The organism is Pontibacter mucosus (assembly GCF_003054055.1).
Lineage (GTDB): Bacteria > Bacteroidota > Bacteroidia > Cytophagales > Hymenobacteraceae > Pontibacter > Pontibacter mucosus.
On the sequence record NZ_QBKI01000002.1, the window covers coordinates 459,960 to 517,630 of the forward strand.

Annotated in this window: 46 protein-coding genes (2 of these 46 cut by a window edge); 7 read left to right on the forward strand and 39 right to left on the reverse strand. The window is 53.5% G+C overall.

The window, feature by feature from the left end; genetic code table 11:
- On the reverse strand, window positions 1-1,733 hold the 5' portion of the coding sequence (locus tag C8N40_RS05530; protein ID WP_108210783.1) for a glycosyltransferase. 88 nt of this gene lie to the left of the window's left edge; only the first 1,733 of its 1,821 coding nucleotides appear in the window; the start codon lies at window positions 1,731-1,733; its stop codon lies off the left edge, out of view.
- Window positions 1,734-1,972: 239 nt separating this feature from the next.
- Here C8N40_RS05530 and C8N40_RS05535 point away from each other — a divergent pair, with 239 nt between their 5' ends.
- The 4 genes from C8N40_RS05535 to C8N40_RS22405 all read left to right on the forward strand — a co-directional run bounded on the left by C8N40_RS05535 (window position 1,973) and on the right by C8N40_RS22405 (window position 5,381).
- A complete protein-coding gene (locus tag C8N40_RS05535; protein ID WP_245905005.1) occupies window positions 1,973-3,265 on the forward strand; it encodes a glycoside hydrolase family 2 TIM barrel-domain containing protein in 1,293 nt (430 codons plus the stop codon).
- Between the two features lie 246 nt (window positions 3,266-3,511).
- Complete coding sequence (locus C8N40_RS05540; protein ID WP_108210785.1) at window positions 3,512-4,267, forward strand: nucleotidyltransferase; 756 nt, start codon at window positions 3,512-3,514, stop codon at window positions 4,265-4,267.
- A gap of 6 nt (window positions 4,268-4,273) precedes the next feature.
- Window positions 4,274-5,017, forward strand: a complete 744-nt coding sequence (locus tag C8N40_RS05545) for a metallophosphoesterase family protein (protein WP_108210786.1) — start codon at window positions 4,274-4,276, stop codon at window positions 5,015-5,017.
- Window positions 5,018-5,177: 160 nt separating this feature from the next.
- A complete protein-coding gene (locus tag C8N40_RS22405) occupies window positions 5,178-5,381 on the forward strand; it encodes a hypothetical protein (protein ID WP_146173513.1) in 204 nt (67 codons plus the stop codon).
- A 74-nt stretch (window positions 5,382-5,455) separates the two neighbouring features.
- On the opposite strand, the gene C8N40_RS05550 is transcribed toward C8N40_RS22405, so the two are convergent.
- From C8N40_RS05550 to C8N40_RS05570, 5 genes are all read right to left on the reverse strand, one after another.
- Window positions 5,456-5,716 carry an acyl carrier protein gene (locus C8N40_RS05550; protein ID WP_108210787.1) on the reverse strand — a complete coding sequence of 87 codons (261 nt, stop codon included), beginning with the start codon at window positions 5,714-5,716 and terminating at the stop codon, window positions 5,456-5,458.
- Between the two features lie 125 nt (window positions 5,717-5,841).
- Window positions 5,842-9,021: an efflux RND transporter permease subunit gene (locus C8N40_RS05555; RefSeq protein WP_108210788.1), complete on the reverse strand. Its 3,180-nt coding sequence runs from the start codon at window positions 9,019-9,021 to the stop codon at window positions 5,842-5,844.
- Window positions 9,022-9,243: 222 nt separating this feature from the next.
- Window positions 9,244-10,299: an efflux RND transporter periplasmic adaptor subunit gene (locus C8N40_RS05560; protein ID WP_108210789.1), complete on the reverse strand. Its 1,056-nt coding sequence runs from the start codon at window positions 10,297-10,299 to the stop codon at window positions 9,244-9,246.
- A gap of 20 nt (window positions 10,300-10,319) precedes the next feature.
- The gene (locus C8N40_RS05565; RefSeq protein ID WP_245905006.1) at window positions 10,320-11,684 is read right to left on the reverse strand and encodes a TolC family protein; all 1,365 of its coding nucleotides are present in this window, start codon (window positions 11,682-11,684) and stop codon (window positions 10,320-10,322) included.
- 86 nt (window positions 11,685-11,770) lie between these two features.
- On the reverse strand, window positions 11,771-12,232 hold the full coding sequence (locus C8N40_RS05570; RefSeq protein WP_108210790.1) for a GbsR/MarR family transcriptional regulator: 462 nt from the start codon (window positions 12,230-12,232) through the stop codon (window positions 11,771-11,773).
- A 282-nt stretch (window positions 12,233-12,514) separates the two neighbouring features.
- Here C8N40_RS05570 and glgP point away from each other — a divergent pair, with 282 nt between their 5' ends.
- Complete coding sequence (glgP, locus tag C8N40_RS05575) at window positions 12,515-14,170, forward strand: alpha-glucan family phosphorylase (RefSeq protein WP_108210791.1); 1,656 nt, start codon at window positions 12,515-12,517, stop codon at window positions 14,168-14,170.
- Window positions 14,171-15,045: 875 nt separating this feature from the next.
- Here the strand turns inward: glgP and C8N40_RS05580 are convergent.
- Window positions 15,046-16,506, reverse strand: a complete 1,461-nt coding sequence (locus C8N40_RS05580; protein WP_108210792.1) for an aminoacyl-histidine dipeptidase — start codon at window positions 16,504-16,506, stop codon at window positions 15,046-15,048.
- Between the two features lie 97 nt (window positions 16,507-16,603).
- On the reverse strand, window positions 16,604-17,662 hold the full coding sequence (locus C8N40_RS05585; protein WP_108210793.1) for a ferredoxin--NADP reductase: 1,059 nt from the start codon (window positions 17,660-17,662) through the stop codon (window positions 16,604-16,606).
- A gap of 165 nt (window positions 17,663-17,827) precedes the next feature.
- Between C8N40_RS05585 and C8N40_RS05590 the strand changes: the two genes are divergently transcribed.
- Window positions 17,828-19,273, forward strand: a complete 1,446-nt coding sequence (locus tag C8N40_RS05590) for a glycoside hydrolase family 30 protein (RefSeq protein WP_245905007.1) — start codon at window positions 17,828-17,830, stop codon at window positions 19,271-19,273.
- Window positions 19,274-20,033: 760 nt separating this feature from the next.
- Here the strand turns inward: C8N40_RS05590 and C8N40_RS05595 are convergent.
- The 31 genes from C8N40_RS05595 to C8N40_RS05750 form a co-directional block, all read right to left on the reverse strand.
- Complete coding sequence (locus C8N40_RS05595) at window positions 20,034-22,475, reverse strand: TonB-dependent receptor (protein WP_108210794.1); 2,442 nt, start codon at window positions 22,473-22,475, stop codon at window positions 20,034-20,036.
- Window positions 22,476-23,513: 1,038 nt separating this feature from the next.
- Window positions 23,514-24,149 carry a DUF3347 domain-containing protein gene (locus C8N40_RS05605; protein ID WP_108210796.1) on the reverse strand — a complete coding sequence of 212 codons (636 nt, stop codon included), beginning with the start codon at window positions 24,147-24,149 and terminating at the stop codon, window positions 23,514-23,516.
- 68 nt (window positions 24,150-24,217) lie between these two features.
- Window positions 24,218-24,679 (reverse strand): hypothetical protein, encoded by a 462-nt coding sequence (locus C8N40_RS05610; protein WP_108210797.1) that lies wholly within the window; start codon window positions 24,677-24,679, stop codon window positions 24,218-24,220.
- An 8-nt stretch (window positions 24,680-24,687) separates the two neighbouring features.
- Entirely contained in the window at window positions 24,688-24,819 is a 132-nt protein-coding gene (locus C8N40_RS23255) for a hypothetical protein (protein WP_281259494.1), read from the reverse strand.
- Window positions 24,820-24,830: 11 nt separating this feature from the next.
- Complete coding sequence (locus tag C8N40_RS05615; RefSeq protein WP_108210798.1) at window positions 24,831-26,603, reverse strand: efflux RND transporter periplasmic adaptor subunit; 1,773 nt, start codon at window positions 26,601-26,603, stop codon at window positions 24,831-24,833.
- A gap of 45 nt (window positions 26,604-26,648) precedes the next feature.
- Window positions 26,649-28,079: a TolC family protein gene (locus C8N40_RS05620; protein ID WP_108210799.1), complete on the reverse strand. Its 1,431-nt coding sequence runs from the start codon at window positions 28,077-28,079 to the stop codon at window positions 26,649-26,651.
- Window positions 28,076-31,846 carry an efflux RND transporter permease subunit gene (locus tag C8N40_RS05625; RefSeq protein ID WP_108210800.1) on the reverse strand — a complete coding sequence of 1,257 codons (3,771 nt, stop codon included), beginning with the start codon at window positions 31,844-31,846 and terminating at the stop codon, window positions 28,076-28,078. The genes C8N40_RS05620 and C8N40_RS05625 overlap by 4 nt, the downstream gene beginning before the upstream one ends.
- Before the next feature lie 97 nt (window positions 31,847-31,943).
- On the reverse strand, window positions 31,944-32,381 hold the full coding sequence (locus C8N40_RS05630; RefSeq protein ID WP_108210801.1) for an HYC_CC_PP family protein: 438 nt from the start codon (window positions 32,379-32,381) through the stop codon (window positions 31,944-31,946).
- 128 nt (window positions 32,382-32,509) lie between these two features.
- Window positions 32,510-33,004 carry a DUF2231 domain-containing protein gene (locus tag C8N40_RS05635; RefSeq protein ID WP_108210802.1) on the reverse strand — a complete coding sequence of 165 codons (495 nt, stop codon included), beginning with the start codon at window positions 33,002-33,004 and terminating at the stop codon, window positions 32,510-32,512.
- A gap of 1 nt (window position 33,005) precedes the next feature.
- Window positions 33,006-33,323: a hypothetical protein gene (locus C8N40_RS05640; RefSeq protein ID WP_108210803.1), complete on the reverse strand. Its 318-nt coding sequence runs from the start codon at window positions 33,321-33,323 to the stop codon at window positions 33,006-33,008.
- 730 nt (window positions 33,324-34,053) lie between these two features.
- Complete coding sequence (locus tag C8N40_RS05645; RefSeq protein ID WP_108210804.1) at window positions 34,054-34,704, reverse strand: CatA-like O-acetyltransferase; 651 nt, start codon at window positions 34,702-34,704, stop codon at window positions 34,054-34,056.
- Window positions 34,705-34,761: 57 nt separating this feature from the next.
- The gene (locus C8N40_RS05650; protein ID WP_146173514.1) at window positions 34,762-35,382 is read right to left on the reverse strand and encodes a phospholipase D-like domain-containing protein; all 621 of its coding nucleotides are present in this window, start codon (window positions 35,380-35,382) and stop codon (window positions 34,762-34,764) included.
- Window positions 35,383-35,473: 91 nt separating this feature from the next.
- Entirely contained in the window at window positions 35,474-36,934 is a 1,461-nt protein-coding gene (locus C8N40_RS05655; RefSeq protein WP_108210806.1) for an NADH-quinone oxidoreductase subunit N, read from the reverse strand.
- 198 nt (window positions 36,935-37,132) lie between these two features.
- The gene (gene nuoM / locus C8N40_RS05660) at window positions 37,133-38,683 is read right to left on the reverse strand and encodes an NADH-quinone oxidoreductase subunit M (protein ID WP_108210807.1); all 1,551 of its coding nucleotides are present in this window, start codon (window positions 38,681-38,683) and stop codon (window positions 37,133-37,135) included.
- The gene (gene nuoL, locus C8N40_RS05665) at window positions 38,680-40,566 is read right to left on the reverse strand and encodes an NADH-quinone oxidoreductase subunit L (protein ID WP_108210808.1); all 1,887 of its coding nucleotides are present in this window, start codon (window positions 40,564-40,566) and stop codon (window positions 38,680-38,682) included. Before nuoL ends, nuoM begins: the two co-directional genes overlap by 4 nt.
- Window positions 40,567-40,570: 4 nt before the next feature.
- Window positions 40,571-40,879 carry an NADH-quinone oxidoreductase subunit NuoK gene (gene nuoK, locus C8N40_RS05670; protein ID WP_170114025.1) on the reverse strand — a complete coding sequence of 103 codons (309 nt, stop codon included), beginning with the start codon at window positions 40,877-40,879 and terminating at the stop codon, window positions 40,571-40,573.
- The gene (gene nuoJ, locus C8N40_RS05675; RefSeq protein WP_108210809.1) at window positions 40,876-41,415 is read right to left on the reverse strand and encodes an NADH-quinone oxidoreductase subunit J; all 540 of its coding nucleotides are present in this window, start codon (window positions 41,413-41,415) and stop codon (window positions 40,876-40,878) included. Before nuoJ ends, nuoK begins: the two co-directional genes overlap by 4 nt.
- Before the next feature lie 3 nt (window positions 41,416-41,418).
- Complete coding sequence (nuoI, locus tag C8N40_RS05680) at window positions 41,419-41,934, reverse strand: NADH-quinone oxidoreductase subunit NuoI (RefSeq protein WP_108210810.1); 516 nt, start codon at window positions 41,932-41,934, stop codon at window positions 41,419-41,421.
- A 385-nt stretch (window positions 41,935-42,319) separates the two neighbouring features.
- The gene (nuoH, locus tag C8N40_RS05685) at window positions 42,320-43,285 is read right to left on the reverse strand and encodes an NADH-quinone oxidoreductase subunit NuoH (RefSeq protein ID WP_108210811.1); all 966 of its coding nucleotides are present in this window, start codon (window positions 43,283-43,285) and stop codon (window positions 42,320-42,322) included.
- A complete protein-coding gene (gene nuoG, locus C8N40_RS05690) occupies window positions 43,255-45,987 on the reverse strand; it encodes an NADH-quinone oxidoreductase subunit NuoG (RefSeq protein ID WP_108210812.1) in 2,733 nt (910 codons plus the stop codon). Before nuoG ends, nuoH begins: the two co-directional genes overlap by 31 nt.
- Window positions 45,969-47,270 carry an NADH-quinone oxidoreductase subunit NuoF gene (gene nuoF, locus C8N40_RS05695; protein ID WP_108210813.1) on the reverse strand — a complete coding sequence of 434 codons (1,302 nt, stop codon included), beginning with the start codon at window positions 47,268-47,270 and terminating at the stop codon, window positions 45,969-45,971. Before nuoF ends, nuoG begins: the two co-directional genes overlap by 19 nt.
- A 17-nt stretch (window positions 47,271-47,287) precedes the next feature.
- Window positions 47,288-47,752 (reverse strand): NADH-quinone oxidoreductase subunit NuoE, encoded by a 465-nt coding sequence (nuoE, locus tag C8N40_RS05700; protein WP_108210814.1) that lies wholly within the window; start codon window positions 47,750-47,752, stop codon window positions 47,288-47,290.
- 21 nt (window positions 47,753-47,773) lie between these two features.
- A complete protein-coding gene (locus C8N40_RS05705; protein ID WP_108210815.1) occupies window positions 47,774-48,637 on the reverse strand; it encodes an alpha/beta fold hydrolase in 864 nt (287 codons plus the stop codon).
- 65 nt (window positions 48,638-48,702) lie between these two features.
- On the reverse strand, window positions 48,703-50,451 hold the full coding sequence (nuoC, locus tag C8N40_RS05710; RefSeq protein ID WP_108210816.1) for an NADH-quinone oxidoreductase subunit C/D: 1,749 nt from the start codon (window positions 50,449-50,451) through the stop codon (window positions 48,703-48,705).
- A 148-nt stretch (window positions 50,452-50,599) separates the two neighbouring features.
- Window positions 50,600-51,238 (reverse strand): NADH-quinone oxidoreductase subunit B, encoded by a 639-nt coding sequence (locus C8N40_RS05715; protein ID WP_108210817.1) that lies wholly within the window; start codon window positions 51,236-51,238, stop codon window positions 50,600-50,602.
- Window positions 51,239-51,314: 76 nt separating this feature from the next.
- Window positions 51,315-51,740 (reverse strand): NADH-quinone oxidoreductase subunit A, encoded by a 426-nt coding sequence (locus C8N40_RS05720; RefSeq protein ID WP_245905008.1) that lies wholly within the window; start codon window positions 51,738-51,740, stop codon window positions 51,315-51,317.
- Window positions 51,741-51,795: 55 nt separating this feature from the next.
- The gene (locus C8N40_RS05725) at window positions 51,796-52,227 is read right to left on the reverse strand and encodes a CBS domain-containing protein (protein ID WP_108210819.1); all 432 of its coding nucleotides are present in this window, start codon (window positions 52,225-52,227) and stop codon (window positions 51,796-51,798) included.
- Window positions 52,228-52,919: 692 nt separating this feature from the next.
- Window positions 52,920-54,311, reverse strand: coding sequence for an undecaprenyl-phosphate glucose phosphotransferase (locus C8N40_RS05735; RefSeq protein WP_108210821.1), 1,392 nt, complete (start codon window positions 54,309-54,311; stop codon window positions 52,920-52,922).
- A 326-nt stretch (window positions 54,312-54,637) separates the two neighbouring features.
- Window positions 54,638-55,132 (reverse strand): XrtX-associated membrane protein, encoded by a 495-nt coding sequence (locus C8N40_RS23405; RefSeq protein ID WP_108210822.1) that lies wholly within the window; start codon window positions 55,130-55,132, stop codon window positions 54,638-54,640.
- Entirely contained in the window at window positions 55,104-55,625 is a 522-nt protein-coding gene (gene xrtX, locus C8N40_RS05745; RefSeq protein ID WP_108210823.1) for an exosortase X, read from the reverse strand. The genes C8N40_RS23405 and xrtX overlap by 29 nt, the downstream gene beginning before the upstream one ends.
- A 41-nt stretch (window positions 55,626-55,666) precedes the next feature.
- Complete coding sequence (locus tag C8N40_RS05750; RefSeq protein WP_245905010.1) at window positions 55,667-55,912, reverse strand: PID-CTERM protein-sorting domain-containing protein; 246 nt, start codon at window positions 55,910-55,912, stop codon at window positions 55,667-55,669.
- Window positions 55,913-56,439: 527 nt separating this feature from the next.
- Between C8N40_RS05750 and C8N40_RS05755 the strand changes: the two genes are divergently transcribed.
- A protein-coding gene (locus C8N40_RS05755; RefSeq protein ID WP_108210824.1) for a hypothetical protein crosses the window boundary here: on the forward strand, window positions 56,440-57,671 show its 5' portion. It continues 415 nt past the right edge of the window; only the first 1,232 of its 1,647 coding nucleotides appear in the window; the start codon lies at window positions 56,440-56,442; its stop codon lies beyond the right edge, outside the window.

Consider the following 57,671-nt stretch of genomic DNA (forward strand, 5'->3'; position numbering starts at 1 on the left):
TCACTCCAGTAGCGTAGCAGCTCGTCCTTCCCGAAAATAAAGCTCACAGAAACCACTGTGGCCACCATGACCACCAACACAGCCGCATAGCGGATGCCGTCGTAGAACCCGTGGCGCGTACGCCAGATAGCATAGCGCAGCGGCATAAAGAGGGGCTGCAGCAGACGAGCATGCAGCAGGTAGTGTCGCACCCATTCCATGAAGCGCTCCTGCCCAATCACCACGATGCTGCCCAGTATGGCCACGTTCGTTAGCGTAAAGAGCGCCATCATCTGCACATAGGGGTTGTCGTATAGGTGGCCGTACTCCAACTGGCTGTAGGCGATGGCCCAGAAGCTGGCAATTATCACCAGGAAGTTGGGCAGGCTCAGCAGGTAATTGTTCTTCGGTTTATCGTCCTTGGGGGTCGGGATGTAGGGTACCTTAACGCGCAGGATGGAGTAAACGAAGCCCAGCAGAAAAATCCACCAGGTGCCGGTACGCAGGATACCGCCGAAGAGGTGAAAGCCTTTCTCGTTTTTCTCCAGGTACCAGCGCTGCGCAAACTGCCGGATGCAGATGGAGATGCAGAAGAACGGCGCAAACATCACCACAAATTCCCCCAATGATACATACCACGGAAACTCCACCAGCACCAACGCCAGCACCGGAATCAGGAAGTCAATCAGGTTGAAGACGCCAAACAGGTAGTAAAGCGGCAAGGTGAAGTAGTGGATTTTCTGACGTGTTGTAAAGTGGCGGAACAGCTTCGGGTAGACCATAAACAGCAGCTCAAAAGTGCCGCGAGCCCATTTTATCTGCTGCTTGTAGTAAGCCGCCAGAGTACCTGGTACCAGTCCCCGGCTCAGCATCTTAGGCACATACTTCGATTTCCAGCCCTTGGCGTGCAGTTGCATGGCCGTGTGCATGTCCTCGGCCAGGCCTGCCGCATGCCCGCCAATGCTATCCAGCGCCTTGCGGCGGAAGGTACAGTTGGCCCCAATGGCCTGCACCGTGCCGTAGCTGTTCATGCCCATCATCATAGGCCCGTAGAAGCTGTAGGTTTGCTCGGCCGCCCCGTAGGCTACCAGGCTTTCCTTCTGGTTATAATAGCCCTGCACCACCTGCACAAAGCCAACCTCCGGGTCCTCAAAGTAGGGCAATACCTCGTCCAGAAACTCCGGCTCGGGTATATGGTCGGGGTCCAGGATAAGGCAGATGTCGCCGGTGGCTTGCTTCAGGGCGTTGTTGATGTTGCCGGCCTTGGCGTTGATTTTTTCGGTGCGGGTAACGTGCACCACGCCCAGCCGCGCGCACTCCGCTTTCAGTACCGGGTCGTTGCCTTCGTCGCAGAGGTAGGTGGTATGGGGGTAGCGGATATTCTGTATCGCCTCCAGCGTGTTGATGACCATGCTGTGCGGCTCGCCGGGGCAGTAGGTGGTCAGGATGTCTACTGTGTACTTGGTGCGCAGCTCGGGTTTCTCGGGTATGCTGACGGCGTAGTAGTGGTACCACTCGTGCAGCGTGCGCAGCAGTTTAAAGGTCAGTGCGGTGGTCAGGAGCCAGTACAGCGGTTCGTAGCCGATGTGGTCCTCATCAATAAACCAGTACAGAAAGAGCGCCATCGTGAGCAGGCCCATCCATATCATGAAGCGGATGGTGCGCACGTCGCGCCGAAGCTGTGCCTGTTCCGGGTTGTTTTCCTGTATTTCAGTATAAGTAGTTGTATGTGAAGCGGAGAAAAAGTGTCGCATGAGGTACCTCTGCTTTAGGATGTAAAGGTGAAGTTGGGTAAGCGCATCGGTGTGGAAAGTACTTTTTAAGGATGCTTATATAGTATTAATTGCGTTTTATCAAGCTCCTTATACTTGAAACAAGCAGAAATGTTCTGCGTAAACCCCAGCGTTTGGATTGAAAAAATCTTCCATTCCGCCACACCACTATGTTTCACTCTTCGCTTATGCGGCTCCTGCCCAATATTGTATTATACCTCATGTTAAGCCAGCTGCTCTTTGCCTGCAGCACCTCCCCAGACCTTGCCGAGAAGTATAAACCCAAGGGCAGAAAGGTGGAAGTGGTAAAGAAAGGAGAGACCTTTGTGCTGATGCGGGACGGAGAGCCCTATTTTATCAAAGGCGCTGCCGGCTACGAATATTTTGGCCGCCTGAGCAAGTATGGCGGCAATTCGGTGCGGGTGTGGCACACGGATAATGCCCAGCAGGTGCTCGACTCAGCCCACGCCCACGGGCTTACCGTTACCCTCGGCCTCTGGATGGCCCGCGAGCGCGAGGGCTTTAACTACTACGATAAAAAGCTGGTAGCCCAGCAGCGGGAGGAGCTGCGCGAGGTAGTACTCAAGTATAAAGACCATCCGGCCCTGCTGATGTGGGGCATCGGGAACGAGCTCTATGCTGATGGCTCCAACGTGAAAGTATGGGACGCTGTGAACGGGATTGCCGAAATGATCCACGAAGTTGATCCCGACCATCCCACCACCACGACCATCATGAACGTGCCCCACAAGGTCGTAAACCTGATTGTCAAGCGAGCGCCGGCGCTGGATATCCTTTCCATCAACTCGTTCGGGGCCATGCACAACCTGCCTGGGGAACTGGCCAAAACCGACTGGAAAGGCCCTTATGTGGTTTCAGAGTTCGGTGCGCGCGGCTACTGGGAGTCCTATTATACCTGGTGGATGGCCCCCATCGAGCAGACAAGCTCGGAGAAGGCTGAGTTTGCCCGCCACCGCTACGAGCAGTCGGTGCTGGCAGACACCAGCCGCTGCCTGGGCTCCTATGTGTTTTTGTGGGGCAACAAGCAGGAAACTACACCCACCTGGTTTAGCCTGATAAACGAGCAGGGCGAGGAAACGGCTCTGGTGCACGAAATGCGCCAGCTCTGGGGCGATACTACTACCTCCACGCTGAACAAACCGCCCTACATTGCTTACCTTACCTTGGATGAGAAGTTCGCCTTTGACCAGATCTACCTGAGGCCTGGCCAAACATTCGAGGGAGCCGCCTTTTCCTATGACCCTGAGCAGGACTCGCTGCAGGTAGAGTGGGAGGTGCTGCCCGAGTCGGAGGTGCAGGATGGCAATGCCGACAAGCAGGAAAAGCCCGCGCCGGTGGCCGACATGCTGGTGCGGCAGGAGGGTACCAAAGTATGGCTGCACACCCCGCAGAAAGAGGGCGCTTACCGGCTATACTTATACCTGCGCGACGGGCAGAACAACCTGTCCACCGCCAACATTCCCTTCTACGTGACGAACAAGCCACTTAAATAATTTATACTTGTTATAGTACAATAAATGCTTTTGCTATACTTTGGATTAGCGCGTCACAGGGCACCATACTGATAATTTGTTCAAAAGCAGGCAACAAACCGTCCGCTAAGATAGTACAACATCTCTACGCTGCTTTGGTGTGCAAACCGCAGAGAGCTGCTCCCAAAGCAGTACCCTACCATGGCCAGCCGCAGCCCGCACCGACGGCTGCCAGTATCCACCAACAACAAGACATAAAGACCTATAATGGCTAAAGTAATAGAACTACAAGAGGGGATTCATCGCCAGGATGCGCATGAGTTCTACCGCGAGGCCCTGAGCATCATGACCGAGAGCAACATCGACTTTATGGTGGGCGGGGGCTTTGCCCTGCGCCTCTATACCGATATCATGCGCGACACGAAGGACCTGGACGTGTTTTGCAAGGGCAGCGACACGCCCGCGCTGCTCAAGGCTTTCAAGGAAAACGGCTTTGAAACCGAACTGACGGACGTGCGCTGGCTGGCCAAGGCCATCCGGGGCGACCACTTCATGGACATCATCTTCAACAACCCCGGCAACCACTGCGCCGTGGACGACAGCTGGTTTGAACGCGCCACCCAAAGCGAACTGCTGGGCATTAAGGTAAAGGTGATCCCCGCCGAAACCCTTATCTGGTCGAAGCTGTACGTACAGAACAGGGAGCGTTACGACGGGGCCGACATCAACCACATTATCCTGCGCTACGGCGACCGCCTGGACTGGAAATGGCTGTGGCAGCACATGGAAACGCACTGGCAGCTGCTGCTGGCGCAGTTCCTCTCGTTCCAGTTCGTGTATCCGTCGGAGCGGGACCTGATACCCAAGTGGCTGGTGGATGATTTGTTTAAGCGCGCCAAGGACGAGCTGGAGATGCCGGCGCCGAAGGAGAAAATCTGCCGCGGACCGCTCATCGATCAGACACAGTATAAAATCGACATCACGGAATGGGACTTTAAGGTAGTTACCATCAGATCTGTTTAGTAAGGCATGGCTACAAAAAAAGAGAAAAAGACCAGGATTGCGGCAGTAGGGGATATACATGTGCGGGAGACGGACCGCGGAAAATGGGAGGAGTTTTTCAGAAAGGCCTCGGAGGAGGCGGATGTGCTGCTGCTCTGCGGCGACCTGACTGACACCGGCCGCACCGCCGAGGCGGAGGTGCTGGCCCAGGAAATGAAAGTATGCACCATCCCGGTAGTGGCGGTGCTGGGCAACCACGACTATGAGCGCGACAACCAGAAAAGTATCCGGAAAGCTTTGTTGCGGGATAATGTGTATATCCTGGATGGTGACAGCATCGTGATCGGGGATGTGGGCTTTGCCGGGGTGAAGGGCTTTGGCGGCGGTTTTGACAGAGGCATGCTGGGTATGTTCGGCGAGCCTATGATAAAAAGCTTTGTGCAGGAGGCGGTGGATGAGGCCCTGAAACTGGACGGTGCCCTGGCCCGCCTCGAGAACGATCACGTCGATATAAAGAAGATCGCTGTGCTGCACTATGCTCCAATTAAGGCCACAGTAGTAGGAGAGCCCGAGCAGATTTTCCCGTTCCTGGGCTCCTCGCGTCTGGCCGAGCCAATTAACCGGCGGGGGGTTATCGCAGCCTTTCACGGGCATGCGCACATCGGCACGCTGGAGGGAGAGACATCCAAAGGAGTGAAAGTCTTTAATGTATCCAGGCCTATACTTCAGCAAGAGGGCTACGACCCTACGTACTATATTTTTGAAGTATAAACCCTGAGGCTAAAGTATAAACCAAGTATAAATCTATACTTCAGGAGAATAGAAAGGGAGCCTTTCTCTCGCTCGCCTCCGGCGAGTGTGGGTTATACAGCGGCCTCTGGCCGCTGTTATCCTTTTACCTGGGCCGTTACATGCTGCAAAGCCCTATTTTATGGCGCGAGCGTCCACGCTCGTGAGCGGTTATAATTGGGCCTCCGGCCCAGTCGGATTACAAATCCGACCTCATAAAAAGGCACGGGTTACAAACCCGCGCCAGCAAATGGAGGATGAGGCTCATGTGGCGGGACGCCACTATAATACCTCACACTCGCCAGAGGCGAGCGAGGGAGAGCCAAAGTATAAAATCAAAGTATAAACTATACTTTAAAAACAGAAAAGGGAGCTGCAGATTATACTTGCAGCTCCCTTTTCTGTTGAAGGCATCCGGTTTTAGCTTGCCTGTTTCAGGGTTTGGGTGGATACGTAGTTCACGAAGTCGTCTAACGTATAAACCGGCACCTCGTCAGGTATCGTCAACTGGTAGGTTTTCTCCACCTGCAGAATGATATCCACCACGTCGATAATATCAAGGCCAAGGCTGGTCAGGTCGCGGACCTGCAGCAGGCGGTTAGGGTTAATGTTTGTAACCGATGTGATGATGTTCACCACCTCGTTCTGAATTGCCTGGGTGTTAAGACTAACATTGTTCATGGCATAAGGGTAAATCAGGTAAAATTGATTTTCAGAAACTGTTCTGGCTAAGGTAAATTTCCGGGAGCCAGCAGCCCCCGGAAATCATTACTAAACAGTCATTATGGGTATTACAGAAAATTATTTTAGTGCGCGAACTCGTGCGCCATCTTCTTCTCTTCCAGCGACTTTGTTTCGTGCTCCAGCTCTTCCATTGATTTCTCTTCCAGCTCGATAACGGTTTTCTTATCCAGCCCGAACTTGGCCAGGATGCGGTCAAAGCCATAGTAGATGATCGGCACCACAATCATGGTCAGGAACATCGAAGAACTCAGACCACCAATCAGGGCCCAGCCCAGGCCGTTCTTCACAGCACCCACAGAGCCACCTGCCAGCGCAATCGGCAACATACCAATCACCATCGCCAGCGTCGTCATCAGGATAGGGCGGAATCGGATTCGAACGGCTTCAATCAAGGCCTCCTTCACCGGCACGCCTTCCGCTTTCAGGTTGTTGGTAAAGTCCACCACCATAATCGCGTTCTTGGCTACCAGACCAATCATCATGATAATACCAAGTATGGAGAAGATGCTTAGCGACTGGGCTGCCAGCGCCAGGGCCAGCAAGGCACCGATAATCGCCAGCGGAATAGAGAACAGTACCACCAGTGGGTACACGTAAGAGTCGTACAGCGCCACCATGATCAGGTACACGAAGATGATGGAGGCCATCAGCGCGATACCCAGCGTACCGAAGCCCTCGCTCTGGTTCTTCAGATCACCGCCAAACTCAACTGTGATGCCGCCCGGCATGTCCACCTCAGCCATCTTGGCCTGAATATCGGCACCGATGGAACCGGACGGACGGCCGATGACCTGAGAAGTCACGGTTACGGAGGTCACACGGTTGTAACGCTCCAACTGCGACGGACCTGTAGACTGCTTGATGTCAGCAAACTGTGCCAGGCGCACCAGTTGGCCCTGGTTGTTCACAAAAGACAGGTTGCCGATGTCAGTTACGCTGCGGCGGTCGAACTCATCCAGGCGGATGTTGATATCGTAGTCCTCGGTGCCGGAGCGGAAGGTAATGTCGGAGTTACCGCTGAAGGCCAGCTGCATACTCGCGCCCACGTTCTCCAGCGACAGGCCAACGCTGGCCATCTTGTCACGGTCCACTACTACCTCAATCTCAGGGTTACCACCCTCCACCGAAGTTTCCACGTCCACGGTACCTTCCACGTTTTCTGTGATATCCACCACTTTCTGCGAGAAAGCCATGACAGAGTCCAGGTTAGAGCCGGAAACGATGATCTGAATTGGCGCCTGTGCGCTACCTACCAGGCCTACCGGGGTCGGTGTCACTTCCACGTCCGGAATTCGGCTCTCAATGTCAGCTTTTGCCTGGCGACCGAACTGGTTGGTGCTGAAGCTACGCTCCTTCACGTCTACCAGCGTTACCGACACCTCGGCTTTATAAGCTGTGTTCTGGCCTTCCTGGGCTGTAGAAGTGGTACCTACTGTGGTAAATACTTTCTCTACCTCCGGGATAGCCAGCAGGTATTCTTCTACCTGTTGTGTGGCAAAGTTGGTTTGCTCTACAGTGGCATTCTTGGGCAGCTCCAGCATCAGGCTCACCTCACCACGGTCACCGGATGGCACGAACTCCGAACCGATGAAGCCATACTTAGGCAGCATGAACGAGGCCACCAGCATCAGCATCGTGACGCCAAGCGTGATGAACTTATGGTTGAAAGCCCATTGCAGCGCAGCGGTAAAACCATCGATGATTCTGTCCAGCAGGCGCTCGAAGGCAAGTATAAACCTGCCGAAAATGTTTGTGCCCGAGATATGCTCCAGGCGCGAGAAACGGCTGGCCAGCAACGGAATCAGCGTAAAGGCCACGAACAGGGAGATCATGGTTGCTACCGCTACTACCACGGCAAACTGACGCAGGATGTCGGACACCAGGCCGGAGGACAGGGCAATCGGGATAAATACCACCGCAATTACGAGGGTGATGGAAGTTACCGTCGCCATGATCTCGCGGATACCGTCGTAAGCGGCCTGGGCCGGCTTCTTGCCCATTTCCATGTGGCGGTGAATGTTCTCAATCACCACAATGGCGTCGTCCACCAGGATACCTACCACCAGCGAGAGCGCCAGCAGCGACATCAGGTTCAGGGAGTAACCCAGCAGGTACATCACAATAAAGGTTGCCACCAAAGATGCCGGGATAGAAATCATTACGATGACGGCGTTGCGCAGCGAGTGCAGGAACAGCAACATCACCACCGCCACCAGTATCACCGCAATAATAAGGTCGTGCATTACCGAGTCGGCAGCCTCCAGGGTAAAGTCGGAGGAGTCGTTGGCAATGTTAAACTGCAGGCCTTCGGCCGCATAGGTTTGCTCCAGCTTGGCAAGCGCTTCCTTGGTGAGGCGGCTCACTTCCACGGCGTTCGCATCAGACTGCTTCTGGATGGTGATACCCACCGAGGACTTCTGGTTGATACGGTTCATTACCTCGATGTCTTTCTGCGTGTCCTGTACTTCGGCTACGTCAGAGAGGCGCACGATGCCGTTCTGGTCATCGCGCAGCACCAGGTTGCGCAGCTGGTCCAGCGACTGGAACTTACCAGCCAATCGTATCTGAGTCTGGCCGCTTTCCTGCTTAATTCTTCCGGTCGGGAAGTCGAGGTTGGAGTTGCCGATTTTCTGCTGCACCTGCAGGATAGACAGGTTGTAGGCCTCCAGCTTGCTGGCGTTGATGTTTACCTTGATCTCGCGCTCCTGGCCACCGAGTACTTTAATGGCCGCCATACCTGGCACCCTGGACAACTCCGGCTTAATCTTCTTGTCGATCAGGTCGTAGAACTCAGTCGGGGTCATGTTGGCTGTGGCACCCATCTTAATGATAGGCAGGTCGTCGAAGTCGAACTTGTTCAACGTTGGCGCGTCCGCATCCTCCGGCAGCTTGGCCAGAATGGTGTTGATCTTGCGCTGCGCGTCCTGCAGGCTCAGGTCCACGTTGGTGCCCTGGTTCAGCTGGATGGTGATGATGGAAAAGCTCTCCAGTGAGGTACTCTTCATCTCCTTCACGTTCTCCAGCGAAGACAGCACGTCCTCAATCTCCTTGGTTACGGAGTTCTCCACCTCGTTTGGCGAGGCACCGGGGTAAATGGTACTTACGGTAAGCACCGGCGGGCTGAACTTGGGCAGCAGCTCGTAGTTAAGCGATTGGTAGCTGACAACCCCCAGCAGGGTGAGGACGGTAAACACCACCACCACCAGGGTTGATCGCTGTATCGATAATTTGGTTATGTTCATTTCTAGATAATCTTAAGAAAGAAATTTTTTAATCTAAGGTGTAATCATCCCCCCACCCCCTTCAAAGGGGGACTTTCCTGTCGTTACTTTGGTTTTTTCCTTTGTCGCTCTTGCCTAGCCTCCATACCTTCAGGGGATGTTTGAAGGTAACAGGTGGAAGTATAGTAGCCCTTGCTATGTCCCCCTTTGAAGGGGGCAGGGGGATGATAATCGCTGCAGATCTTACTTCAGCACCGACACGTTGATGCCTTCGCGCAGGTTGATCTGGCCGCTTCTGACGATCTGCTCACCCGGCTGCACGCCATCCAGTATTTCTACCTGGTCCTGTGTCACCACGCCTACTTTTACTTTGCGCATAGTCGCTTTGCCATCTTTCACCACGTACACGTTAGGGTTCTGAATGCTGCCTACGATGGTTTCGCGTGGCAATAACAGGGCGTCACGCTGCTCGGCTACCTCAAAGAAGGCGGTGCCATACATACCTGCTCTCAGGTTGTTGTTAGCAGCGTTTTTCACCTCCACTTCCACGTCAAACTTCAGGGTAGGGTCGGCCTGTGCGGCGATGGCGGTCACCACGCCCTCATACTCCTGGCCCGATCCGGCATTCGCTTTCACCGTTACTTTGTCGCCTTTGCCGATGAGCAGCACTTCGCTTTCGTTTACTTTTACCTGCAGCTTCAGCTTGTCCACGTTCACAATGTCGTACAGCTTGGTGCCTGGGTTCAGGTAAGAGCCAACCTCTACATAAATCTCGTTGATCTCCCCGCTGATAGGGGCGGTGATGCGTGTTTTGGCCAGGCGCTGACGGGCAGCCACCAGTTGTGCCTGTGTAGACTTGGCAGCCAGGCGCGCATCCTCCAGCTGGCGCTGCGTGATGGCATCACCGGCGGCCAGGTTCTCAAAACGCGCCAGGTCTTTTTTTGCTTTCTCGGCGTTTGTCTGGGCCGTGGCCAGGTCAGCCGACATGGTGTTGCTCTCCACCTGAATCAGCAGTTCTCCGGCTTTTACTTTGTCGCCTTTGCGCTTCAGCACCTTCTGTATCTGCCCCTGCGTTTCAGACAAAAGCGTCAGGCTTTGGATAGGGGCGAAGTTGCCCTGTGCTCTAAAAGATTTATCGAGTTGGGCTGTTTTTACTTCTGTAATGCTTACCGGGATGGCTTCGCTTCGGATCTCAGCTACGGCGGCGTTGGCAGCCATTTGTTCCTTGTTACTCATCAGCTTATAGCCAATAGCACCCAAAGCAACCAGCGCAACCAGGATATAAATTACCTTCTTCATCTTCGTATGTCGTGTATGTCTTATTTAGTTAGTGTTTCCAAATCTCCTGTGGCCTGCAGGTAGTTCAGTTCGGCCAGTTTATACTTCAGTCTTTCGTTGTTGAGGTTGGTCTGCGCCTCCCGCAGCGATGTCTCGGCGTTCAGCAGGTCCGTCAGTGGCGAGAGGCCCTCTTTGTAGAGCTGGTTGGTAGTGTCGTATACTTCCTGGGCCAGCTTCACATTCTCTTCCTGGGCCACAATGGAGCTCTGGCTGTTCTGCAGCTGCGCGATGGCATTGGTCAGCTCTACCTGCGTGTTTTTGTTGTATTGCTTGATGTCGAGGTCAATCTTCTGCAGCTCCACTTCCCGCTGCTGTACCTGGGCTTTCTTGCGCAGGCCATCAAACACGGGGATATTCAACTGCAGGCCCACCTGCGAGTTCGGGAACCACATGGTAGTCGGGTTGCCAAACAACTGGCCGTCGTACTGGGTCTGGTAGTTGTAGCTGCCGAAAGCCGACAGGGTAGGGTAGTAGCCCGCCTTCACATTCTCCATCTCCAGCGACTTGAGTTCCTTTTGCTTATTGAGCACCTGGTACTGGGCACGGTTCTGGGCCAGATTCTCGGTGTTAGCCAGAGTTGGTTGCTGAAGCAGCAGGGCGTCTTCTGCGGAACCGCTAAGCTTGATAGGCTGCTCCAGCGGCATGCCCATGAAGAACTTGAGCACGTTTTGCTGCTGCTCATAGGCCGTCATCAGGCTTTTCTTCTGGTTCTCCAGGTTTATCTTGTTCACCTTGATGCGGTTCACGTCCACCTTCTTTACCAGGTCGTTCTCGTACTGCAGCTGCAGGATGCGCTCCAGCTGCGTTAGCTTCTCCAGGTTAGCGTTAATGTTGTTGAACTGCTCCTGGGTTTGCAGTACCTGATAATAGGCGCTGCCCACGTTGTAAATCACCTCCTCGGTGGTCATTTCCTTGCGGATGCGGTACAGGTCTTCAGCCGATTGTGCAGCCTTCAGACCCACAAAGTATGATTTGCTGAACAGCAGCTGAGACACTGAAAGGCCCGCCTGCATGTTGTAGTCCGTACCCATCTGCGCGATAAGCGGGCCGGTACCTTCCTGGTTAAATTCGGCTGGTAAGGCTATGCGGGCTTTCTCAATGGTTCTGACACCCTGTCCTTTTATATCCACCTGCGGCAGGCCTGCACTGCGGGCCTCTTTTACCTGGTATTGGGAGCCAATCTCGTCTAAGGATGCTTTCTGGATGTTTTCGTTGTTCTCCAGGGCATAGTTCAGGCTTTCCTGCAGCGTCAGCTCCTGCACCTGACCAGATGTGGCCGGTTCCTGGGCAAAGGCCGGCTTCAGGAAAAGCCCCATCAGTCCGATTAAAAAATATTTCTTTATCACGGTGTTGTGTAGTTAAGAATAATTTACTAAGTTCTAGATAGGTATAATTAGTTCTGTACTAAAAGAACCAATTAGGGCAAAAAAAATTACTTCTTCTGCTGCTCCCACGCTGTCAGAAGCTTCGGAAGCTCCTGGTGCAGGTACTTGAGGAAGTCGGCCACTTCCAGCAGGTTTTGGTTATACTCTTTCGTTTCGCTGGTGCGCTCGGCTACCACCTCGTGCAGCGTCTCCGAAAAGTCGGTGATGGATTCCACTCCCTGCATCACCAGGTCGCGCCATTTGTCCAGCTTCAGGCGGAAATAGCGCTTGCGGTCGCCGCTGTAGGTAATGTACTCCAGGCGGTTGAGGTGCTGCAGCATGCTCAGGGCGTTGCTGGTGGCACTCTTGCTGATACCCAGTACCTCGCGGATCTCGTCAAACGTAAGCTCAGGCTTGTCAGACACGTAAAGCAGTCCCATAATGCGGCCCGCCGCAGGCTGCATCCCGGACTTCTCCATGAAAACGCCGATACGCTCTATTAATGCCCGCTGCTTGTCTGTTAGGTTCATGTTTTTATACTTTGTTCTCGTGTGTCTGGGATAAGAACAATGCAAAGGTATAAGTAAGTTCTTTTAGTTCCTAATTTTGAGAACCAAAATTCTCTTATAAAATCTACTGTGGCAAATGTAACGACTATAAAGCTGACTTACAGGTATATTTTAAGATTCCTATCTATAAATCTGAAACCTGCGTACCTGGTTTGGGTATATCAGTATTTCCGGCTTTTACCGTTTATAGGCCGGAGGTAACAAGAGAAACGATTTTTGTAAAGTATAAACGACTGGCTCTCTATGGCTTCACAATATAGCAGATGGTATCATCCTTATGAGATTACGGAACAGTATAACAAGCGTGTGGCCTACTTCTGCATGGAGTACGGCATCGATCAGGCCCTGAAAGTATACTCCGGTGGCCTCGGCTTTCTGGCGGGCTCGCACATGCGCAGCGCCTACGAGCTGCGGCAAAACATGATTGGCATCGGCATGCTCTGGAAATACGGCTACTACGACCAGGAACGGAACGAAGACCAGACGATGCGCCCGCACTTTCAGCAGAAGTTTTACTCTTTCCTGGAGGATCCGGGAATAACCGTTCGGGTGCTGGTAAACGAGCATCCGGTGCTGGTGAAGGCGCTGGTGCTGCGGCCTGATGTTTTCGGCACGGTGCCCATGTACTTCCTCACCACCGACATCCCCGACAACGACCACCTGGCCCGCACCATCACGCACCGCCTGTACGACCCGGAGCCGCAGGCGCGCATCGCGCAAAGTATAGTTTTGGGCGTAGGCGGGGCGAAGGTAGTGGAGGCGCTGGGCGGAGCCGAGATTTACCACATGAACGAGGGGCACGCCCTGCCGCTGGCTTTTAAGCTATTCGAAGATTTCGGCAAGCTGGATGAGGTGCGGAAGCGCCTGGTTTTTACCACCCATACCCCCGAGAAGGCTGGAAACGAGCAGCACGACATTTACCTGCTGCACCGCATGAGCTTCTTTAACGGGCTGCCGCTGGAGGAGGTGCGGGAGATTACTGCCATGCACGGGCAGATGTTCGACCATACGCTGGCGGCCCTGCGCCTGGCGAAGGTGGCCAATGGAGTATCGCAGCTGCATGGCGAAGTGGCCCGCGACATGTGGTACGACAACGAGGGGGTCTGCGAGATTAAGGCCATCACCAATGCGCAGAATTTTAGCTTTTGGGCAGATACGGAGCTGTGGCAGGCGCAGGAGCGCGACGACGATGCGGCATTGCGCAGGCGTAAGGAGGAGCTGAAAAAGCAGCTGTTTAAGGTTGTGGCCGACCAGGCGGGCAAACTGTTCCGTCCGGATGTGCTCACCATTGTATGGGCCCGCCGCTTTGCCGCCTACAAGCGCGCCGACCTGCTGGTGCGCGACATCGAGCGCTTCGTGGACCTGATCAACAACGAGGAAATGCCCGTGCAGGTGATTTGGGCCGGGAAGCCTTATCCGTTCGACTACGGCGCCATCAATGTGTTTAACAAACTGGTGAAGCTATCCCAGCAACTGAAGAACGTAGCCGTGCTCTCAGGCTACGAGATCGAGCTGTCGCGGAAGCTGAAGCAGGGCTGCGATATTTGGCTCAACACGCCGCGACGCCCCCGCGAGGCGTCAGGCACGAGCGGCATGACCGCGGCCATGAACGGTGGCGTGAACTTATCGGTGCAGGACGGCTGGCTGCCGGAGTACGCGCGCCACGGCGAGAATAGCTTTGTGCTACCCATTGCCGATATCTCGCAGCCCAACGAGGTGCAGGATGATGAGGATTACAACAACCTGATGCGCCTCCTCGAAAAGGAAATCGTACCGGTCTATTACCACAACCAGGACCGCTGGGTACATATCATGAAGCAAAGTATGCGCAATGTGGTGCCGCACTTTGAGTCTAACCGCATGGCGCATCAATATTATGAGGAGATGTTTAATAGTTGAGTTTTGAAATTACAGGCATCTAAAATTATAAACTGCCTTCCGCTACCTGCGGAGGGCAGTTTTATTTCTGGCGCAAGTCTTCAGACTTGTGTCCTAAAATGATGTAGATTCTATGACTCGACTGGCTCAAAGAGCCATGTTTTATACTTCTGCTATACTTTATATTTTGCTGGCGCAAGCATCCGCTTGTGCCGCTAATGGTCGTTCCCGCTGGCGCGAGTTTGCAACTCGTGCCTACCTATGATGTTGGGTTTGTAACCCAACTGGCTTGAAAAGCCATACTTTATACTTTAGCTATACTTTTTACTTGCCGGTTTATACTTTTCTAGCCGCCGCTTCCTGCACCTGGAAATAAGCTATTCTTACTAGCTCCCGTTCATCCTCCAGTCTTACATAAGCTGCTGTTTCATCTCTAGCTTTGGCTCCCTCAAGGCCGGGAGGCCTCGCCTTCGGGCATCGCGCGGTGTACATTTCCTTTGCTGCCCTTCGGTCGCAATTTCGCTGAAGCGAAACCAGAAATCTACAAGGCGCTCAACCCAAAGGCTGGGAACAGAATCGATAGGCGCTTCCTTTGCTATGCAACAAGTATAGACTGTCCCCTTGAGGGGACTACAGGGGTGTTTGTACTTTGACTACGAAGCTTATACTTCAGCAACAGTATTAACAGGCTCCCCTCCTTAGCTAAGGAGGGGTAGGGGTGGTTGGACCCGGCACGGCAAAAGGAGCTTATTGAAATCCCAAACAGCCATTCTCCTCTCTAAAACAGGAAAGCCGCCCATGCTTTGGGCAGCTTTCCTGTTTATACTTAGCTAAAAAAGAAGGGCAGATGAAGCAAGTATACTCCATCCCAACAACTAATAACTAACCGCTGATAACTACTTTACCGGAATGCGCTGCAGGGTTTCGAGCAGGTAGTCCCAGTATTTCTGTACCGAGCTGATTTGTACTTTCTCGTCGGGGGAGTGGGCGCCGCGGATGTTGGGACCGAAAGAAATCATCTCCATGCCCGGGTAGTTGGCGCCGATGATGCCGCACTCAAGTCCGGCGTGGCAGGCGTTTACGTCCGGCTCGCTGTTGAACTTGCTGCGGTAGAGGTCGCTCATCAACTTGATGATAGAAGCGTCCGGATTAGGCGTCCAGCCAGGGTAGGAGCCGCTCAGCGTCACTTCAGCTCCTGCCAGTTCCAGCGCCGACTGAATGGCTGCCGCCAAATCCATCTTCTCCGAATCCACCGCGCTGCGGGTTAGGCACAGGATTTTGTAGGCACCGTCTTTCAACTCCACGCGCGCCACGTTGTTCGAGGTCTGCACCAGCCCCTGAATCTTGGGACTCATGCGGTAAATGCCGTTTGGCGTGGCGTAAATGGCGCGGAAGAAAGTCGAGGTGAAGGCTTGGGTGGCAACCTGAGCAGGCGCTTCTGCCACCTCCACCTGCACCTGCAGGTTCGGATCGGTGGTTTTATACTCCTGGGCAAGGATGGTGTGCTGATCGGCCACGTACTTTTCAAATGCTGCTTTATCTTTCTCAGATACAGCAAGTATAGCAGTCGATTCTCTTGGGATGGCATTGCGCAGACCGCCGCCGTCTATACTTCCGAGGCGCACATCAAACTGCCTGGCCGCGTGGTGCAGCAGGCGGTTCATCAGTTTATTCGCATTAGCACGGCCAAGGATGATATCCATGCCGGAGTGTCCGCCGGTCAGGCCTTTTACGGTGAGCTTGTAACCTGCCATGGCGGCCGGTGTAGCTTCCTGCTCATACTTTCCTGTAGCCGTTACGTCCACGCCGCCGGCACAGCCGATGGTCAGTTCGCGGTCGTCTTCGGTATCCAGGTTTAACAGTATACTTGCCTCCAGCAAACCGCCTTTCAGGCCCAATGCGCCGGTCATACCGGTTTCCTCATCAATCGTAAAAAGTGCCTCGATAGCCGGGTGGGGGATGTCCTTGGAAGCAAGTATGGCCATGATGGTGGCTACGCCGATGCCGTTGTCGGCGCCCAGCGTGGTGCCGCGGGCTTTCACCCAATCGCCGTCCACGTACATGTCGATGCCCTGCGTGTCGAAGTCGAAGGCGGTATCGTTGTTTTTCTGGTGCACCATGTCCAGGTGGCTTTGCATGGCCACGGTCTGGCGGTTCTCCAAGCCCGGAGTGGCGGGCTTTTTAATGATGACGTTGCCCACTTCATCCTTGATGGTTTCCAGGCCAAGTTTGTGGCCGAAGTCAAGTATAAACTGTATCACACGCTCCTCCTTTTTGGAGGGACGCGGCACAGCGTTCAGGTCAGCAAAGTTTTCCCAAAGCGCCTTTGGCTCCAGGCTGCGTACTTCAGAGCTCATAGTATCGATTGTTTAAAATTCCAATGTTGAGGCGGCGATAACCGCCGGGGCTAAAGTTACGGGTTTCGGCCGGAAAAACAGGAGGAGAAAGCCTTTCTTACGACTTCAACTCTAACTGTGCCGGACCACCTACAGGGTAGCCCACGCAGGTCAGCACCAGGCCCTGTTGCAGGTCTCGCTCGGTCAGCACCTCGTTATACGACATCCATACTTTGCCCTCGGTGCAGCGGGCGGTGCAGTTGCCGCACTTGCCGGCCTCGCAGCTGAACGGAAGGTTCAGCCCGGCCTTGCGCGCCGCCCGAAGGATGGTGTCGGGGTACTCCACCGTCAGCTGATACGCCTGGTCCTTGTAATGAAGTAGCACCTCATGCGGATCGGTGTCGGGTGGCATTTGCTTGATGGCTACCTTGGTGGTGTCGAAGTTTTCGCGGCGGATGTTTTCGTGCGGTACGCCTTGCTGCGTAAGCGCCCAGTAGCACATGCGCATGTAGCCCAGCGGGCCGCAGGTGTAGAACAGCACCTGGTGCAGGGGCGCCACGGCATACTGCCGCACCAGTTGTTGCAGCAGGTCTTTGTAGAGCCTGGCCTGGGCCAGGTCGGGGGAATTGCTGAACAGGAAGTGGAGTTTGAAGCGATCGGGGAAAGCCGCTGCCAGTTGCTCCAGCTCCTCTTTATAAATGGCTTTTTGCGGATTGCTGTTGCTGTAGATGAGCGTGACGGCCACATCCGGCAACGTATAAAGTATGGTTTTAAGCAGCGACAACTCTGGCGTGATGCCGCTTCCGGCTGCCAGCAAAAATACCTGCCGGTAGTCCTGCATGTTCTCCGGGAGGACAAAAAGCCCGGCAGCTCCGGCGGCATACAAGGTATCGCCCACCTGCACATCATCTACCAACCGACGCGAGAAGAACCCGTTGTCAATACGCCTCACCCCAACGCTCAGCGGTTCGTTAAGGGCAGGGGAGGAGGTGAAGGAGTAGGATCGGCGGATATCCTCATCTTTCTCCGTGTGCACCAGCGTGAGGTACTGCCCGGCTTTATATTCCAAAGGCATGTCCGGCTCCAGTATAAAGGTTTTGAAATCAGGTCGTTCCTCCCGGATGCCGGTGACTGTAAGGGTGTAATGGTCGGTGGGTAAAGTATGATCAGCCTTCATGCAATTGCTTTCGCTAAAGTATAATTGTACGGTGCCGAAGTATAAAGCAGCACCTTTGTTTCTAGTACAACAGTTATTCTATATTTCTGGTTATCTCAGGCGCCAAGTATATAATTTTTTTACTATTTTTAGAGGATTCCTGTACCTCTAAACGCTCCAACTGTCATGCTCCACCTCAGTTTTACTAAGAAAATCCTGCACCGTACGCTCATGGTGTCGCTAATTATTACGGGGCTGGTCGCCTGCAAGAAGGAAAGTTCGGGGGAAGAAGAACAAACAACGGGGGCAGAGGTGGCGCTCTGGCTCACGACACCGGATCAGTCTTCGTTGTTCGAGCTACAGGATTCAAGCATCACATTCGGGACATCCGCAAACCAGTTTCAGACAATTGAGGTGGATGACGCACAGACCTTCCAAAGTATGGACGGCTTCGGCTATACCCTGACCGGCGGCAGTGCGATGCTGCTGCACCAGATGGCCCCGCAGGAACGGGCCGCTATACTTCAGGAGCTGTTCGGCTCGGACGGAAACAACATTGGCGTGAGCTATTTGCGGGTAAGTATCGGAGCCTCAGACCTGGACCCGGAGGTGTTTTCTTATAACGACCTGCCCGCCGGCCAGACAGACGAGATGATGGAGCAGTTCGACCTTTCGCCGGATAAGAAATACCTTATTCCGGTGCTCAAGGAAATCCTGGCCATCAACCCGGACATCCTGATCATGGGCTCGCCCTGGTCGCCGCCCACCTGGATGAAAACCAACAACAACTCCATTGGTGGCAGCCTGAAACCTGCGCATTACGATGCCTACGCCCGGTATTTTGTAAAGTATGTCGAGGGAATGGCGGCAGAGGGAATCACCATAGATGCCATCACGGTGCAGAATGAGCCCCTGCACCCGGGCAATAACCCCAGTCTGCTGATGCAGGCCCAGGATCAGGCAAACTTTATCAAGCAGAGTTTGGGGCCTGCCTTTAAAGCGGCTAACCTGAGCACCAAAATCGTCATCTACGACCACAACGCCGACCGCCCAGACTACCCCATCTCCATACTCGACGACCCGGAGGCGAAGCAGTACATTGATGGCTCTGCCTTCCACCTGTACGGCGGCACCATAGACGCCCTCTCGAAAGTACACGCGGCGCACCCTGATAAGCACTTATACTTTACCGAGCAGTGGATTGGGGCGCCGGGCAACTTTGCAGGCGATGTGCGCTGGCACCTGAAAAACCTCATTATCGGCGCCCCGCGCAACTGGAGCAAAACTGTGCTGGAGTGGAACCTGGCGGCAGACCCACAGCAGAAACCCCACACGCCCGGCGGCTGTACCCAATGCCTCGGCGCCCTCACCATCGATGGCAACACCATTACCCGCAACCCGGCTTACTACATCATCGCGCACGCTTCCAAGTTCGTACGGCCAGGCTCGGTGCGCGTGCAAAGCGATGAGCTGAAGGAATTACCTAACGTGGCCTACAAAACCCCGGATGGCAAAACGGTGCTGATTGTGCTGAACGACAGCGAGTACAGGCAACGCTTTAACATCAGGCACGAAGGCAAAGTGGTGGCTACCAAGTTAAATGCCGGCGCTGTGGGGACTTATGTGTGGTAAAGTATAGCTTCGGCACTTGAAGTTATACTTCTATACTTTAAGATAGCTGTTCCGGACATCTCTGTCCGGAGCCTCCTCTGCTGCGGACTTCCAAGTCCGCGTAGACTATACTTTATTTATACTCTCATAGCTACCGCTTCCTTCCAATCGAACCAAGCTATCCTTGCTAGCTGCCGTTCATCCTCCAGACTTACAAACCTACAGTTTCATCTCTAGCTTTGGTGCCCTCCCAGGCCGGGAGGCCTCGCCTTGGGGGTAGGGGCCCTCGCCTTCGGGCATCGCGCGGTGTACATTTCCTTTGCTGTCCTTCGGTCGCAATGCCCTTACCGGGCACCGGAAATCTACAAGGCGCTCAACCCAAAGGCTGGGAATCTTTCGATAGCTACTGCTTTTTGTCATCTCGACCTTCGGGAGAGATCTCTATAGAATTCCCGATAGATCTCTCGCGCTGCTCGAGATGACAGAAAAAGAAGCAAGTATAACTGTCCCCTTGAGGACAAGTGAGAACGGGAGTTCGAAGCTTGCGAGCAAAGCTCAATAGGGGTGTAATCGTTCATTAGAGGCTCCCCTCCTTAGCCAAGGAGGGGTAGGGGTGGTTGGATCCGGAGCTGCAAAATTTCAAATACTTAAAACTGGCGTTATACTTTAAAGAGACAAGCCAATCACTCCAGGCAGTTTTAAGTATAAACCTGCCGAATACCCACATGCAAAAGGCCTGCAGCAATTGCTGCAGGCCTTTCAACATTACACAAAACAGGTGTTAATTACCCCCAGTTCGGTTGAGTTCTTCCAGGTTCACGTTGCGCTTCTTCGACTCAAACTCGGAGCCTTTGCTGAAGCGGTAGCGCAGGTTAATTCGGAAAGAACGGTTGCCCCAGTACTGATCGATAGCGTTCACGTTGCCATTTAGTTCGGTGTCTACCTTCATCATGCGGCTCTTGAAGATATCGGTCACGTTCATGCTAAGGGTCAGGCGGTCGTCGAGGAAGCTGCGTTTCAGGCCGGCATCCACCCACCACTGCGGCTCCACTCTGTAAAGGCCGTAAACAGCTGCTCCCTGGTAGTTGCCACCCAGCTCGAGGCGGATGTTTTTAGGCAGCAGGATGTTGTTAGTCGTCTGCGCAATGGCCGTCACCTGGTCATTCACCACCATTTTACCGTTGTTGAAGTTGGTGAACTCCTGGTACATCACAATCACGTTGTTGCTGATATCCCAGTTGTTGGAAACCTTGATAGGGGCAACCAGCGTGGCGCGGGCACTCTTCATGTCGCGCACGTTCTGCTGCTGAAACACGGTAGTGTTATCCTCCGGGTTCTGGTTCGGAATCTCGGCGATGAAATTCTTGGTCTCAGCATAGCCCAGGATCAGGTTGTAGGTCTGCTTCAGGGTGTGCGTCATCTCAAAGGAGTTGGTGTACTGCGGCTTCAGCTGCGGGTTGCCCTGCGCCCAGGTGTAAGGGTCCAGGTAGAAGATGAACGGGTTGAGCGCCTGGTAATGCGGCCGGTTAATGCGGCGGCTATACTTGTAACCAATCTGGTAGTTGTCGCTCAGCTTTTGCTGCAGAAACACGCTCGGAAACAGGTCCAGGTAATTGCGGTCAATCTTTCCCTCTTCCTTGTCAAGCGACTCGCCTTTAGCATAGGTTTGCTCCGCACGCAGGCCCGCCTGCAGGGTCCATTTCTCGCCCAGGGTGGCGTTCAGGTTAGCATAGGCGGCCAAAATGTTTTCCTTGTACACAAAGTGGTTGCTACGGTTAGGGTCCATTGTTTTTCTGCCGTCGGTGGTCTCGTAGAAGCGCAGCTCGTTATCCGATTTCACGTGGCTGGCCTTGGCACCCAGCTCCAGCTTCGTTTTTTTGTTCAGCGGCTTTGTAAAGTCTACCTTGGCAGAGTAAATGTCGTAGCCGGTCGGGTTTTCGCTCAGCAGAAGCTCCTGCTCTGTTGGCCTGTTGCTGTTGAGGAACTCCGTGCGGTTGATGAACTTAAAGTTATCGTCGCTGGTGATGTGCACATAGTCCAGGTCGGCGGAGAGGGTCGTGCCCACGGTATCGAGTTTGCCCAGGTAGTGCAGGTTAAAAGTGCCGTTTCTATACTCCCCATCCGCTTTGTTGGTGGCATCGATAAACAGGTTTTCGCCCGTGTTCACATCGTCCAGGTAAGAGTCGGTCAGGAACCTGTTGTCGCTGTTGCTGGCGATGATGTTGGCCATTACCCCGATGCTGTGCCTGTCGTTGAGGTCGTAGTCGGTGCCGATGCGCAGCGAAGGTTCGAAGCGCTCGTTCTCCTCCCGCCCGGTCTGGTCGAAGTTGCTGGTGCTGCCGTCTTTGTTCAGGAAGATGCGGCGCATCTCCATGTCGCGGTAACGCTGGCGGTTGGCCAGGTCCAGGCTGCCGAAGGAGTTCCACTTGCCGCTTTTGTGGCTCAGCTCAGCCCCTGAAGTATAGGTGCTTAGGTTGTTGTACTGGTAGCCGGCGTACACGCTGCCGCTCATGCCCATTGCCACAGCTTTTTTCAGGTTGATGTTGATGATACCGGAGGCTCCCTCTGCCTCATACTTTGCCGAAGGATTGGTGATGATCTCCAGGTCCTTGATGTTCTCGGCCGTCATGCCTTGCAGCAGCGTCTGCAGCTCTTTGCCAGACAGGTAGCTGCGCTTGCCGTTGATCATGATCTGCACCCCGGCTTTGCCATTGAGCTGGATGTTACCATCCTGGTCAATCCACACGCCCGGCGACTTGGAGAGAACCTCGTAGGCGGTGCTACCGCTAGCCATGGCGGTTCCCTCCACGCTCACCACCATCTTATCAGGCTCCGTGGTAACCGTGGGACGCATGGCCTGCACCTGCACCTCCTTCAGGGTTTTCACATCGGGCTTTACCTGCAGCTTTCCGAAGTCCTTCGAAAAACTAGGGCCAGTCACCTCAAACGTTGGTGTCTGCAGCTCCACATAGCCCAGGCCGCTGAGTTTGAGCAGGTACGTGCCTTTGGCTGGCGTCATGATCTGGAAATTACCGTCCATGTCGGCAATGGCGCCGGTGATTACTTTGGCACTGGCAGCTTCCAGCACAGCCACATTCACAAAGCCCACAGGCTGCTCCTTGTCGTCAAGTACAGTGCCCGTGAGCATACCTGCAGACTGTGCGAAAGTATGGCTGCTACAGAGGAAGAAGAGGAAAGCGAGGTAAACGTAAAATCTTTTCATGGTTTTATTTTGTGTAGTGTTGGTAATAGGAACAATGATGCAAACTTATACTATAGTACTTTGTATAGCAAGGTACTGTTTAGTTTTAAAACATACTTTTAGACGAACACGTGATTTTTGTCTTCTAACACCGGCCGGACCCGGGCAGGGCGGCTGAAAAGGTGTCAGTTAATTCCTCGCGAAGGATTTTGAGAAGAAAGATGTGGGAGAAAGTAGAAAGGTTGCCTGAGGGGGAGAACTTTTTTATCGGGAAAGTATAATTAGGTAGGCTAAAGGTAGAGGTCGCCTGGCAGTTTGCTCCAGCTCAATCCGCACTTAATCAGGATGGAAGGGGGCTGCAGTGCCGGGTCCAACCACCCCTAACCCCTCCTTGGCCAAGGCGGGGAGCCTGTAACTGCTGATGCTGAAGTATAAGTTTTATAGCCTCAGTTCTCGTGCGGACAGGTCGCGACCTGTCCCTACAAAGTATAGGACCCACCCCTAGCCCCTCCGAGGAGGGGAATTTCTGCAGGCGATTACACCCCTATTGAGCTTTGCTCGCAAGTTTCGAACTCTCGTTCTCACTTGTCCTCAAGGGGACAGTATACTTGTTGCATAGCAAGGGCAGCGGCTATCGAACCTCTTCCCAGCCTTTGGGTTGAGCGCCTTGTAGATTTCTGGTTTCGCTTCAGCGAAATTGCGACCGAAGGGCAGCAAAGGAAATGTACACCGCGCGATGCCCGAAGGCGAGGCCTCCCGGCCTGGGAGGGCACCAAAGCCAGAAGTGCAACATTAGCTTATGTAAGTCTGGAGGAGGAACGGTGGCTAGCAAGGATAGCTTGGTTCGAGTGGAAGGAAGTGATGGCTAAGGTCAAGTATAAGCAGAAGTATAAAGTATAATAGGACACGAGCTACAAGCTCGCGCCAGCGAGGGAATAACAGACGGCAGGACGGTACCAATGAGATCACACCCGACGGAGGAGTTTACCAGAAAATAGCAAACAAAAAAGCAGAGAGCCTGAAAAGACCCTCTGCTTTCATCTGATTTATACTTTATACTTAGTCCAGTACTTCTTCTGTGCTGCCGCACTTCAGCATTTTGTCGCCAAAGTATGGGTTGCGGATTTCCTTGTTGGAGCTCAGCCAGTAGCCGCCTTTGTCGTTCAGGGCCATCGGGCAGTGCTGGTAGTACAGGGTCTGGCTATTGGCGTCAAACGCTTTGGCCATGGCAAATACCGCCTCCGACAGCTGCTCCAGGTTTTCGCGCTGGGCATCGATCGTGGCTGCGCCAGTGATGCTGGTAGCACTGCTCACCACCGCCTGGGTTTTCTCCTCGGCGTAGGTTTTTGCCTCCGGCTCCGCGATAGCGGCCACTGGCATCGCCTTGGCTACCGATAAAACCTGGTTCGCCGCGGCTTTGGCTGCCTCGGCATCAGAGGCTACCAGGGCATCCGTCAGCTTCAGGTACTCATCCACCAGCTGTGACACCTGCGTTTTAAAAGGCTCGGCCACAGAAGTATAATCCGGTGTTTCTACCACCGTCTTCCCGGCAGCGTCTGCGCTGGTGGTGTCGCCGTGGTGCATGCCTTCATGATGATCCTGGCCATGGGTTGCAGTTGCGTCGTCCTGGTTCTGGTTGGAGCAGGCGCTAACTACACAGGCTGCCAGGGCAGCGGCTACAAAATGTTTCTTCATAATCCGTTGTTTGAGTTGGTACGAAAGTATAAAGTTAGCAATGATTTACTTAAAAGCAGGAAGGTTTGTTACGGCTTATACTTTTTGTAAGTATCCTCTGAGGCAAAGTATAGCACCTCGCCGCGGGTACCGCCCGGTTTCAGGGCAATAAAGGCCGTTGATTTATCTACTTCCTCGCCCGTAACAGGGTCGGTGGCGTAGCGCACCTCGCGTTGGGTCTTGATGGTGTTCACGCACATCTCGCAGCAGCCGTAGTACATCTTGTCCTCGAACGGCACCGGGAATTGTTCATTGCCCATAAAGGCGTTGTTCACCATACACACCAAATCCTTAGGCAAGCCATCTGCCGTCATCAGGTCGGCAGGGGAGGCTGGCTGCTGTGGCTGCATGCTGGCCATGTGGGCCTGGTGGTTAACAGGCGCTTCACTTACGACAGCAGCCTGCGCCTGGGTACCTGATTTTTGCTCTGACGTGCAGGAGGTTAACATTACTGCGGCCAGGGCTGCCATATAAAAAAAGTTCTTTCTCATGGTATATGTTAAGTAGTAGTGATCTGTTCGAAAAGGACGACCCCCAGCGCCAGCGCAATGGCCAGGTAAAGGAGCCACTTCAGCCACGGCTTCTTACGGCTGTCGGGTTGTTCGTCTCCGGTTCTGCAACACTCTTTCATGCGTAATAGGTTTAATGTACATGTCCTTTTGCCGGGGCAGGTGCTTTTTCTCCTGCCGGTGCGCCGGCGCCCTGGCGGTAGGTATGTTCTGTTTCGCCGCAGGCCAGCATGGCGTCGCCAAAGTATGGGTTGCGGATGTCTTTCACCTCGCTCAGCCAGTAACCGCCCACATCACCCAGCGCCATCGGGCATTTCTGCTTATAGAGCACCTCCTTGTTGGTGCCGAAGGTCTCCACCGCTTCAATCAGGTGGTTGGAAAGCGGGGAGAAGGCCTCGCGTTGCTTGTCGATAACAGTACTTTTCTGAATAGCCTCGGCGTTGGAGGCCAGCACCGGCTGCAGCTGCATCCACTTGGCATGGCTACTGCCATCCAACAGGCGCATGTCGGTTTTGTTCAGTGCCTGCCTGAACTTGCCGGCGGCCTGGCGGGCAGCGTCAGCATCAGAAGCCACAAGGGCGTTCTTCAATGTATAATAACTATCCACCAGGGCTGTCAGCTGAGACTGGAACTCCTCCGGTGCCTCCAGCATCTTGTTAGCCGGGCCCGACATCATGCTATAGTTCCCGCTCAGTTGGGCGGCGCCGTCCACGGCAAACACGCCGTTAGTCACCACCTGCTCACCTTCGCTTAGCCCGGCTTCTATCAGGTACATATCGCCCAGACGAGGACCCAGCGTCACCTCCCGCATCTCAAAGGCCGGCGCGTCACGGTCTGCCACCTTTACATACACCACCGAGCGCTTGCCGGTCCAGAGCACGGCGGTGCGTTGTACGGCCAGCGCGTTTTCTTTAGCGGCTGTTCGGGTGGAGGTTTTGATGCGTGCATTGGCAAACATCCCCGGTTTCAGCTGATTGCCTGGGTTCACTACCTCGGCCCTTACCTGCACGGCGCGGGTGCTGGCATCGAGCACAGGCGTCACAAAGGCAACCTTGGCGGTGAAATCCTTGCCCGGGATGCCCGGTACTGTAAAGTTAATGCTCGCGCCTTGCTTTACCCAGGAAAGGTCGCTCTCATAGGCATCCAGCACGACCCAGACGGAGGAAAGGTTGGCCACCTGGAAGAGCACCGAACCTGTGCTGACGTAGTCGCCGACGGCTACCTGGCGTTCAGTTACCACCCCGGCCGCATCAGAATAGATATCGAAGCTGGTCAGGATGTCGTTGGCCTGCTCGATGCGCGCGATTTGTTTGGCAGAGATATTCCACAGCCTGAGCTTGGTTTTGGCGGCTTCGTAGAGCTCCGGCATCAGGTCTTTGGCCTTGGCCGCCTCCTGCAGCTCGCGCTGCGCGGTGATGAGTTCCGGGGAATATACCGAAGCCAGCCGCTCGCCCTTGCGCACTTCCTGCCCGGTGAAATTGACATAAAGCCGCTCGATGCGGCCCGGGAACTTGGCAGTGATGGAGGATACCTTTTGCTCGTTCAGCTGCACCGTACCCGACAGCAGCAGCTCATTTTCAGGGTTTACCAGCTGCACAGGCGTGGTCTGGATGTTAGCCAGCGCAATCGCCTCGGGCGTCATCTCCAGCACGTAGGAGCTTGCCTCGCCACCGCCGCCCGTGGCCACAACCGGCGTCAGGTCCATGCCGCAAAGAGGGCACTTGCCCGGTCCGTCCTGCCGGATTTGGGGGTGCATGGAGCAGGTATACTCGGTTACGCCTGCCGTTTCTGCCGCGTGGTCGTGGCCTTGCTCGGCCCCTCTGCCCCCGAAAATAAGCCAGCCCAGGAGCAAGCCAGCCAGCGCTACCAGTATATAGGTCGTGATTTGTTTATTTCTTGGTTTCATCGGTCTTGGATGGAATTTATGTTTTATCGCCTGCTGCGGGCAAGCTTAAATATCGCTGTTCATCATGCGGTTGATGGCCGATACCGTCACATGTTGCTCGGTTACGGCCTGTAGCTGTTGCTGCTTCAGGGTAAGTATGGCCTGCCGTTGCCTCAGAATCTCCTCTATGCCCGCGCCCGCCACACTGTAATTGGTTGTCAGGAGGCGGATAGCCTGCTCGTTGAGCACAATCTGCTCTTCTAACAACTGTAGGGTTTTGCTCGTTCGATCGTAATCATACAGCAGCCCACTCAGCTCGGCAAACAGCATGTTCTCGGTGGCTTCACGGTTCTGCGTTGCGGCCTCCTGGGCAAACTGGGCCTCTTTCTGCGCCGCTTTATACTTCTTGCGGTAGATCGGCAGGGAGATGCTCACCATCGGCATCACCATGTTCTCGCCTCCCATGGCCATCTGCGACATGTCATCAGGGCGCGGTTTGAACACCATGTACTCCAGCCCCACGCCAATCATGGGCCTGCCCATCAGCTTGGCCATGCGCAGCTGGGCCTCACGGGCCTTCTCGTCCCACTCATACATTTTCAGCATGGGGTGGTTCTGGCGGATGGAGTCCTGGATGAGGGACAGGGACGCTGGCAGGGCAACCGGCGCCAAGGTATCGGCTACCTGCACTTCCAGGTTCAGGTCGCGGTTGAGCATGCTGTTGAAGGCGGCCACTTTGGGTTTTCTCGAGTCGCGGAGCAGCTGGAGGCGGTTCTCCATGTCCTTTACCTGCACCCGGATAAGGATAACGTCTACCATGGAGCTGCCAGACGAGGCCATACTTCCGCCACCGCTCATGCCGCCCATACTTCCGCTGCCGGAAGAAGCCGTTGAGCTGCCACCGGTGGAGCCTCCGCCCATGCCGGCCATGCCCGAAGAAGTGCTGCCGGCCATACTTTGGGCAGGTGCAGCACCCGAGCTCTGGCGCTGGGCGGCCGGTGCGCTGGCAGCCGGACCCGATTTATACTTTGCCAGGGCCACCCGCTCCAGCGATTTGAGGATCTCCAGTTCCCGCTCCAGCAGCTTTACTTCCTCGTCTAGTTGGTAGAGCGAAAGCCAGGTGGTGCGGACGGTGTGGTAGAGGTTAATCTTGGCTTCGATAAAAGAAGTGAACTTCATCTGCGCCATGTAATTTGCCTCTGTTTTAGCGGCATCCAGCGACCCAAACCAAGGGAACATCTGCATAATGGAAGCACTGCCCACCTCCCTGCCCATGTAGCGATCCATGGGCTGCAGGAAGAAGCTGAAGGTGGCTTCCGGGTCGGGGAGGGCGCCTGCCTGCGGCACCTTTTGCAGTGCCGCCTGGTACTCGGCGTAGGTTGCCTTCAGCTGCGGGTTGTTTTCGCCGGCCATCACCAGGTACTCCTCCAGGGTCTGCGCCTGCATGGCCGGAACAGCCAGCAGTAAAAGTATAATATTTAGGATGATCTTTTTCATACGGCTTTTTTGGCTAGTTTTTTAACCTTGGCTTCCTCGCGCCAGCTGTAAAGCACCGGCACAATGAACAGGGTGATCAGCGCCACCGTCATTCCGCCGAATGTCGGGATGGCCATGGGCACCATGATGTCCGAGCCGCGTCCGGTGGAAGTAAGCACGGGCAACAGGGCCAGCAGGGTAGTGGCAGTAGTCATCAGACAGGGTCTCACGCGGCGCATGCCTGCTTTCAGCACGGCCCTTCGCACCCCGTTTCGCGTCTCAGGCTTAGACGCATCGAAGCTCTGCTTCAGGTAAGTGCCCATCACCACGCCATCGTCGGTGGCAATGCCGAAGAGGGCAATAAAGCCAACCCACACGGCCACACTCAGGTTGAAAGTGCGCATCTGAAACAGCTCGCGCATGTTCGTGTCGCCGAAGGAGAAGTTGAAGAACCAATCCTGCCCGTAGAGCCACAGCATCATAAAGCCCCCGGAGAAGGCCATCGCAATGGAGGTGAAAATGAACAGCGTGGTGGACACCGAGCGGAACTGGAAGTATAAAATCAGGAAGATGATAAGCAAGCTCAGTGGAATGATGATGCCCAGGCGCTCCTCGGCGCGTACCTGGTTTTCGTAGTTGCCCGAGAACTTGTAGCTCACGCCTGTCGGCACCACCAGCTCACCGGATTCTATTTTTTGATCCAGGTAGCGCTGCGCGTCCTCCACTACCGATACCTCGGCAAAGCCATCCTGTTTGTCAAACAGCACATAGCCGGTCAGGAAGGAGTTCTCGCCGCGGATCATCATCGGGCCTGGCCGGTACACAACCTCGGCAATTTCGCCCAGCGGCACCTGCGCCCCGCCAGCTGTCGAAATCAGGACACGGTCGATGGACTCGGGGTCGTTTCGATACTCGCGGGCGTAGCGGGCACGGATGGAATAACGCTCGCGGCCTTCCACGGTGGTGGTAAGCGACATACCGCCCATGGCCACTTCGATATACTCCTGCACGTCGGCCACGTTCAGCCCGTAGCGGGCCATGGCTTTGCGGTTGAGCTCGATTTCCATGTAAGGCTTGCCCAGCGATCGGTCGGCAAAAACGGCTTCCGACTTCACGGAGGGCACCTCTTTCAGCACACGCTCCAGCTGCAGACTAAAGTCTTCTATCGTTTTCAGGTCAGGGCCAAACACCTTGATGCCCATGGGCGCCCGCATGCCCGTCTGCAGCATCACCAGGCGTGTCTCGATAGGCTGTAGCTTCGGGGCAGAGGTTACGCCGGGGATGTTGGCTGCCTTCACGATCTCGTCCCAGATATCATCCGGAGTCTTGATGTGGTCGCGCCACTGGCGGTAATACTCGCCGTTTTTATCCTCGATGAGCTCACCTGCCGCGTCACGCACGAACTCGCCTTCATCGTCCACTTTAAAGCGCAGTCGGTGCCCGCTGGCATCGGTTTTATACTCTGATTTGTACTGGATCACGTTCTCGTACATCGACATAGGAGCCGGGTCCAGGGCGGTTTCGGCACGACCTGCCTTGCCCACCACCATTTCCACTTCCGGAATAGCCGTGATCAGCATATCGAGTTGCTGCACAATGCGCCGGTTGGCTTCCACGCCGGAGTGCGGCATGGAGGTTGGCATCAGCAGGAAAGCCCCTTCGTCCAATGACGGCATGAACTCTTCGCCCATGCCGGGGAACGTATGCACCAGCCCGCTCCAGACAGCGGTCGTGCGGATGTTATAGCCGGTTTTATCCAGTCCGGTCGCGACCCACCCGAACACGCTGTTAAAGCCCACCCAAATCAGGAAGCCCAGCAGCATGATAGTGGCCGGTATAGCCATAAACTTGCCTTTGTTGGCCAGGCACCACATCAAAATCCGCGGGTAGGCTTTGATAAACAAAGCAAATGCGCCCAGCACCAGGGCAAGTATGAGCAGGATGAAGAGGAAGTTAACCAGCAGGCTGACAGAGGCCCCCAGCGGCATCCACTGCGAGGCCAGCAACCACGACACGGCCAGCACGGCAATCCCCACCATCACCGGCGCGTTATACCTGGCAAATGGCTCAGGACGGTAATAGGCGAGCAGGTTGTTAGCAGCCACCAAAGTCAGCACCACACCCGCCAGCGGAAGTATAAACAGCACGGCCACACCCAGCGCCAGCAGGGCCCAATTCCATACTTTAGACCAGCTTACGCTCTTAGATCTGAGCCCGAAAACAGTATGCGCAAAGGCCGGCATGATCAGGAGGGTAAAAATCAGCGAGGCGACCAGCGCAAAGGTTTTGGTGTAGGCCAGCGGCCCGAACAGTTTTCCTTCGGCGGCCTCCATGGTAAACACCGGCAAAAAGCTGACGATGGTAGTGGCCACGGCTGTGACAATGGCGCTGCTTACCTCAGCGGAAGCATTGTATACCGTTTTCAGCAGCGACTGCCCGGGCGGGGCTTCCTCCATGTGGCGCAAAATGTTCTCGTTGAGGATAATGCCTAAATCCACCATGGTGCCAATGGCAATGGCGATACCCGACAGCGCCACGATGTTTGCGTCCACATTGAACTGCTTCATCATAATAAAGCACATGAGCACGGCCAGCGGGAGCAGGGCGGAGATCAGCAGCGAGGCGCGCAGGTTGTACACCATCACGATAATAACAATGATGGTGATGAGGATCTGAAGTATAATGGCCTCGCTTAGCGTGCCCAGTGTTTCGTTGATGAGCTGCGTGCGGTCGTAGAAGGGCACCACGGTTACTTTGGAGGTGCGTCCGTCTTCGAGCTTTTTGGAAGGCAGACCGGCTGCAATCTCGTCCAGCTTCTCTTTTACGTTGTTGATAACGGCCAACGGGTTGTCGCCGTAGCGGGCCACTACCACACCGCCCACGGCCTCGGCACCACCTTTATCCAGTATGCCCAGCATGGAGCGGTCGGCCGGGCCAATGTTGACGCGGGCAATGTCGCGGATGCGGATTGGGACGTTGGCATTAACCCGCACCACCGCCTCTTCGATATCCTCCAGGTTCTGCACGTAGCCCAAGCCGCGCACAAAGTACTCCACCTGGTTTATCTCCACGGTGTTGGCCCCCACATCCAGGTTGCTTTTCTGCAGGGCGCTCATCACCTCCATCATGGATACTTTGTTGGCCTTCATCGCCACCGGGTCCAAATCCACCTGGTACTCCTTTATATACCCGCCCACGGAGGCTACCTCGGCTACTCCCTCAGCCCCGGCCAGGGCATAGCGCACGTAGTAATCCTGAATCGTGCGCAGCTCATGCAGGTCCCAGCCGCCGGCAGGTTTGCCGTTCTCATCGCGGCCTTCCAACGTATACCAATACACCTGCCCCAGCGCAGTGGCATCGGGCCCCAGCTTGGGTGTTACATCCGCCGGAAGCAGGCCGGTGGGCAGGGAGTTGAGCTTCTCCAGTATGCGGGAACGGCTCCAGTAGTATTCCACATCCTCATCAAAAATGACGTAGATGCTGGAGATGCCGAACATGGACGAGGAGCGGATGGTTTTAACACCCGGCATGCCCAATAGGGAGGTGGTAAGGGGATAGGTAATCTGGTCCTCCACGTCCTGCGGGGAGCGGCCCATCCACTCGGTAAATATGATCTGCTGGTTCTCGCCGATGTCCGGAATGGCGTCTACGGGAACGGGATCGTTGGGCAGGAACTTCACATTCCAGTTGAACGGAGCCACCACAATGCCCCAGCCAACTATCAGGAGCAGCAGCAGCACAGTGACAAGCTTCTGCTCCAGGAAAAATTTTATAATGCTGTTTAACATGCTTTATTCGATTGAATACATGAATGGAAGCGGCCTAAAGGGCAGCAACAAACCGTACCGGCCTACAAAGGCAGGTAGAAATCGAAAAAAGCAGGGTTTATAGCAGGAATGACTGTACCAGCACCGGTATGTCGCGGGCTAGCGGGGGAGGGGAATAAAGCGCGTAGCTTGGCTTTAAATCTGTCTGGGAAGTATAAAACTGGAAGATAACCGCTTTTACGATGGCCAGCAGCTGAATGTCCTGCAGCTTAGTCAGCGACAGGACTTCGTGCTTGGAGGCGGCATCAAAGCGCTCCACAATAAAGGCATGGTTCTTACAACAGGCATCCTCCGTTTGGTCAAGTGCCGGTGCATGGCAGGCGGGGACCTGCTCTACCGGTTGGTGCTCGTCCATCGGGCAGTCAGCCTCGGCCCCGAAGAAGGTAACATCACGCAACTCTCCGCCGCAAATATGCAGCCCCACGGCCATACCCGTCGAGGAGACGAGCACCAGCAGCGTGAGGGTTAGCAATATGACCTGGCGGTAAAGCTTCATGGTTTCGGTTTATACTTGCTGCAAAGGTAACACGGGTGCGGCAAGTATGATTACACAATTATGAAAAACTTTTACATCATTCCCATGGCGTTTCGGCAAAATGCAGCGAAAGACCGATACAAAGCAGGTTATTTAAACTCAGCACAATCCGCGGTGGGTATGTAAACACCGCCCGCCTGCTGGTATACCACCCGGGCTCCCAAGTGTCCGGCATAGGTCAGAAAGCCGGTCCCCACGATAAGCAACAGGAGAATTACTGCTTGTAGCAGGCGCGGTTTATACATGAGCAAGCCCGTGCGCCAGGCTACATCCAGGAGAGCAGCGGCCGTAAAAGTATAAGTCAGGTACTCGGCGTAAATCTCGTGCTGCTTCAGCACGGTGGGGTCGCAGAGCTTGCGGGAGACCACCCCATCGGCCAGGTTACCGGTGTACAGGCTAAGCCAGGCGCCCAGTGCGCCGGCATACAACAAAAAAGAGCCCGCCTTCTGCCAGAAATCAGCAGAAGCGGGCTTTGCAAAGGTGGCGATAAGTTTGGCTAGGGTAGCAAAGGTGAGCAACGCTATCGGAAAGTGTACCGAAAGCGGGTGCCATACTTCTGTTCGCCAGAATGTAGGTTCGGGCATGCTATTCCAGGATTCTTACCGCAATGGGGTCAAGGCGATGGCCTACTTTCTCCACCTCCACTTCCACGCGCTGCCCTTCCGTGAGCTGATCAAACGTCACCGTTTCCCCGTTGCGGGTCAGGGTGGTGTTGTCGGTAAAGTATAGCTCCAGGCGCTTGTTGTCGCTGGTTTTTACGTAAATCTCCCGCTTGTCCGGAACGGCCTTGTCTACCGTGCCCTGGTAGGTGCCGGACTCTACCACATCGGTGCTTTCGCTGCAGGCATAGAGAAGTGGGATGATGAACAGGAGTGTAAGTACCAGCGTTTTGATGCTTTTCATGGTTTTGGTTTCTAAGTTGAAGGATTTGATTTAAACAAGGAACATCTTGAAAATTAAGCATACGCTATACTTGTGTTTTGTGTTTAAGTGTTTGGTTTTTAATGTGTTTTGTGGGGGACTGGATAAGGAGAGTTTTATACTTGAAGTTTATACTTTCATAGCCTCGCCCTCCCGCTGGCGCGGGTTTGCAACTTGTGCCTACTATGGTGTTGGATTTGCAACCCAACTGGCTTGAAAAGCCATACTTTGTACTTGTCGGTCTATACTTTCCTAGCCACTGCTTGCTTCCCCTTGAACCAAGCTATCCCTGTTAGCCTCCGTTCATCCTCCAGACTTATACAAGCTACTGTTTCATCTCCAACTTGGCTCCTTCAAGGCCGGGAGGCCTCGTCCTCGGGCATCGCGCGGTGTACATTTCCTGCCCTCGTGCCTCGGGCTGCCTCGCTTCGTTCGTCACCAGAAATCTACAAGGCGCTCAACCCAAGGACTGGGAACAGGTTCGATAGCTACTGCTCTTGCCGCGCAACAGGTATAAACTGTCCCCTTGAGGACAAGTGAGAGCGGCAGTTCGAAACTTGCGAGCAAAGCTCAATAGGGGTGTAATCGGCTGTATAAAGCTCCCCTCCTTGTCTAAGGAGGGGCTAGGGGTGGTTGGACACGGTAATGCAAAACGACCTCTTATTCTTAAGAAGAGGCCTAAAAGAAGGCTGAAGCCGGCAATAACCAACCATCACCCCAGCGCCTTTATACCTGCCTCCATTTGCTGCAGGAAAAGGTGAATGTGGTAGCCGTCGGCCAGGGCGTGGTGTAGGCGGATGCTGAGTGGGAGTACTACCCTTTCGCCCTGTATTTCCAGCTTCCCGAAAGCGAGCTTGGGGATGGCGTCGTTCGGGTCGTCAGCGTGGGCGTGCTCCATGCCATTGTACTTAAACCAGGGCAGTGTGGTGGCATGCAGCAGGTCAGGACCGTTATAACCGTAAAACAGGCGGTTGCTCTTTTTTACCTCCTCCACTATGGCTGCGCTGTTGTGGCAGAAAGTGTGGAGGTCGGGGTGGTGGGGCAGGTGCACGAAGGCAACCGTCTTTTGCTCGGTGAGCATAGTGGTGGAAATATCCACGGCCTCATACTTTACCACCTCATCTCCTTCCAGACGCAGGAGGAAGCTCTCCGTTTTCCGGGCAGCTTCGGTGGCAGCATGCATGTAAGCCATGAAAACCGACAGATTGTGCTGCTTGCAGTAACGGTAGAGATTGGTGATTTCTATCTCGGTGTGGACATTGAAGAAGGGATTGGCGAATGTCCTGAAAAAATGGAAGTGTTCTTCCCGCTCCCAGCCTTTTACCTCGAACTGGGTTTTGGGGTGTCGTGTACCTGTACTCATGTCAGCGTTGATTGAGTCACAAAAGTACGGCTTCCCCGGGAAGGGACAGTGGTTCTTTTAAGGGATAATCTTGAACCCCACACCCAGCAGCCCATGAATGGCCACGTTGGAGAGGCGGGCTTCGCCGTTGGCTACGGGGACTTCCACATAAGATGCCGTCACGCGCCCTTCGCCAAGTATAAACCAGCGGTCTGCGAAGTATAAACGCTTGGCTACAGCAGCCTCCGCCATGGGTCCGGAAATATAGTAACCTTTGTTAAAGATGCCCTTGTTTTCGGGATAGGGGATACCGCGTATGGTAGATTCCGGGTGCGTGATGACGAGTCCGGCGCCGGCAGAGAGGGTCAGGCCATGTACCAGCCAGAGGCGGTTCAGGGTAAGTAAATTATACCCATCGGTGATGGAAAAGCGCTGCACCTCTGGCGGCAGGTTATCAAGTATAAGCTTGTGGTGGGTGAACTTGAGCTCCCAGCCTTTGGCATTTTGCCAGGTGCTCACCCGGATGTCATAGTACACGGGCGGGTTAAAAGGTTCGGTTCTATACCTGGCGTTTACCTTCAGGTCGGTCAGGTCGTTTTGCTCGATGTGCAAAGGTGTCCGGAAATTATGTGCTGCGCCGCCTGCCACCGCCACTTCCCAACTTCTGCCTTGCCCCAGGCCCGCCAAAGGCAGGCTCAAAACTATAACCATCAGCCACAACCCATACTTTCCCATCATCTCCGCTCACCTCCAACTTATAAATACTGCAGGCTGTGGGCAGATGTTGTGGCTATCTGCCCGCCATTACGGGGGCGGAGGCAAATACCTGCTGAATGACCTCCACCAGAGCAGCTGGATAAACGCCAACCAGCACGAGCAGCAGCGTCAGCACAGCCAGCGTGCCTACACTGGCCAGGTAAATGGAGGGGCGCAGGCGTGGACGGGGTTCTGCCTCTGCCTCGGGTTGTTGAAACATCACCGCCACCACTTTAATATAATAGTATAAGCCCACCACGCTGTTAAGCACGAGCATGGCTACCAGCAGCCACAGCTGTGTATTTACCCCGGCAGCCAGCACATAAAACTTGCCCACAAAACCGGCGGTAAGCGGAATGCCGGCCAGCGAGAGCAGCATGGCGGTAAAGGCGGTGGCGGTCCAGGGGCGGCGCCAGAGCAGGCCACGGTAGTCCTCCAGCAGCTCCGCATCGCGCTCGGTATCCGACAGCATCGCCACCACCCCAAAGGCACCGACAGTTGTAATAAAATATGCCACCAGGTAAAAGGTAACAGCCTCCACGCCCAGCCGGTTGCCGGCCAGAAAAGCCACCATCAGGTAGCCCAGGTGCGAAATAGAAGAGTAAGCCAGGATACGCTTCACGTTCGTTTGAAGCAGCGCCAGCAGGTTACCCGCAATCATGGAGGCAATGGCGACAATCGAGAAAATAGTAATCAGGGTAGGGTAGCGGAAGCCGTCTACCTCCATAAAAAAGCGAATCAATAGGCCCAGCACACCACCCTTGGAAACAGTGGCGATAAAGGCCGTCACCGGGGCAGGCGCGCCTTCATACACATCGGGCGTCCACATATGGAACGGTACCACGCTCAGCTTAAAACCAATGCCGATAATCATCATGCCAAAGCCGGTGAGCAGCAGCAGCGGGAGTTCCTGTAAATCGGCTATGGCCGTGGCGATGCCGGCAAAGGTCATGGTGCCGGTGCTGTAGTAGACCAGCGCCATCCCGAAGAGCAGAAAGGCCGAAGAGAAAGCAGCCAGGATGAGGTACTTGATGCCGGCTTCGTCGGAGCGCTCGCGGGTGCGCAGGTAAGAAATGAGCGTATATAAGGCCACGCTCAGCACCTCCAGGCCCAGGAACAGCGAGGCAAAGTGCGTGCTGATGACCAGGGTGCAGGCTCCGAGGGTAGACAGAATCAACAGGATGTAATACTCCTCCTTCTGCTCCTCACGCTGCTCAAAGTAAGCATAGGAGAGCATGCTGATGACCAGCGCCGTCGCCAGAATCAACCCGATGTAAAACACACCGAAGCCATCAATAACAAACAGCGGCTCTATGGCGTGGGCAGTGATGCCCCGCAGCTCAAACAGCGACAAAAAGGCCGCTACAAATGACACCGCCGTGATGACATAGATAATCTTATGATTCCGCCAGGCAGCCACCACCAGCATGTTGAGAAGTGCAGCCAGGGTAAGTATAATCAGCGGCATCAGGTGCAGGAAGTCTATTTGGGTCATGGCGTTATGTATTTTATGATGATTTATACTTTTGATGTCCCCTTTGAAGGGGTAGGACTCTACTTGTTAAAGAAGCCTCCTCATGGCGCGAGCGTCCACGCTCGTGACTAGCTATGGTTTGGGCCTCTGGCCCAGTCGGATTACAAATCCGACTTCATATATAAGGCACGGGTTACAAACCCGCGCCAGCAAAAAGTATTACTTATTCTCAGCTTTCTCAACCTTAAGTTCTACCGCCGGGACCTCTACCACCGCAACTTTCTCCTTCGCTTCCGGCTCCTGGTAAGCCTGCAGTTGCTGGTTTATACTTGGTTGCGCCGTGTCCAGTACCGATTGCGGGTACAGGCCAAGCCAAAGTATAAGTGCTATCATCGGCACGGCAATCAGCATTTCCCTGGCTGACAAATCCGGCAGGTGATGGTCGGAGGGGGCGGGCTCGTAGAAGACTTTTTGCATGATGCGCAGCGAGTAGGCCGTAGCCAGGACAATGCCAACCGTGGCGACAACCGTGAGCCAGTTATTGGCCTGCCAGGAACCGACCAGCGTCAGGAATTCGGCGATAAAGTTGCCCAGGCCCGGCAGGCCGAGCGAGGCCATTACGAAAATTAAGGCGAACACGCCTAGTTTTGGCGCTTTGGCCCAGAAGCCGCCCATCTGGCCCATGTCGCGGGTGTGCAGGCGCTCGTACAAAAAGCCCGCGACGATGAACAAGGCGCCCGTGCTCAGGCCATGGGCAATCATCTGCATCACCACGCCCTGCAGCGCCCACTCGTTAAAGGCAAACACGCCCAGAATCACAAAGCCCATGTGGCTCACCGAAGTATAGGCAGCCAGGCGTTTCAGGTCGGTTTGGGAGTAAGCCAGGATGGCTCCGTAGATAATACCAACAGCGCCCAGCAACATCGCCCAGGGAGCAAACTCTACCGCTGCTGTCGGGAACAAGGGCAGCACGAAACGCAGCAAGCCATAAGCACCGGTTTTGAGCAGCAGTCCGGCCAGAATCACGCTGCCGGCGGTGGGCGCTTCGGAGTGCGCATCGGGTAGCCAGGAGTGGAATGGCACCACGGGCAGTTTTACCAGGAAGGCCGCCAGGAAACCGAACATCAGCAAGCGGGCCGCCTCCGGGGCCAGCGCCGTACCGAGCAGCTCAAAGTAATTGAACGTATAAATACCTGTCTGAGAGCCGTGGATAAAGTATAAACCAAGTATGGCCAGCAGCATCAGCAGCCCCGAGGCCTGCGTGAAGAGGAAGAACTTAAAGGCGGCGTAGGTGCGGTTGGCGTGGCCCCACACCCCTATCAGGAAGTACATCGGGATGAGCATCACCTCCCAAAAGAAGTAGAACAGGAACAAATCCATCGTCAGGAAAACGCCCGTAATGCCCGCCAGCACCCACAGCAGGTTAAAATGGAAGAAGCCGGATTTGGTCCGGATTTCGCGCCATGATACGAGCACACTCAGGATGCCCAGGAAAAAAGTGAGCAGCAGCATGAGCAGGCTCAGCCCGTCCAGGGCAAGTATAAAGTTCACGCCCCACTGCGGAATCCAGGGAATCTCCAGTTGCAGCAGCCAGGGCGAGGCACCTAACGTGGAGGCCGGCAAGCTCAGCCACAGGTATACGGCAAGTATAAAATCAGCCAGCACGGCGAAGAGGGCAATCCAGCGGGGCAGCTCGGGGTGCCACTTCTTGGAGAGCCACGCCAGCAGTCCGCCGGCCATCAGGATTACAATCATCCAGAGGAGTATCATAGCAACAGGCTTATGGTGAGAATCATAATGGCGCCGAACACGATACCAACTACGTAGTTGCGCAGCACGCCGCTCTGGGTTTGCGAGAACATCACATGGAAGCCCTCGGCCGTACGGGCCAGACCGGTGTAAAAACTGTCGATGATGTCGCGTTTGTTGAGGTTGGCCAGGAACACGTATGGCCGCACGAACAGGTTATCGTAGAGCGCATCGAAGCCCCAACCCGAGAACCAGAAACGGTGCAGCGCCATGGCAAAGGATGAGCGTTCTATACTTGCCAGCAGCGCCGGACTCTTCTGGTAAAACAGGTAGGCCACCAACACACCGCCCAGCGAAACGACCGCCGCCAACGCCTGGAACAGCCACTCGTTGGCTGCCAGCAGTTCGTTGGCCGTAATGCCCGGTAGCACCGGCGCCATCAGCCCGGAGAACAGGGCCAGGTGAGCGAAATTATGCGGCAGCTCTATAAATCCGCCTACCAAGGAAAGTATGGCTAATATAACTAAAGGGATGGTGATGACTTTGCCCGGCGGATGCGCCACCTGCGTTTTAGGCTCCCCATAAAAGGTCATGAACACCATCCGGAACGTATAAATCGAGGTGATGAACGCGCCTGCGAGTCCGGCCAAGTATAGCCAGATGCTGCCCTGCGGGCCCGCCAAAGTATACCACAGAATCTGGTCTTTGCTGTAGAAACCGGCGGTAATGACGGGTAATGCTGCCAGCGAGGCGGCGCCAATCAGGAAAGTCCAGAACACGACGGGCATACTTTTGCGAAGGCCGCCCATCTGCCGCATGTCCTGCTCGTGGTGCAGGGCCAATATAATGGCCCCGGCACACAGGAAGAGCAGCGCCTTGAAGAAGGCATGAATCATGAAGTGAAATATCCCCGCCGACCAGGCCCCCACGCCCAGCGCCAGGAACATGTAACCGATTTGGCTGATGGTGGAGTAGGCCAGCACCCGCTTGAGGTCGTATTGCGTGAGGGCGGAGAAACCAGCCAGGAGCAGCGTCACCGCACCCACTACGGCAACGGCCATTTGTGCCACCGGCGCCAGGTCGAAAATTACGTACATGCGGGCAATTAAGTATACCCCGGCCGTTACCATGGTGGCGGCATGTATGAGCGCCGAAACCGGCGTAGGTCCTGCCATGGCATCGGGTAGCCAGGTTTGCAGCGGCAACTGGCCCGATTTACCCACCGCACCACCCAACAGCAGCAGGCCCACCAGCACAGCTGCCTGTGCCCCCACGCTCCATACTTCAGGGGCCTGGCTAAGTATGGTTTGGATGTGGAGCGTGCCGAAGGTCTGGAAAAGTATAAACAACCCGATGGCCATCGCGACATCACCCACGCGGGTAATGATAAAGGCCTTGCGGGCGGCGTAGCCGTTGGCGGGCTCTTTATACCAAAAACCGATGAGCAGATAGGAGCAGAGGCCCACCCCTTCCCAGCCAAAGTATAAAAGCAGCAGGTTGTCGGCCATTACCAACAGCAGCATCGAGCCCACAAATAAATTCATGCAGGCAAAGAAGCGGGAGAAGTCCGTGTCCCCGGCCATGTAGGCGGTGGAGTAGAGGTGAATCAGGAACCCCACAAACGTGATGACAAAGATGAAGACAATGGAGAGCGCGTCCAGGTGGAAGGCGATGGACGGATTAAAGCCCGCCACGTTAAACCACTGCCATACTTCCTGGTGGTAGAAAGCCGGTTTTTCAGCCAGAAACTGCAGGCCTAAAAGTATGGTGAGAAGGGCCGACACGCCCACGCTGCCCACACCCAATATAGCCACCCCTGCGCGCGACAGGCGGGTGCCGAAAAGGATGAGCAGCAGCGAGCCCAGGAAGGGCAGGGCCGGTATGAGCCAGATGTAGTTTTCCATAGTCTTATCCTTTCATAAAGCTGGCAGCGTCGCTGTCGAGGGTTTTAAGTTGATGGTAAATCTGCAGGATAAGCGCCAGCCCCACTGACACTTCCGCAGCCGCCATGGTCAGTATAAAAATGAACATCACCTGCCCGTCGGGCTGCACCCACCTGGAGCCAGCCACGATAAAGGCAAGGCCGGCGGCGTTGAGCATAATCTCCACTGAAATGAGCATAAAGATGATGTTGCGGCGAATCAGCACACTAATCAGCCCCAGCATAAACAAGACGCCTGCCAGCAGCAGGGCAGCTTCCATGGTTGATGCACTCATGCGGCTGCGCTCCTTTCCTGTAAAAACCGGTGAATAACTTTCTTCTTCTGCCTGCCCAGGTGGTAAGCTCCCACTATGCCCGCCGTCAGCATGATGCCGCAGAGTTGGACGCCTAGAATGTAAGGCCCGAACAAAGACAAACCCACGAGTTTGGCATCCACGGCAACCACAGCCCCCTCTGTTTGCGGAGGCGTTCCAGCCGCTACGATGTACACCAGCTCGGCCAGCAGCACCGCCGAAAGTATGGCCGGACCTACCCAGATAGAAGGGTTCAGCCATTCCTTCTCGCGCTGCACATCCTCCTGCGTCAGGTTAAGCATCATGATCACGAAGATGATGAGCACCACAATGGCCCCGGCGTAAATAATGACCTCCAGCGCCGCCATAAACGGAGCACCCAAGGTGAAAAAGACCACGGCCACCGACAGAAAGGACACGACCAGGTATAGCAGGGCGTGGATGATGTTGTAGCGCGTGATGACCATGATGGTAGAGAGCACGGCCACGGCTGCGGCGATATAAAATGTCAGTTCCATAGGCTAGGGGAGTAAGCTTTTAATATCTACAGGAGGCAGTTCGTTTTCAGCCTCGCCTTTGTCTTTTCCGCCGATGGCCATACCCGCCACTTTGTAATAATTGTAGCCATGGTACTTGCCCTGGCCGTTGATGAGCAGGTCCTTTTTCTCATACACCAGGTTCTGCCGGTTATACTCGCCCATCTCGAAATCGGGGATGAGCTGAATGGCGTAGGTCGGACAGGCCTCCTCGCAATAGCCACAGAAAATGCAGCGCGAGAAGTTGATGCGGAAAAAGTCGGGGTAACGGCGACCGGTTTCGTCTTCCGTGGGTTGCAGGGCGATGCAGTCCACGGGGCAGGCGGCAGCGCAGAGGTTACAGGCCACGCAGCGTTCGCCGCCGTCCGGGTCGCGCGTGAGCACGATGCGGCCCCGCCACCGCGTCGGAAGTATAGGTTTCTCTTCCGGGTAAAGGATGGTCTCCCGCTTATGAAACGCGTGCAGAAACGTGAGCCACATACTGCGCAACAAACTAAACATAGCTGCTCCTTTCGGTTTATAGTTCTTTTATACTTATGCTGTGCCGGGTCCAACTACCCCTAACCCCTCAGAGCTTCGCTCGCTACCTTCGAACTCCCGTTCTCGGTAGTCCAAGGCGGGGAATTTTCTTACTGCTTATTCAGCGTTGGTCTTTAACACAGGTCTATTTCTTATTTATGCTTTGAACAAAAGCTTCTGGGACTTCTCCTGATTTTGACACCCCTATAGTCCCCTCAAGGGGACAATTCAGCTTTCCGTTCTTGCACCTTCGGATTACAAATCCGCGGCTCCTATACTTTTGGATTGCAAGTCCTAAAGAGCAAGACTTTCTAACTTTTTAACCTTCTAACTTTCTAACTCCAAAACTCTCTAACTTCCAAACTCCTCAACTCTCACTCATCCATAGTACCACCCCAGCCGTTACCATCAGGTTCAGTAGCGTGAGGGGTAGCAGCACCTTCCAGCCATACTCCATCAGTTGGTCATACCTTGGGCGGGGCATGGAGGCGCGCAGCAGGACAAAAATCAGCAGGAAGAAGAGCGTTTTGAGGATGAACCACACGATAGGCGGCAGGAAGTCCGGGCCCAGCCAGCCACCAAAGTATAAGGTTACAATCATGCAGGAGATGAGCGTGATGCCCATGTACTCGCCGATGAAGAACATGCCGAACTTCATGCCCGAGTACTCCGAGTGGAAACCGGCAATGAGCTCACTCTCGGCCTCCGGAATATCAAAAGGCAGGCGGTGCGTTTCGGCGATACCCGCGATAAAGAAAATTACAAAGCCTACGATCTGCGGGATGAAAAACCACAGTCCCCGCTGCGCCTCCACAATCTCCACCAGGCTGAAGGAGCCGCTGAGCAAGACTACGCCCATCAAAGAGAGGCCCATGAACACCTCGTAGGAGATCATCTGCGCCGCCCCGCGCATGGCACCCAGCAGGCTATACTTGTTGTTGGAGGCCCAGCCGCCCAGTATAATACTGTAAGCGCCCATCGACGACATGGCCAGGAAGAAGAGCAGCCCGATGTTCAGGTCGGCCACAATCACGCCCGGCGCAAACGGAATCACCACAAAGCTCATCAGCACCGTCACCACCACAATGGCCGGGGCCAGCACGAACACCGGTTTGTCGGCAAAAGGAGGTATCCAGTCCTGCTTGAAAAACAGCTTAATCGAGTCGGCGGCCACAATCAGAAGGCCGAAGGGACCTGCGCGGTTCGGTCCGTAGCGGTCCTGGAACAGGGCGAGGCCACGGCGCTCCACCCAGATGAGCAGGGCAGCCACGTTGAGCATGACGAACAGCACGCCGCCGATGATCAGAAAGTAGTTTGGGGTTGCTGTTTCCATTTGATGTCTCGGTTAAGGATGGCCCAGGCGGGTAATTCGGCAAAAGGTACCCCAGGTAAGCCATTAGGCATGCCGGCGCTGCCGCTCGGGATGGTCTGGCTTAATTTTACTGGTAACTGGTAGATTTGTCCCTCGATGGAGAAACTCAGCAGCTGCCCCTCGTCCACCTTCATCCGGATGGCATCGGCTGCGTTGATGGCGACATACGGTTCCGGTATCCGTTCCCGGATGGAAGGCGACTGGTTGCTGAGCTCTTCGGAGCCATAGGTGTGGTGCAGCGGCAGCATGTACAGGTGCCCCTCCAGTGGGACAAACCGCTGCGGCACAGCCGTGGAGTAGGACGCGGTACCACTTGGCGTTATCAGCCGCACGCCCGGGTCGCCGCCCTTTAAATGGCCGCCTACTTCCTCCTGATACTTGTTGGTGGCCTGCTGGTTTGAGTTCCAGCCTGGCGTCCAGAAGAAGGGTATCATGGAGGAAGGTGGCTGCCCGCGGTAGCCCTCCATCGTATAGGAGAGGGGCGAATCAGGATCTTCAGCAGGCTTGGGCTCGCTCACATTGATGTTGGCCAGCATAGCGGTGCGGCCGCTGAAGCGGTGCGGCTCACGCGGGATACGCTGTCCGGCAATGCGGAAATCGGTTGGTGGTGCCGTTTTGCTGACACCCTCCAGTTCCGGGTATTCTTTGGCGATGGCCTTCACAATATCATCGTAGCCGTGCCAGTTGCTGATCTCCTCAATGGCCATGATGGTGCCAATCTCAGCCAGCCAGTGCCAGCTTTCTTGTATCTCTTCCGGCACCGGATGCACCTGGAAAAAGCGCTGTGCCCGCCCTTCGTTATTAACGAGCGTGCCATCCGCCTCAGAGAACGGCGCGGCCGGTAACAATATGTCTGCTTTCTCAGTGGTGGCGTTGTGCAGGTGGTCCAGCGCAATCACCTGTTTGCAGTTTTTGAGAAACTGATCGATGGTAGCGGAGCCAGCTCTGCGGTACAGGTCGTTCTCCAGTATAATCACGGTATCGGCATAGCCGTTCATCACCGCCTCAAACGCTGATTCGAGTTTATGGCCGCCGAGCAGGGCCAGGCCCATGCTGTTGCACTCGGGCACTACCAGGCTTATACCGGCGGCTTTCTCCCGGGCCACCAGCGCCTGGGCAATGTTGGCGGCGGCTTTCAGCACGCGCTCGCTGCCTGAGGAGGTGCCGGAGATGATGAGCGGGTTCTTGGCGGCCATTAGCGCATCTGCTATTTGCTGCGCCAATTCCTGCCCCTCCTCCGAAATCTTCCTCACCTCCGGAGAGTCCGGGTCAATGATGTTGGCGACGGCGAAGCCCAGCCGGGCAATGGTATCCGTTGAGTCGAAGAAGGTTTGGGTGGCCAGCTCGTCTAGCTTGGTGTGCGTGTAATGGGCGATGAACAGCGGGCCTTTCTCCGACTGCACCAGTTCCCGCACCGCCGCATCCTGCCACACCGGGATCTTGGCTTGGGATACTTCCTCCAGTATTGGCTTCTGCCGTACCGACTGCCGCACGGCCAGTGCCAGCATGGGAGCAGTGTTGGTCAGGTCCTCGCCAAGTATAAATACTGCGTCTGCTTTCTCCACCTCCCGCAAAGAAGGCGTGCGCGCCGGGCCATTCCGAAGTATACTTAGCGACAGGTCCACCAGATCATGGTCCACATCCGACACGCCGTGGTGGAAGTTGTCCTCGCCCACGAGCTTCTTCAGTACATAGTTAGATTCCAGGGATGCCCGCGGAGAGCCGATGCCAATCACGCGGCCGGCTCTGATGGCAGAGGTAGCCGCTTTCAGGGCCGGGTATTTTTCCGTTGCTTCGGGCAGGCGGCTGCGCACCAAAGGTTTTCGAATGCGGCCGGGGCTGTTGACAAACTCATACCCAAAGCGGCCGCGGTCGCAGAGGAAGTAGCCGTTCACCTCTCCGTTATAGCGGTTGGTGATGTTGCGCAAGGTGCCATAACGCTCGCCGGCGATGGTGTTGCAGCCCAGACTGCAGTGGTGGCAAACGGAGGCGGCAGAGGTCAAGTCCCACTTGCGGGTATAGTGCTGCTTGAGCGTTTTATCAGTGAACACGCCGGTGGGGCATACTTCGGCCAGGTTGCCGCTGAACTCGCTTTCCAGCACGCCGTCTTCGGCGCGGCCAAAGTATAAATGGTTGTGAGCGGCAAACACGTCCAGGTCCTTGCCACCGGCATAGTCTTTATAGTAGCGCACGCAGCGGTAACACTGGATGCAGCGGTTCATCTCGTGGTTGAGGAAAGGGCCCAGGTACTGGTTGCGGTAGGTGCGCTTCTGAAAAGTATAAGCCCGGTAGTTATGGCCCGTCATCACGGTCATGTCCTGCAGGTGGCAGGCACCGCCCTCGTCGCACACGGCGCAGTCGTGGGGGTGGTTGGTCATGAGCCAGCCGATGATGTGGGCCCGGAACTCCTTGGCCTCCAGATCAGCAATCGAAATGCGCATGCCGTCTCGCACCTGCTCCATGCACGACATAAAGAGCTTGCCTTTGGTGTCGTTCTCGTCCTTGTATACTTTCACGGCGCATTGGCGGCAGGCGCCAATCGAGCCCATGGCCGGGTGCCAGCAAAAGTAGGGCAGGTCCTTGCCGAGGGTGAGGCAGGTTTCGAGCAGGTTTTTGCCCGCCTGTACTTGGTAGGGGTGGTTATCTATATAGATGGTTGCCATACTTTGCTTTTGCTCCAGGGACAGTGGTGTTCGTGAATGTGCCGTTCAAAATCTTCTCTGAAGTATTTCAGAGCGCTCTGCAGGGGTTCCATGGCGCCGGGCGCGAGGGCGCAAAACGTGTTGCCGGGACCAAGGTATTTGGTATGAAAATCAAGCGTGAGCAGGTGTTCAGGTTTGCCTTCGCCTTTGTCTATCGCAAGTAAAATTTTCTCTACCCAGGGCAAGCCTTCGCGGCAAGGCGTGCAGAAACCGCAGGACTCCTGCGCAAAAAAGTGCTGCAGGTTCAGCGTAAAGCCCACCGGGCAGGTCTGGTCGTCAAGTATAATCATGGTGCCCGTGCCCATGCGGCTGCCGGCTGCTTGTATCGCGCCATAGTCCATGGGCAGGTCCAGGTGCTCTTCTACCAGAAAATCGGTGGAGGCCCCGCCGGGCAAAAGGCCGCGGAACAGGTAGCCGTCCTGCATGCCGCCGGCGTGTTCTTCCAAAATCTCCCGGATGGTGGTGCCCATGGGCAATTCCCAGCAACCGGGCTTTTTCACGCGGCCACTCACGCCGTATAGTTTGGTGCCGGCATCCTCTGTCAGGCCCAGTTTTTTAAACCACTCGGCGCCGTTGTTGATGATGTGAGGTAGACAGCAGAGCGTTTCCACGTTGTTCACAATGGTCGGTTTCCCGAACAAGCCGCTGACCTGCGGGAAAGGGGGCTTAGCTCTGGGGTTAGCCCGTTTTCCCTCCAGTGCGTTGAGCAAGGCGGTTTCTTCGCCACACATGTAGCGACCCACGCCCGTGTGCAGGTGCATCTCCAAATCAAAGCCGGAACCCAGTATGTTTTTGCCGAGATAACCGGCCTCGTACGCTTCCTGTATAGCCTGGGTGATTTCCTGGGCGGCTACTTTGTAAGCCCAGCGCAGAAACACATAGCTTATACTTGCCTCGATGGCGTAAGCGGCCACAATCATACCTTCGATAAGCTGGTGCGGGTTGCCCTCCAGCAGCAGGCGGTCTTTGAAGGTGCCGGGCTCCATCTCGTCGGCGTTGGCCACCAGGTATTTGGGCTGCGCTGCCTCAGGCCCCATGGGCACAAAGCTCCACTTCAGGCCCGTGTTAAAGCCGGCTCCGCCCCGCCCGCGCAGGTTCGAGTCTTTCACCAGCGTCTGCACCTCCTGGGGCGCCATTTCTTTCAGGACTTTTCGCACAGAGGCATAACCGCCCACTTGCTCATACTCTTTCAGGTTGAGAGGTTTGCGGCCAGGTACAATGTGTTGGGTCAGGGGCTTCTCCATAGGTGCCCGCTTTGGTTTTAGGTATACTTGCTCAGGATCTCATCCAGTTGTTCCACCGTCAGGTTACGGTACAGGTCGTTGTCAATCATAAGGGCGGGGGCACAGTCGCAGGTGCCGAGGCAGCAGTTGGGAAGCAGGGTAAAGCGGCCGTCTGCTGTAGTCTGGCCGTATTGTATGCTCAGTTTGTTAAAAAGTTGTTCTTTGATGCCCTCATAGCCCATTACGTAGCAGCTGATGCTGTCGCAGAGAAGGATCACATGCCGCCCCACTGGCCTGCGGAAGATCAGGTTGTAGAAGGTGGCCACGCTGTCGAGCTCTGCCGTGGACATGCCCACATAGTCTGCCACATCCTTCAGGCTCTCATCCGACACCCAGCCCTCCCTTTGCTGTACGATCTTGAGCGCTTCGATGCAGGCGTTCTTCGGCGAAGGTACCAGGCTAATCTCGTGGTCGATCTGATGTTTTTCTTCTGTAGTGAGCATATTGAACTTATGTTTTAGCCTCTAATTTTCATGTTTTTGTATAAACCGTAGCACTGCTTCATTAAACTCCTGCGGGTTATCCATTTCCATCTCATGAGATGCATGGGATAGTATAACACGCTCCTTATGTGGCAGGCACTTCTCCAGTTCTTCGGTAATCAGAATAAAAAACCTCGGGCTACTGTCGCCGGTGATTAATAAAGCGGGTGTCTCTACTTTCTGTAGGTCGGAGCGGGTGATGAAAGGAGAAAACATAAAAATGATTTTAGGGCAAACGATTCCTTTCAGTTCCTGCACATTATCCATAATTTGCCGCTGTACCTCGGGTGGCAAGGTGTCATAGATATCAGATTGGCCCATCACGCCATCCATGAATATTTTCACGGCCTTTAAATCATTTCCTTGTTCAAACGCCTGTGCGGCAGGAAGAGCAGTGTTTGTCTCAAGCTCATAAAGGAGTGCGTTCCCTTCTTCTGTGTTTGGGAGCAGAGGCATTACCGGCGGTTCGCCGAGGCAAAGGCTTTTGACAAGTTCCGGATGCTCCAGCGCAGTCAGTAGAGAAGTATAAGCACCGTACGAATGCCCTACCAGGTGAACAGGGCCCAGATCCAATTGCTGAATAAGCGCGGCCAGATCCCTGGCATGTGGCACGACAGTATAGCCAGCCGCATCACCTGCTTCATTGGCCGGATAAGCGTAGCGCCTGCTATAAGCAATCACACGGTACTGCTGCGCAAAAGCCTCCAGCTGCCCTTCCCACATCCGGTAATCGCTTAAGCTACCATGTACCAGCACCACAGGCTCTCCCTTGCCCTGCTCCGTGTAGTACAGGGTTGTGCCGTTTACATTGGCTTCTTTTAGCTCCGTGGATGTTACTTCTCCCATTTAACAGCTTGTTTATAGCGAAAATCATTAGGACTCTTAACTCCTCAACTCTCTAACTCCAAAACTCACCTATCTATGTCTGCCAGCACATAATCCATCGCGCCAAGTATAGACAGCAGGTCTGCCACTGTATAGCCTCTGGTAATGTAAGGCAGCATCTGCATGTGCGGGAAGGAGGGCGTGCGAATGCGCAGGCGATAGGGGGAGGTGTTGCCGTCGCTGGTCACGTAGTAACCGTTGGCTCCTTTGGTCGCCTCAATGCAACTCATTGCTTCCCCAACCGGCATTACAGGCCCCCAACTCACTCCCAGAAAGTGTGTAATCAGGGTTTCTATATCGTGCATGGTGTGCTTCTTGATGGGTGGTGTGGTGAGCGGGTGGTCTGACTTGTAAGGGCCTTCCGGCATATTTTTCAGGCATTGATCGATGATGCGCAGGCTCTGGCGCATCTCAGCCACGCGTACCACAGCCCGGTCGTAACAGTCGCCGTTGGCGGCAGTGGGTACCTCAAAGTCAAACATTTCGTAGCCGGAGTAGGGCTGTTTTTTGCGGAAGTCCCACTCCATGCCGCAGGCGCGCAGGTTCGGTCCGGTCACGCCCCATTCTATCGCTTCATCCAGCGTGAAAATGCCGATGCCTTTGGTGCGCGCCTTGAAAAGGCTGTTCTTCATCACCATCGCATCGTACTCTTTCAGCCGTTTGGGGAAGTAATCCAGGAAGTTCTGCACCAGCGTTTCCCAGCCTTTGGGCAGGTCCTGCGCCACGCCGCCAATTCGGAACCAGTTAGGGTGCATGCGCCCGCCGGTAATGGCCTCTACAATATCGAATACTCTTTCGCGGTCGGTGAACATGTAGAACACCGGCGAGAGCTGGCCCACGTCTTGGGCAAAGGTGCCGTACCACACCAAGTGGCTGGCAATGCGGAAAAGCTCGCACAGCATCACGCGGATGACCTTCACGCGGTCCGGCACCTGGATGCCGGCCAGTTTCTCCACGGCCATTAAATAAGCCAGGTTATTCATCACGCCGCCCAGGTAGTCCACACGGTCGGTGTAGGGCAGGTAGGTGTGCCACGACTGGCGCTCGGCCATTTTCTCCTGCCCCCGGTGGTGGAAACCAATGTCGGGAATGGCGTCTACGATGTCCTCGCCATCCAGCTGCAGCACGATGCGCAGGACGCCGTGCGTGCCGGGGTGCTGCGGACCGATGTTGAGGAACATGAAATCGCTGTCGTCGCTTTGCCGTTTCAGGCCCCATTCCTCGGGCTTAAACTGCAGGGCGGCCTGCTCCAGGTCCATCTTATCGTCGTAGAGGGCAAAAGGGCCCATTTCGGTGGCGCGGGCCGGGTGCTCCTTGCGCAGCGGGTGGCCTACCCAGGTGCGCGGCATCAGGATGCGGTACAGGTGCGGGTGCCCCAGGAAGCGGATGCCGAACATATCGTATACTTCGCGCTCGTACCAGTTGGCGTTGGCCCAGAGGCTGCTTATACTTGGCACGATCGGGAATTCGTCGCGGTAGCCTACTTTTAGCCGGATAAAGCTGTTGCGCTCGAAAGAGAGCAGGTGGTAGATGATGGTGAAGGCGTAGGGGAGGTGGCCGTTGTCGGGTTTGCGGGTGCGCTCGTCGATGGCCGTCAGGTCGTAGAGCATGCGGAAGGGCTGGGGGATTTCCTTCTTCAGGTATGTCAGCACCTCCACTATCCTGCCATGAGGCATCCAGAGGGTGAGGACCTCGTCCTTGGTCGTCTGTTGGGTGAACGTATCCTTCCCGAACCGCGACTGCAGTTGCGCTAATATGCTGTTCCCGTTTTCCATGGGTGAATCTGAAAAAAAGCCTGTGATGCTACGCTACTTCATGTTATGCTTTCTATAGTTGATTATTTATGATAAGTAAAATGCTTTGTATACTTTGGTATTGATTCTCTAACTCCTAAACCCTCAAACTCCTCAACTCTAAGTCTCCCTATACTTCATCCGGCGATCTGAACTCGGTCATTTTCGACCTCGCTTCCTGGCGCCTTTCCTTCACGTCGATTTTTTCCGGTTTGATGATGCCCTGTTCGCCGATTGTCCAGCTGAGCGGGCGTCTTTCCTTGCCCACGGACTCGGCCAGCAGTATAAGCCCCTCCATAAAGGCATCGGGTCGGGGAGGGCATCCGGGCACGTACACATCCACGGGCAGGAATTTATCCACCCCCTGCACCACACTGTAAATGTCGAACATCCCCCCCGAGTTGGCGCAGCTGCCCATCGAGATGACCCAGCGCGGCTCCATCATTTGCTCGTGCAGGCGCTTGATAATAGGAGCCATTTTGATAAAGACCGTTCCGGCGATTATCATCACGTCGGCCTCTCGGGGTGTGCCACGTATTACCTCGGCGCCGAAGCGGGCCAAATCATACTTGGGCGTCATGCTGGTGGCCATCTCCACAAAGCAGCAACTCAACCCGAAGTGGAATGGCCACATCGAGTTTTTCCGGCCCCAGGCAATTAGGTCCTGCAGGGTGGTGAGCATGATGCTTTGCTGCACCGTTTCCTCGTAGGAGCTGGTGCCGCTTGTGGCCTTTACAGGGTCATCGGGTTTGCTTAGCCACCATTTCATCGTTATTCGTTGTTAGTTATTTGTTGCTCGCACAAGGCGTCTTTTGTCCCTTGTCAACTAGTCTTTTGTCAACCAATCAGGCGGCTGGCTTCTGCATCATGCGCTTGTAGGCTGCCAGAATCTTACTGCCGTCCGGGCCGAAGTCCAGGGCGCCGTTGCGCCACTCGTACACCAGCACCACCACCAGCATCAGGATGAACACCGCCACGCCGGCATAGCCATACCAGCCCAGTTCTTTAAAAGCGATGGCCCACGAAAGTATAAACACCACCTCCACGTCAAAAATCACGAAAAGCATGGCCACCAGGTAAAACTGTGAGGAGAAGCGTATGCGGGCGCCTCCTGTACTTACAATGCCGCCTTCATAGGGCTCGCCGGTGGCGCGTTCCCTGTGCCGTTGCCCCAGCACGTAGGAGAGGCCAAGTATAAACCCCACCAGGCTGAGCACAATAGCGCCGTAGACCAACATGGGCCATAGCAAAGTTGTTTCTGCTGTTTCCAAAGTGTTTCGCCTCCTGCGAGTATGGTTTTGCGGCTGGCAGTGCAGCCGACATCAGTTAACTTCCTGTTATATAGTGCTCGAGGTTGTCGATGATAAATTTCTGCTCCTCAATGATGTATTTCACTATATCTCCAATCGAAACGAGCCCCACCAGCTTATGGCCTTCCATCACCGGAAGGTGCCGGATATACTTCTGGGTCATCAGTTTCATGCAGTCTTCAACTGTGTCGTCTGGTGTTACGGTGGCGGGATGCTCGCTCATGATCTCCCGTACCAACGTCTGTCTGGAGGCTTTCCCTTTGAGGATTACCTTACGGGCATAGTCGCGTTCTGTAAAAATGCCCACGAAACGGCCCTCATTCACTACCAACAAAGCACCTACGTCGTGCACAACCATCTGTTCAAGCGCTTGGTACACAGTAGCGTTAGGATTGATTGAAAGGACGTCATGACCTTTCTTCTGCAGAATATGTCGTACAGTGCCCATAGTTACCTCCTTTTAGCCCTCTGTAGGGGTAGAAAATGAATAATATAATGGTGCTATACGATTATTTAAAGTTATAGATGTAAATAGTATATAATATTTGTGAAAAATGTTTGAAGTATTTGTAAAAAGATTAGTTTTGGTGGTTCACACTATAAAATTTGATGATTGCCATCATTTATATTGTGTTTACAGTATAACTTCTCAAATATATTTCGTATATTGGGTGTATGGAAACATTGATTATAGGTTTGGTTCTGGCCCTGTATGGAGTGGCATACTTCATCTACTACTGCTATGGCAAAAAGCAGCGTCCACCACGCAAGCGTTTCGACCATTACTGGTAGTTGCAGTATGATGCACGCCATATGAGCGGTGCCCATTTTTGGGTGTAGCTGATCTCTCTGGAAGTCGGCTAACCGCATGTGCCTGCAATTGTAACCTGACCTATGTAAAAGCCGCCGGTTCTGAGCAACCGGCGGCTTTTATTTTTGCTGCTGTAGAACTTAGCTGTGATAGCTATGAGAGGTATAGCATTTTTGTTGAGGCTTTCTCCTACTCTCGGGTGGTATCATACCACAAAGTAGAAACGATGGAGGATGATTTGATGATATAAGGAGTATTTGCTCTATACTTTTATACCTTTCATACTTAGAAACGGCGCAGCATAACAAGAGGCCCTAATGACCGCCTGTTTAGTACGCATTCCCATTGTTCCTGAATCCGTGCCAGAGCGTGAGGAAAATTATCTTTAGGTCTAAAAGTATAGACCAATTCTCAAGGTACCAAAGGTCTGCTTGTACGCGTTTTAGCATTAGTGATGTTTCCTTTGTTTCGCCTCTAAATCCGTTTACCTGGGCCCAACCTGTAATACCTGGCGTCAGAAAATGTCGGACCATGTAATTATTAATAACCTGGGAGTAATCATGGGTATGTTTAAGCATGTGTGGTCGCGGTCCTACAACCGACATGTCACCCATAAAGACGTTGATAAACTGAGGCAGTTCATCAATGCTTGTCCTCCTAATAAACCTGCCAACCCTTGTTATTCTAGAGTCATTCTGGCTGGCCTGCAACAAATCACAATCGCTGTTAACCCTCATGCTCCTGAATTTGAGGCAATAAAAGGGTTTGTTGTTCTTGCCGGAACGCAACTGCTTGAAAAAGATTGGCCCCTCTGAATCTAAGGATATGATGATGGCAAGTATCGGAGTTAACCAACTTAGAATAAGCAGTATGACGAGAGATGAGAATATAACATCAAATACACGCTTCACTATCTCATTCGCTTTGTTTTCCAGAGGCTCTTGCCTTGGCTTAAGAACTGGAACATAACCAAACAGCTCGATTAAGTAATTTTGGTGCCTTATAGCTTTCATATCCGGAACCAACCTGAACCGGATCATATGTTTATCCGCTTCCTGAATCAAAGTTTCAATTCTGTCAGTTTCGTGGTGGGGCAGTGCACAAAATATCTCTTTAATATTGTTGCTGGTTGAGTAATTAATGCATTCCTCTACCTTGCCTAGATAATTCGAGTAGTTTGGGATTTTCGTTTTATCATCTTCAAAAACGCCAGAAATATTATATGCTAGCTGTGGATTAGATTTTATATAGTTGTAAAGGTCAATGCCTGTTTGTCCCAAACCCACAATAACGATGTTGTTCGTCTCCAACCAAAATGACCTGCTGTGTTTCCTTAGTAATAGAAATGAAAATCTCCAGGAAAGTATGAGTATCGGGAAAAGAGCAAAATAATAGATAAACGGAGTAGGCGGAACGTAAATATAGGGCATGGATAACTTGATAAGTATAGCCAGCGCGGTAAAAATGCACAAGGCGGCGATATTTGCTGACAATATCGGCACTGCCTCGCGTTTTAAAAGGTTGCTGTAGATGTTGAAAATACTAGCCCCGTAAAACCAACAGAAGTTAAGAAGAAGTATAGTTAGGCGGTAGTCGTATACATCCATCCAGGCCAAAGAATTGTCGGTCATCAGGAAAGAGAAGTATAAGGTAGCATTTAGCAGCGCATAGTCTACTACGACATTTATCCATTTAAATATGGTAGCATATTTATGAGCCATAGGATACGTCACTTTACACTTTTATGGAATAATCTTTTATTTTATAATTTAGGGTGATGATGAGAAGGTGTGTTGGGTTGAAAAATTTAATTTTAATATTAGAATTATACTAAAGTGCTTTAACTAAGATATGCTTTCTTAACTTTCTTTAGTGAAAGACAATAAAAAGGAGGTGAATACAGCGGTTTTAGATTTTACAAGTATGTGTTCCAGTTTGCTGTTGATTACATGACTTTAAAACTGGCAATTCAGGGAGGAAATGTTTTATCGAAAAATATCTTAAACGGAAGGACACTAATTTTGCACACAAGTAAGGTTGTGTCGTTTCAGCGGGATTTACTGTCTGATAAGTACACGATGTATCGAGCCGGAATTAGTATAACAACAGGCATAGGTGAGATCATGAGTGAGTCTATTCTGAATGCAACTATATGAAGTGAGGGTAGCTGTAATTGCTCCGCAGCGAAATATAAGGTTAGAGTACTTACGTATAGAAATAAGTAAAAAAGGAAAGCTAGTTTAGTGAGCTGGGGTTTTAAAAAGTAAAAGTGAATTATTGATAAGCACACGCTGCTGTAGAGTATCCTAAATACAAGATTTGCAGCTCTCTCTTCATTTTTTATAGAAAAAAAAGTATGTAAAATGTCTAAATCGGATCCCTGAAAAAAGCTATAGATTTTGCTCAAGCCTACTATAATCGAACCCTTAACCGCAGTTTCTTGATGACCTATTAGAAGCAATAGAATGAACAGACAGCCAAGTATGGCCCATCTCTTTTTTGAGGGTTGCTGCTTACGCTTCAGCGGTTTTTCCTGTAGCATACTTGTTTAGACCGGAGAGTCTTTTAGCCCATAGCATCCAAAGTGCAAAGATTACGGCATATATAATTATGGTAAAAGTATACTTATGATTAAACTCGACGGTGTGGCTATAGTAGTGTGCATTAATTGCTAGTGCTGTGACACGTAAAACGTTGACGAGATTGATTACAAGGATTCCGACTGGAATATAGAGTAGCTTCATTTCCCAGCGCCCAGGAAATGCGATGATAAATCCGCTGAATAAAGCCATAAGAATCATACCGTTACAGGCATGGTAAACAAAGACCATATCCATCCCATTTATCTGGATCATGTAATCGATTGCCCTGGCATTGTAACCGAGTATGTTCAGTAATGCCACACTTGCATTAACTACTTTAAATGTCAGTCTGTCTTCTAAGCCACTTAGCCAAAAGTCATAGAGTATAAACCAGCACAGGCACAGACCAAGGGTAAACAGCAAGAAGCGAAGCACATGGGAATACTCTTTCATACCTGAAGGATTTCAGTTTGGAACGCACAAAGCCAGAAATTTCAATCCTGATTGTTCTTCTGTTTTCTGGAATCCATTAGTTTCTTAAGCCCATAAGCAGCTCCCGCTGCAAGTAACACTCCACTTGCACCATCGATCGGCACACCGGTGGCACCCTTATTTCTACCTGGGGCTTGGCCACTTTTACCCGGCCTATCCTGTGATCTGCCTTGGGCAAACAAATCTGAAGAAAAACACGAAACTAAAAATAGTAGAGTGAATACTGATTTGATTATCAATGTTTTCATAACTATAAAAAATGAAGGTTTACTTAAATTATAATTGGGTGTAATTATAATTTATTTTAAAAGGGGTATGGGGTGGCGTTGTACTTAACATAGGAAATATCTACCATCAAGTGCTCCAGGTGTGCAGTAGGGGTAACTTGCCTATATACGGAGAATTTTTATATAATGGATGTATTTTATTTTATTATTTATGTTTTAGGATTAAAAAATTAGATAATATCATACTAGATTAGAATAAATACAGCAAGCTTCCAACAGAATTCTAAGAACAGAGAATGCGGTTTAGCCATTTATAACCCACCTATGGATTATCAAAATATTTAGAGTAGGCAGTTACAGTAATTCTCAAGAAGAGGAATTAAATGCGATACTAATTGCTTGACCGTGCAATAATTTACATTTACTAATTAAAAATGTAAACATGCCAATTTAACTATAAAAAAATTTAATAAAAAAAATATTAATTTGGATTATTGCGTATGATGTAATCAGGTGTTTTTTTAGATTATCATATCTATTTGCGCATTATGAAGCTTGCTTCTCCAATTAAAACTTCCTCGAATTTTACTGTCAACGCACCGCTTGGTGGTGTTGACAGTAATACTATGAAGTTTTGGGGAGTATGGGCTGCTGCTTTAACCCCGGTACTTATCATGTTCTCGCTTGTGCTGGATATTGCCCCGTTTATGCACATAGATGAATTTATGACTATTGATTTAGGGAGAGTCATACTGCAGCCTGATACAACTTGGTCTATAGCATGGATGCTTGAAAGGAACCAGGCTGCTTTTGTGTTCTTCTATGTTGGTCCTGTGCTGCAAGAGTTGGCTTACCAAAGTATAGGGGAGTATGGACCGAGAATCTCTGGCATTCTGGGTGCAGTAGCAGCAGCAACAGCTATGGTGGGCTGGCAACATACAAGAGGAACCTCAGGCTACGCCAGTTTAGTCCTAGGTTTAATCTTTCTGCTCGACCCTATTTTTGTGCAGGCCTACACCATAGGCCGCGTGGATGGTTGGGCCATGGCTGCCTGCCTGACCGCCTGTTGGTGTTTGGAAAGTATAAATAAAGAAGATGAAATTGCCGCCGTGAGGCATAAATTAATACTTGCCGGAGGCGCCACGGCGCTTGCATTCTTCATCTGGCCCTCTGCTATTTTCCTGCTGCCATTAGTGCTGTTTCAACTCTTTACCGTTATCAAACGGGCAAAAACAATCAAACCCCGCCGGAAGGTACACCAGAATAATGCTGTTTTTCTATTTATAATAGGTGGTTCCATAGCTTCAGCTGCTCTCCTTATTCCTATTGCTCCGAAATTACTTGACCTTTTGGGTAATGTAATAGATGGAGTAATCATTAATTCCCGCACAGGCACTGCTAACTATACTTTATTGGATTCACAGCGGATAACCACCGGTATTAAACACCTGCTACAGGTCTTGAAATTCACTCCTGTATTGGTAACTATGGCCTTGATAGGGGCTTTTCGGGGGCGTGAGTGGGGTTTAATAGCTGCTGGGGCAGTGGCTACTTTATTAATGATAGCTACAGTGGTCTACTCACACCGCATTCAGTATTTACTGCCTTATTTCATTGTGATGACTTCTGGTCTAATTAAGAGGGAGACAGGGAGTAACTTAACAAGTAAAATCAAATTATCAGGAGTCTTAGCCTTAGCATCATTATTAGTCTGGTCTGCAGGCCTTTCATTAATTGCACGTTCCATTATCGCCTTTGAGGGAAAAAGAGAGCTTAATAG

What these genes read in the sequence shown, in the direction of transcription:
- nuoG (WP_108210812.1), bottom strand. Translation starts at nt 45,987, where the DNA reads ATGGCAACCATCTATATAGATAACCACCCCTACCAAGTACAGGCGGGC.
- nuoC (WP_108210816.1), bottom strand. Translation starts at nt 50,451, where the DNA reads ATGGAAAACGGGAACAGCATATTAGCGCAACTGCAGTCGCGGTTCGGG.
- C8N40_RS05625 (WP_108210800.1), bottom strand. Translation starts at nt 31,846, where the DNA reads ATGTTAAACAGCATTATAAAATTTTTCCTGGAGCAGAAGCTTGTCACT.
- C8N40_RS23405 (WP_108210822.1), bottom strand. Translation starts at nt 55,132, where the DNA reads ATGCTACAGGAAAAACCGCTGAAGCGTAAGCAGCAACCCTCAAAAAAG.
- xrtX (WP_108210823.1), bottom strand. Translation starts at nt 55,625, where the DNA reads ATGAAAGAGTATTCCCATGTGCTTCGCTTCTTGCTGTTTACCCTTGGT.
- nuoE (WP_108210814.1), bottom strand. Translation starts at nt 47,752, where the DNA reads ATGCTCACTACAGAAGAAAAACATCAGATCGACCACGAGATTAGCCTG.
- C8N40_RS05725 (WP_108210819.1), bottom strand. Translation starts at nt 52,227, where the DNA reads ATGGGCACTGTACGACATATTCTGCAGAAGAAAGGTCATGACGTCCTT.
- C8N40_RS05620 (WP_108210799.1), bottom strand. Translation starts at nt 28,079, where the DNA reads ATGAAAAAGATCATCCTAAATATTATACTTTTACTGCTGGCTGTTCCG.
- C8N40_RS05590 (WP_245905007.1), top strand. Translation starts at nt 17,828, where the DNA reads ATGCTCCACCTCAGTTTTACTAAGAAAATCCTGCACCGTACGCTCATG.
- C8N40_RS05655 (WP_108210806.1), bottom strand. Translation starts at nt 36,934, where the DNA reads ATGACCCAAATAGACTTCCTGCACCTGATGCCGCTGATTATACTTACC.
- C8N40_RS05640 (WP_108210803.1), bottom strand. Translation starts at nt 33,323, where the DNA reads ATGAAAAGCATCAAAACGCTGGTACTTACACTCCTGTTCATCATCCCA.
- C8N40_RS05540 (WP_108210785.1), top strand. Translation starts at nt 3,512, where the DNA reads ATGGCTAAAGTAATAGAACTACAAGAGGGGATTCATCGCCAGGATGCG.
- C8N40_RS05750 (WP_245905010.1), bottom strand. Translation starts at nt 55,912, where the DNA reads ATGAAAACATTGATAATCAAATCAGTATTCACTCTACTATTTTTAGTT.
- nuoL (WP_108210808.1), bottom strand. Translation starts at nt 40,566, where the DNA reads ATGGAAAACTACATCTGGCTCATACCGGCCCTGCCCTTCCTGGGCTCG.
- C8N40_RS23255 (WP_281259494.1), bottom strand. Translation starts at nt 24,819, where the DNA reads ATGAAAGAGTGTTGCAGAACCGGAGACGAACAACCCGACAGCCGTAAG.
- C8N40_RS05645 (WP_108210804.1), bottom strand. Translation starts at nt 34,704, where the DNA reads ATGAGTACAGGTACACGACACCCCAAAACCCAGTTCGAGGTAAAAGGC.
- C8N40_RS05595 (WP_108210794.1), bottom strand. Translation starts at nt 22,475, where the DNA reads ATGAAAAGATTTTACGTTTACCTCGCTTTCCTCTTCTTCCTCTGTAGC.
- nuoK (WP_170114025.1), bottom strand. Translation starts at nt 40,879, where the DNA reads ATGAGTGCATCAACCATGGAAGCTGCCCTGCTGCTGGCAGGCGTCTTG.
- C8N40_RS05585 (WP_108210793.1), bottom strand. Translation starts at nt 17,662, where the DNA reads ATGAAGGCTGATCATACTTTACCCACCGACCATTACACCCTTACAGTC.
- C8N40_RS05715 (WP_108210817.1), bottom strand. Translation starts at nt 51,238, where the DNA reads ATGAAATGGTGGCTAAGCAAACCCGATGACCCTGTAAAGGCCACAAGC.
- C8N40_RS05550 (WP_108210787.1), bottom strand. Translation starts at nt 5,716, where the DNA reads ATGAACAATGTTAGTCTTAACACCCAGGCAATTCAGAACGAGGTGGTG.
- C8N40_RS05560 (WP_108210789.1), bottom strand. Translation starts at nt 10,299, where the DNA reads ATGAAGAAGGTAATTTATATCCTGGTTGCGCTGGTTGCTTTGGGTGCT.
- nuoH (WP_108210811.1), bottom strand. Translation starts at nt 43,285, where the DNA reads ATGGAAACAGCAACCCCAAACTACTTTCTGATCATCGGCGGCGTGCTG.
- C8N40_RS05705 (WP_108210815.1), bottom strand. Translation starts at nt 48,637, where the DNA reads ATGGGAGAAGTAACATCCACGGAGCTAAAAGAAGCCAATGTAAACGGC.
- nuoJ (WP_108210809.1), bottom strand. Translation starts at nt 41,415, where the DNA reads ATGGAACTGACATTTTATATCGCCGCAGCCGTGGCCGTGCTCTCTACC.
- glgP (WP_108210791.1), top strand. Translation starts at nt 12,515, where the DNA reads ATGGCTTCACAATATAGCAGATGGTATCATCCTTATGAGATTACGGAA.
- C8N40_RS05735 (WP_108210821.1), bottom strand. Translation starts at nt 54,311, where the DNA reads ATGGCTCATAAATATGCTACCATATTTAAATGGATAAATGTCGTAGTA.
- C8N40_RS05605 (WP_108210796.1), bottom strand. Translation starts at nt 24,149, where the DNA reads ATGAAGAAACATTTTGTAGCCGCTGCCCTGGCAGCCTGTGTAGTTAGC.
- C8N40_RS05610 (WP_108210797.1), bottom strand. Translation starts at nt 24,679, where the DNA reads ATGAGAAAGAACTTTTTTTATATGGCAGCCCTGGCCGCAGTAATGTTA.
- C8N40_RS05535 (WP_245905005.1), top strand. Translation starts at nt 1,973, where the DNA reads ATGTTAAGCCAGCTGCTCTTTGCCTGCAGCACCTCCCCAGACCTTGCC.
- C8N40_RS05555 (WP_108210788.1), bottom strand. Translation starts at nt 9,021, where the DNA reads ATGAACATAACCAAATTATCGATACAGCGATCAACCCTGGTGGTGGTG.
- C8N40_RS05630 (WP_108210801.1), bottom strand. Translation starts at nt 32,381, where the DNA reads ATGAAGCTTTACCGCCAGGTCATATTGCTAACCCTCACGCTGCTGGTG.
- C8N40_RS22405 (WP_146173513.1), top strand. Translation starts at nt 5,178, where the DNA reads ATGGCGCGAGCGTCCACGCTCGTGAGCGGTTATAATTGGGCCTCCGGC.
- C8N40_RS05570 (WP_108210790.1), bottom strand. Translation starts at nt 12,232, where the DNA reads ATGAACCTAACAGACAAGCAGCGGGCATTAATAGAGCGTATCGGCGTT.
- C8N40_RS05615 (WP_108210798.1), bottom strand. Translation starts at nt 26,603, where the DNA reads ATGAAACCAAGAAATAAACAAATCACGACCTATATACTGGTAGCGCTG.
- C8N40_RS05635 (WP_108210802.1), bottom strand. Translation starts at nt 33,004, where the DNA reads ATGCCCGAACCTACATTCTGGCGAACAGAAGTATGGCACCCGCTTTCG.
- nuoF (WP_108210813.1), bottom strand. Translation starts at nt 47,270, where the DNA reads ATGGAGAAGCCCCTGACCCAACACATTGTACCTGGCCGCAAACCTCTC.
- nuoM (WP_108210807.1), bottom strand. Translation starts at nt 38,683, where the DNA reads ATGATACTCCTCTGGATGATTGTAATCCTGATGGCCGGCGGACTGCTG.
- C8N40_RS05545 (WP_108210786.1), top strand. Translation starts at nt 4,274, where the DNA reads ATGGCTACAAAAAAAGAGAAAAAGACCAGGATTGCGGCAGTAGGGGAT.
- C8N40_RS05580 (WP_108210792.1), bottom strand. Translation starts at nt 16,506, where the DNA reads ATGAGCTCTGAAGTACGCAGCCTGGAGCCAAAGGCGCTTTGGGAAAAC.
- nuoI (WP_108210810.1), bottom strand. Translation starts at nt 41,934, where the DNA reads ATGTTTAGTTTGTTGCGCAGTATGTGGCTCACGTTTCTGCACGCGTTT.